The 57,671-nt window shown below is 47.7% G+C and carries 53 protein-coding genes, 1 tRNA gene and 1 other RNA gene (1 of these 55 running past the window's edge); 20 read left to right on the top strand and 35 right to left on the bottom strand.

Annotated elements, in window-relative coordinates; translation table 11 throughout:
• The 10 genes from CIK04_RS05655 to rsmI form a co-directional block, all read right to left on the bottom strand.
• The coding region (locus CIK04_RS05655; RefSeq protein ID WP_176463290.1) for an FtsW/RodA/SpoVE family cell cycle protein at positions 1–246 on the bottom strand (246 nt) is incomplete at its 3' end.
• Between the two features lie 38 nt (positions 247–284).
• Entirely contained in the window at positions 285–1,613 is a 1,329-nt protein-coding gene (murD, locus tag CIK04_RS05660; protein ID WP_097352422.1) for a UDP-N-acetylmuramoyl-L-alanine--D-glutamate ligase, read from the bottom strand.
• A 33-nt stretch (positions 1,614–1,646) separates the two neighbouring features.
• The gene (gene mraY / locus CIK04_RS05665) at positions 1,647–2,729 is read right to left on the bottom strand and encodes a phospho-N-acetylmuramoyl-pentapeptide-transferase (RefSeq protein WP_011149501.1); all 1,083 of its coding nucleotides are present in this window, start codon (positions 2,727–2,729) and stop codon (positions 1,647–1,649) included.
• Positions 2,726–4,087, bottom strand: a complete 1,362-nt coding sequence (gene murF, locus CIK04_RS05670) for a UDP-N-acetylmuramoyl-tripeptide--D-alanyl-D-alanine ligase (RefSeq protein ID WP_097352421.1) — start codon at positions 4,085–4,087, stop codon at positions 2,726–2,728. The genes mraY and murF overlap by 4 nt, the downstream gene beginning before the upstream one ends.
• On the bottom strand, positions 4,084–5,565 hold the full coding sequence (murE, locus tag CIK04_RS05675; protein WP_097352452.1) for a UDP-N-acetylmuramoyl-L-alanyl-D-glutamate--2,6-diaminopimelate ligase: 1,482 nt from the start codon (positions 5,563–5,565) through the stop codon (positions 4,084–4,086). Before murE ends, murF begins: the two co-directional genes overlap by 4 nt.
• Positions 5,566–5,596: 31 nt before the next feature.
• Entirely contained in the window at positions 5,597–7,327 is a 1,731-nt protein-coding gene (locus CIK04_RS05680) for a peptidoglycan glycosyltransferase FtsI (RefSeq protein ID WP_017421295.1), read from the bottom strand.
• Positions 7,324–7,641 carry a cell division protein FtsL gene (gene ftsL / locus CIK04_RS05685; RefSeq protein WP_013572437.1) on the bottom strand — a complete coding sequence of 106 codons (318 nt, stop codon included), beginning with the start codon at positions 7,639–7,641 and terminating at the stop codon, positions 7,324–7,326. The genes CIK04_RS05680 and ftsL overlap by 4 nt, the downstream gene beginning before the upstream one ends.
• 9 nt (positions 7,642–7,650) lie before the next feature.
• The gene (gene rsmH / locus CIK04_RS05690; protein ID WP_011078671.1) at positions 7,651–8,601 is read right to left on the bottom strand and encodes a 16S rRNA (cytosine(1402)-N(4))-methyltransferase RsmH; all 951 of its coding nucleotides are present in this window, start codon (positions 8,599–8,601) and stop codon (positions 7,651–7,653) included.
• Positions 8,602–8,782: 181 nt separating this feature from the next.
• Positions 8,783–9,224, bottom strand: an RNA gene (gene rnpB / locus CIK04_RS05695) — RNase P RNA component class A.
• Between the two features lie 99 nt (positions 9,225–9,323).
• Positions 9,324–10,187, bottom strand: a complete 864-nt coding sequence (gene rsmI, locus CIK04_RS05700; protein WP_097352420.1) for a 16S rRNA (cytidine(1402)-2'-O)-methyltransferase — start codon at positions 10,185–10,187, stop codon at positions 9,324–9,326.
• 68 nt (positions 10,188–10,255) lie between these two features.
• On the opposite strand from rsmI, the gene CIK04_RS05705 reads away from it, so the two are divergent.
• From CIK04_RS05705 to CIK04_RS05720, 4 genes are read left to right on the top strand one after another with little or no spacing between them, the layout of a single operon-like run.
• A complete protein-coding gene (locus CIK04_RS05705; RefSeq protein WP_097352419.1) occupies positions 10,256–12,067 on the top strand; it encodes a penicillin-binding protein activator in 1,812 nt (603 codons plus the stop codon).
• Positions 12,054–12,422 (top strand): YraN family protein, encoded by a 369-nt coding sequence (locus tag CIK04_RS05710; protein ID WP_017421291.1) that lies wholly within the window; start codon positions 12,054–12,056, stop codon positions 12,420–12,422. Before CIK04_RS05705 ends, CIK04_RS05710 begins: the two co-directional genes overlap by 14 nt.
• 3 nt (positions 12,423–12,425) lie before the next feature.
• The gene (locus CIK04_RS05715) at positions 12,426–13,016 is read left to right on the top strand and encodes a phosphoheptose isomerase (RefSeq protein WP_011078676.1); all 591 of its coding nucleotides are present in this window, start codon (positions 12,426–12,428) and stop codon (positions 13,014–13,016) included.
• A 2-nt stretch (positions 13,017–13,018) separates the two neighbouring features.
• Positions 13,019–13,612, top strand: coding sequence for a BON domain-containing protein (locus CIK04_RS05720; RefSeq protein ID WP_097352418.1), 594 nt, complete (start codon positions 13,019–13,021; stop codon positions 13,610–13,612).
• 75 nt (positions 13,613–13,687) lie between these two features.
• On the opposite strand, the gene sspB is transcribed toward CIK04_RS05720, so the two are convergent.
• From sspB to zapE, 8 genes are all read right to left on the bottom strand, one after another.
• Positions 13,688–14,164 carry a ClpXP protease specificity-enhancing factor gene (gene sspB / locus CIK04_RS05725; protein WP_017421289.1) on the bottom strand — a complete coding sequence of 159 codons (477 nt, stop codon included), beginning with the start codon at positions 14,162–14,164 and terminating at the stop codon, positions 13,688–13,690.
• Positions 14,165–14,167: 3 nt separating this feature from the next.
• Positions 14,168–14,803: a stringent starvation protein SspA gene (sspA, locus tag CIK04_RS05730; protein WP_011078679.1), complete on the bottom strand. Its 636-nt coding sequence runs from the start codon at positions 14,801–14,803 to the stop codon at positions 14,168–14,170.
• A 97-nt stretch (positions 14,804–14,900) separates the two neighbouring features.
• Entirely contained in the window at positions 14,901–15,638 is a 738-nt protein-coding gene (locus CIK04_RS05735) for a cytochrome c1 (protein ID WP_017421288.1), read from the bottom strand.
• Positions 15,635–16,900, bottom strand: coding sequence for a cytochrome bc complex cytochrome b subunit (locus tag CIK04_RS05740; RefSeq protein WP_097352417.1), 1,266 nt, complete (start codon positions 16,898–16,900; stop codon positions 15,635–15,637). Before CIK04_RS05740 ends, CIK04_RS05735 begins: the two co-directional genes overlap by 4 nt.
• Entirely contained in the window at positions 16,900–17,490 is a 591-nt protein-coding gene (gene petA, locus CIK04_RS05745) for a ubiquinol-cytochrome c reductase iron-sulfur subunit (RefSeq protein ID WP_097352416.1), read from the bottom strand. Before petA ends, CIK04_RS05740 begins: the two co-directional genes overlap by 1 nt.
• 330 nt (positions 17,491–17,820) lie before the next feature.
• Positions 17,821–18,213 (bottom strand): 30S ribosomal protein S9, encoded by a 393-nt coding sequence (rpsI, locus tag CIK04_RS05750; RefSeq protein ID WP_011078683.1) that lies wholly within the window; start codon positions 18,211–18,213, stop codon positions 17,821–17,823.
• Between the two features lie 15 nt (positions 18,214–18,228).
• Complete coding sequence (gene rplM / locus CIK04_RS05755; RefSeq protein WP_011078684.1) at positions 18,229–18,657, bottom strand: 50S ribosomal protein L13; 429 nt, start codon at positions 18,655–18,657, stop codon at positions 18,229–18,231.
• Positions 18,658–18,908: 251 nt separating this feature from the next.
• The gene (zapE, locus tag CIK04_RS05765) at positions 18,909–20,012 is read right to left on the bottom strand and encodes a cell division protein ZapE (RefSeq protein WP_038940954.1); all 1,104 of its coding nucleotides are present in this window, start codon (positions 20,010–20,012) and stop codon (positions 18,909–18,911) included.
• A 159-nt stretch (positions 20,013–20,171) separates the two neighbouring features.
• Here zapE and zapG point away from each other — a divergent pair, with 159 nt between their 5' ends.
• From zapG to degS, 3 genes are all read left to right on the top strand, one after another.
• On the top strand, positions 20,172–20,621 hold the full coding sequence (gene zapG, locus CIK04_RS05770) for a Z-ring associated protein ZapG (RefSeq protein WP_011078686.1): 450 nt from the start codon (positions 20,172–20,174) through the stop codon (positions 20,619–20,621).
• Between the two features lie 157 nt (positions 20,622–20,778).
• Positions 20,779–22,146 carry a DegQ family serine endoprotease gene (locus CIK04_RS05775; protein WP_017421286.1) on the top strand — a complete coding sequence of 456 codons (1,368 nt, stop codon included), beginning with the start codon at positions 20,779–20,781 and terminating at the stop codon, positions 22,144–22,146.
• A gap of 131 nt (positions 22,147–22,277) precedes the next feature.
• Complete coding sequence (degS, locus tag CIK04_RS05780; RefSeq protein WP_011149493.1) at positions 22,278–23,345, top strand: outer membrane-stress sensor serine endopeptidase DegS; 1,068 nt, start codon at positions 22,278–22,280, stop codon at positions 23,343–23,345.
• A 75-nt stretch (positions 23,346–23,420) separates the two neighbouring features.
• On the opposite strand, the gene parC is transcribed toward degS, so the two are convergent.
• The 6 genes from parC to nudF form a co-directional block, all read right to left on the bottom strand.
• On the bottom strand, positions 23,421–25,706 hold the full coding sequence (parC, locus tag CIK04_RS05785) for a DNA topoisomerase IV subunit A (RefSeq protein ID WP_097352415.1): 2,286 nt from the start codon (positions 25,704–25,706) through the stop codon (positions 23,421–23,423).
• A gap of 3 nt (positions 25,707–25,709) precedes the next feature.
• On the bottom strand, positions 25,710–27,590 hold the full coding sequence (parE, locus tag CIK04_RS05790; protein ID WP_038940952.1) for a DNA topoisomerase IV subunit B: 1,881 nt from the start codon (positions 27,588–27,590) through the stop codon (positions 25,710–25,712).
• A gap of 236 nt (positions 27,591–27,826) precedes the next feature.
• Positions 27,827–28,417, bottom strand: a complete 591-nt coding sequence (yqiA, locus tag CIK04_RS05795) for an esterase YqiA (protein ID WP_097352414.1) — start codon at positions 28,415–28,417, stop codon at positions 27,827–27,829.
• 1 nt (position 28,418) lies between these two features.
• Positions 28,419–29,243 (bottom strand): 3',5'-cyclic-AMP phosphodiesterase, encoded by an 825-nt coding sequence (cpdA, locus tag CIK04_RS05800; protein ID WP_039447955.1) that lies wholly within the window; start codon positions 29,241–29,243, stop codon positions 28,419–28,421.
• 18 nt (positions 29,244–29,261) lie between these two features.
• Positions 29,262–29,711, bottom strand: a complete 450-nt coding sequence (locus CIK04_RS05805; RefSeq protein ID WP_038940949.1) for a DUF1249 family protein — start codon at positions 29,709–29,711, stop codon at positions 29,262–29,264.
• On the bottom strand, positions 29,711–30,346 hold the full coding sequence (gene nudF / locus CIK04_RS05810; RefSeq protein WP_026050478.1) for an ADP-ribose diphosphatase: 636 nt from the start codon (positions 30,344–30,346) through the stop codon (positions 29,711–29,713). The genes CIK04_RS05805 and nudF overlap by 1 nt, the downstream gene beginning before the upstream one ends.
• Positions 30,347–30,574: 228 nt before the next feature.
• On the opposite strand from nudF, the gene tolC reads away from it, so the two are divergent.
• The gene (gene tolC / locus CIK04_RS05815; protein ID WP_039540709.1) at positions 30,575–31,900 is read left to right on the top strand and encodes an outer membrane channel protein TolC; all 1,326 of its coding nucleotides are present in this window, start codon (positions 30,575–30,577) and stop codon (positions 31,898–31,900) included.
• 110 nt (positions 31,901–32,010) lie between these two features.
• Here the strand turns inward: tolC and hldE are convergent, their stop codons facing one another.
• From hldE to CIK04_RS05830, 3 genes are all read right to left on the bottom strand, one after another.
• The gene (hldE, locus tag CIK04_RS05820; protein ID WP_011078696.1) at positions 32,011–33,441 is read right to left on the bottom strand and encodes a bifunctional D-glycero-beta-D-manno-heptose-7-phosphate kinase/D-glycero-beta-D-manno-heptose 1-phosphate adenylyltransferase HldE; all 1,431 of its coding nucleotides are present in this window, start codon (positions 33,439–33,441) and stop codon (positions 32,011–32,013) included.
• A 53-nt stretch (positions 33,442–33,494) separates the two neighbouring features.
• The gene (gene glnE, locus CIK04_RS05825) at positions 33,495–36,347 is read right to left on the bottom strand and encodes a bifunctional [glutamate--ammonia ligase]-adenylyl-L-tyrosine phosphorylase/[glutamate--ammonia-ligase] adenylyltransferase (protein WP_072609643.1); all 2,853 of its coding nucleotides are present in this window, start codon (positions 36,345–36,347) and stop codon (positions 33,495–33,497) included.
• A gap of 105 nt (positions 36,348–36,452) precedes the next feature.
• Entirely contained in the window at positions 36,453–37,709 is a 1,257-nt protein-coding gene (locus tag CIK04_RS05830) for a methyl-accepting chemotaxis protein (RefSeq protein ID WP_011078698.1), read from the bottom strand.
• 116 nt (positions 37,710–37,825) lie between these two features.
• Between CIK04_RS05830 and CIK04_RS05835 the strand changes: the two genes are divergently transcribed.
• Positions 37,826–38,578 (top strand): potassium channel family protein, encoded by a 753-nt coding sequence (locus CIK04_RS05835; protein WP_017421277.1) that lies wholly within the window; start codon positions 37,826–37,828, stop codon positions 38,576–38,578.
• A 33-nt stretch (positions 38,579–38,611) separates the two neighbouring features.
• Here the strand turns inward: CIK04_RS05835 and CIK04_RS05840 are convergent, their stop codons facing one another.
• Entirely contained in the window at positions 38,612–40,129 is a 1,518-nt protein-coding gene (locus CIK04_RS05840; protein WP_017421276.1) for an inorganic triphosphatase, read from the bottom strand.
• 205 nt (positions 40,130–40,334) lie between these two features.
• Here CIK04_RS05840 and CIK04_RS05845 point away from each other — a divergent pair, with 205 nt between their 5' ends.
• The 3 genes from CIK04_RS05845 (at position 40,335) to CIK04_RS05855 (ending at position 43,204) form a co-directional block, all read left to right on the top strand.
• Positions 40,335–41,015, top strand: a complete 681-nt coding sequence (locus CIK04_RS05845) for a TIGR00153 family protein (RefSeq protein WP_026050476.1) — start codon at positions 40,335–40,337, stop codon at positions 41,013–41,015.
• Positions 41,016–41,149: 134 nt separating this feature from the next.
• Positions 41,150–42,409, top strand: coding sequence for an inorganic phosphate transporter (locus CIK04_RS05850; protein ID WP_017421275.1), 1,260 nt, complete (start codon positions 41,150–41,152; stop codon positions 42,407–42,409).
• A gap of 183 nt (positions 42,410–42,592) precedes the next feature.
• The gene (locus tag CIK04_RS05855) at positions 42,593–43,204 is read left to right on the top strand and encodes a TIGR04211 family SH3 domain-containing protein (RefSeq protein ID WP_011149480.1); all 612 of its coding nucleotides are present in this window, start codon (positions 42,593–42,595) and stop codon (positions 43,202–43,204) included.
• 73 nt (positions 43,205–43,277) lie between these two features.
• On the opposite strand, the gene CIK04_RS05860 is transcribed toward CIK04_RS05855, so the two are convergent.
• A complete protein-coding gene (locus CIK04_RS05860; protein ID WP_097352413.1) occupies positions 43,278–45,434 on the bottom strand; it encodes an AAA family ATPase in 2,157 nt (718 codons plus the stop codon).
• Positions 45,435–45,532: 98 nt separating this feature from the next.
• On the opposite strand from CIK04_RS05860, the gene CIK04_RS05865 reads away from it, so the two are divergent.
• On the top strand, positions 45,533–46,756 hold the full coding sequence (locus CIK04_RS05865) for a multifunctional CCA addition/repair protein (RefSeq protein ID WP_026050475.1): 1,224 nt from the start codon (positions 45,533–45,535) through the stop codon (positions 46,754–46,756).
• 63 nt (positions 46,757–46,819) lie between these two features.
• Here the strand turns inward: CIK04_RS05865 and CIK04_RS05870 are convergent, their stop codons facing one another.
• The 3 genes from CIK04_RS05870 to folB are packed head-to-tail and all read right to left on the bottom strand — an operon-like array spanning position 46,820 to position 48,477.
• Positions 46,820–47,623 (bottom strand): undecaprenyl-diphosphate phosphatase, encoded by an 804-nt coding sequence (locus tag CIK04_RS05870; protein ID WP_097352412.1) that lies wholly within the window; start codon positions 47,621–47,623, stop codon positions 46,820–46,822.
• A 15-nt stretch (positions 47,624–47,638) separates the two neighbouring features.
• Positions 47,639–48,121 carry a 2-amino-4-hydroxy-6-hydroxymethyldihydropteridine diphosphokinase gene (gene folK, locus CIK04_RS05875; protein WP_072609645.1) on the bottom strand — a complete coding sequence of 161 codons (483 nt, stop codon included), beginning with the start codon at positions 48,119–48,121 and terminating at the stop codon, positions 47,639–47,641.
• Complete coding sequence (gene folB, locus CIK04_RS05880) at positions 48,118–48,477, bottom strand: bifunctional dihydroneopterin aldolase/7,8-dihydroneopterin epimerase (protein WP_097352411.1); 360 nt, start codon at positions 48,475–48,477, stop codon at positions 48,118–48,120. Before folB ends, folK begins: the two co-directional genes overlap by 4 nt.
• A gap of 123 nt (positions 48,478–48,600) precedes the next feature.
• Between folB and plsY the strand changes: the two genes are divergently transcribed.
• Positions 48,601–49,212, top strand: a complete 612-nt coding sequence (gene plsY, locus CIK04_RS05885; protein ID WP_017421270.1) for a glycerol-3-phosphate 1-O-acyltransferase PlsY — start codon at positions 48,601–48,603, stop codon at positions 49,210–49,212.
• Between the two features lie 89 nt (positions 49,213–49,301).
• Here plsY and CIK04_RS05890 read toward each other — a convergent pair whose 3' ends face one another.
• Positions 49,302–50,120, bottom strand: coding sequence for an alpha/beta fold hydrolase (locus tag CIK04_RS05890; RefSeq protein ID WP_097352410.1), 819 nt, complete (start codon positions 50,118–50,120; stop codon positions 49,302–49,304).
• Positions 50,121–50,240: 120 nt separating this feature from the next.
• Complete coding sequence (gene tsaD / locus CIK04_RS05895; protein WP_011078711.1) at positions 50,241–51,260, bottom strand: tRNA (adenosine(37)-N6)-threonylcarbamoyltransferase complex transferase subunit TsaD; 1,020 nt, start codon at positions 51,258–51,260, stop codon at positions 50,241–50,243.
• Between the two features lie 228 nt (positions 51,261–51,488).
• On the opposite strand from tsaD, the gene rpsU reads away from it, so the two are divergent.
• From rpsU to CIK04_RS05920, 5 genes are all read left to right on the top strand, one after another.
• Positions 51,489–51,704: a 30S ribosomal protein S21 gene (gene rpsU, locus CIK04_RS05900; RefSeq protein WP_001145625.1), complete on the top strand. Its 216-nt coding sequence runs from the start codon at positions 51,489–51,491 to the stop codon at positions 51,702–51,704.
• A 28-nt stretch (positions 51,705–51,732) separates the two neighbouring features.
• Positions 51,733–52,176, top strand: coding sequence for a GatB/YqeY domain-containing protein (locus CIK04_RS05905; protein ID WP_017421268.1), 444 nt, complete (start codon positions 51,733–51,735; stop codon positions 52,174–52,176).
• A gap of 86 nt (positions 52,177–52,262) precedes the next feature.
• Positions 52,263–54,026 carry a DNA primase gene (gene dnaG / locus CIK04_RS05910; RefSeq protein WP_026050474.1) on the top strand — a complete coding sequence of 588 codons (1,764 nt, stop codon included), beginning with the start codon at positions 52,263–52,265 and terminating at the stop codon, positions 54,024–54,026.
• Positions 54,027–54,125: 99 nt separating this feature from the next.
• Positions 54,126–56,000, top strand: a complete 1,875-nt coding sequence (gene rpoD, locus CIK04_RS05915) for an RNA polymerase sigma factor RpoD (protein WP_097352409.1) — start codon at positions 54,126–54,128, stop codon at positions 55,998–56,000.
• Between the two features lie 146 nt (positions 56,001–56,146).
• A tRNA-Ile gene (locus tag CIK04_RS05920) sits at positions 56,147–56,222 on the top strand.
• Positions 56,223–56,336: 114 nt separating this feature from the next.
• Here the strand turns inward: CIK04_RS05920 and CIK04_RS05925 are convergent.
• Complete coding sequence (locus tag CIK04_RS05925; protein WP_017421263.1) at positions 56,337–57,053, bottom strand: SIMPL domain-containing protein; 717 nt, start codon at positions 57,051–57,053, stop codon at positions 56,337–56,339.
• A 400-nt stretch (positions 57,054–57,453) separates the two neighbouring features.
• Here CIK04_RS05925 and CIK04_RS05930 point away from each other — a divergent pair, with 400 nt between their 5' ends.
• On the top strand, positions 57,454–57,671 hold the 5' portion of the coding sequence (locus CIK04_RS05930; RefSeq protein WP_097352408.1) for a lysophospholipid acyltransferase family protein. Its footprint extends 1,540 nt past the window's final position; the window shows 218 of its 1,758 coding nt (coding positions 1–218); its start codon is at positions 57,454–57,456; its stop codon lies off the right edge, out of view.

Raw genomic sequence — 57,671 nt, forward strand, 5'->3', positions numbered from 1 at the left:
CAGTGGGATTTGCAACACTACCGCGGAGGTGCCCAACGCCAAGCACAAAAAAGTGGCGTGGCGGAACATAAAGTGAAAAGGCTGATCCGTCAGACGAGAGCTGATAGGAAAGGATGCCGATGTCACCATCACCAGCCCCGTCAGCATTAAACACAATGCAATCCAAACCAACTGCCTATCAAACAAGGCGTCTGGTGGTGAGTGGCGAAACCAGCCGAACAAATTGTTTTTGATATTACCTACCATCACCAAACATCGTGCCTTGTTAAAAATACGCGCTAGCGCTATGCATACTGGCGAGCCAGTTCGGCGAATCGATCGCCTCGCGCCATAAAATTACTGAATTGGTCAAAACTAGCACATGCAGGGGAAAGCATCACCATATCTCCTGATTGTAATTGTGGAGATATATGCTCAATCACATCTTCCATACGTTCAAAACGGGTGGCCGATGCGTGCAATGGCATAAATTGATCACCATCAGCACCAAAACAACATAGTTGGAGGTTTAGCTGCGCCAAAATCGGCTTCAATGGCGAGAAGTCAGCCCCTTTGCCATCCCCACCCACCAGTAAATAGAGTTTGCCGGCACAGTTAAGCCCCGATAAGGCAGCCTGCGTACTCGCAAGATTCGTCGCTTTTGAATCATTGACCCACTTGATGCCACGATTATCTGCGACAACCTGACATCGGTGTGTCAAACCGGTGTAAGACTTCAAAGCACTCAAGCCTTTACGGTAATCAATACCAGCGCACGTCAGCAGCGCCAAAACCACCAATACATTTGCCACGTTATGCTGACCAACCAGTTTGAGTTCTCGGCTTGCCAAAATAGGTTGCTGGTTATGTGACAACCAAGATTCACCCAGATGACTCATGACACCAAACTCACTGTCATCGGAGCCAAAAGTCACCAAAGCAAGTGATTGCTGGTCGTGGGAAGTTTCAGGATAAGTCTGACGATCATCGCGATTCACGACACCATATTTTGCATGCTGAAAGATGCGCAGTTTAGCTTGACGATAGTCATCCATGCCTTGGTAGCGATCCATGTGATCTTCAGAAAGATTCAGAAATGCCGCCGCAACCAAGTGGAGGCTGGAAGTCGTTTCTAATTGAAAACTCGAGAGTTCAAGCACATACAGCTCAACCTCTTGCTCCAACAAATCGAGTGCAGGAACACCAATGTTACCGCCAATCGCGCATTTCGCCCCACAGGCGTTAGCCATGACTCCGGTTAAATCCGTGACGGTGCTTTTGCCATTTGAACCAGTAATCGCGATGACCGGTTTATCTGCCGCCCAAGCGAACAACTCGATATCACCCACCACGGCAACACCGCGTGCTAACACCGTTTGAATTTGAGGGGTCGCTAAGGCGATACCTGGGTTTGTGACGACCAAATCGGCCTCAGCTAACCAAGCGTCATTCCAACTACCGACATGCAGCGCAATGTCTGGAGGCAATTGTTCCACACCTGGAGGGGTTGGACGCGTATCAATCACTTTCACTTGCAACTGCGGCTGTGTTTTTCGCAAGTGTCTAACGACGGAGAGCCCGGTAATACCGAGCCCTACAACCACAACCTGTTTGATGTCTTGCCAACGATCCATATTTCATCACACCATAAAAAGAGTGTCCGCCGATTAACGCACTTTCAGTGTCGCTAGACCGATCAGAACCAACACCATAGAAATAATCCAAAAACGCACAATAACACGTGGTTCAGGCCAACCTTTCAACTCGTAATGGTGGTGAATGGGTGCCATGCGGAAAATACGTTGGCCACGTAGCTTGTATGAACCGACCTGCAAAATCACCGACAAGGTTTCCATGACAAAGACACCACCCATGATCACTAAAACTAGCTCTTGGCGTACAAGGACGGCAATCGTCCCCAACGCGCCACCCAACGCGAGAGAACCAACATCGCCCATAAAGACTTGTGCTGGGTAAGTGTTAAACCATAAGAAGCCCAAACCAGCACCGACGATGGCAGTACATACCACCACCAGTTCAGAGGCGTGAGGTAGGTACGGGATGTGAAGATACTGAGAAAAATTGACATTGCCGGTTGCCCAAGCAATCACAGCAAAACCTGCGGCGACCAAAACCGTCGGCATGATCGCCAAACCATCTAGACCATCCGTTAAGTTCACCGCGTTACTGGTACCGACAATCACAAAATAGGTCAAAACAATGTACATCAGCCCTAGCTGAGGCATCACATCTTTGAAAAAAGGCACAACCAACTGCGTCGCTGCAGTGTCTTTTCCGTATGCGTATAGAGCGAAAGCCACGACCAACGCAATGGCTGACTGCCAAAAGTACTTCCAACGTGCGATCAAACCATCGGTATTCTTGCGAACCACTTTGCGGTAATCGTCAACAAACCCGACCGCACCATAGCCCATCAAGACGGCCAGTACAGCCCAAACGTAAGGGTTGGATAAGTTAGCCCAAAGCAAAATGGTAATAGAAATAGCCGCGAGGATCATGACACCACCCATGGTTGGCGTGCCACGTTTACTAAAATGAGACTCAGGGCCTTCGTTACGCACCACTTGACCAATTTGCAGCAACTGTAAGCGCTTAATGAGGCGTGGCCCCATCCAAAGCGACAGCCCCAACGCGGTTAGAACACTTAAGATCGCGCGAAACGACAGGTATTCAAACAGTCGGAAAAAGGAAAAGTATGGCTGTAGCAGCTCGGCAAGCCAAATAATCATTGATAGTTCTCCTTCAAAGCAGCAGCCACTTTACTCATGCCAGCTGAGTTTGCGCCTTTGACCAACACGGTATGACAGGCTTCATTTTCGTTGGCCAAATTCTGCTTGATGTATTCGATCAGTTCACCATGGTCTGAAAAATGTTTTCCACCACACAACTGGCTAATGATCCTAGTATCCTCGCCATAGGTAAGGACGTGTTCAAAATTTAATGGGGCAGCATGTTCACCGACTTGACGATGAAGTGCAAGACTTTCATTGCCCAATTCCGCCATATAACCTAAAACTAACCAACGCTGTCCGGTAAAACTACCTAATAGGTCCACCGCCGCCTTCATAGCTGGCACACTGGCATTATAACTGTCATCAATCAGTTTGATGTTGTCGGATAATTGTTGAACATCAACGCGCCCTTTGACAGGCATCAGATTGAGCAATCCCGATTGGATTTGCGCTAAACTGGCACCAAACTGCAAAGCAATAATACTGGCGGCAATCGCATTGGCGACGTTATGTTGGCCAATGATACCAAGAGAAAGTGGAATACTCTCTTCAGGCGTATGCAATACGAATGAGGCTTTCCCTTGCGTATCCAGTACGATGTCTGTTGCGTAGAAATCAGCCTGCTCTGACGTTGCCGAGAACGTTATGACTTGTTTATCGGCCAGTACCTGTGTCCAATACTCACCGCCATGACTGTCTAGATTGACGATCGCCACGCCACCAGCAGACAAACCTTGGTAAATCTCCCCTTTCGCTTGTTTCACGCCATCAATCGAGCCAAACCCTTCAAGATGCGCCGCAGCCACGTTGTTCACCAACGCCACATCGGGCTGAACAAGTTGAGTGGTATAGGCAATTTCACCAAGATGATTGGCACCCAGTTCAATTACCGCAAAATCATCGTTGAGCTCTGAGCGTAGCAACGTCAGAGGCGCACCAATGTCATTGTTAAAATTACCCGCGGTGAACAGCACTTTACCTTTTTGCTGCAGAATACTGGCCACCATCTCTTTAACGGTGGTTTTGCCGCAACTGCCCGTGATCGCCACGGTAGGAGTTTGGCTGCGCTGATGCACATCCGCTCCGAGCTGACCGAGTGCAATTTTCGTATCTTTGACCAGCACTTGTGCGACGGGAAGATCCAGCGCTCGCTCCACCAACAATGCGACAGCACCTGCGTCCACCGCTTGCTGGCAAAAATCATGCGCATCAAAACGTTCACCGACGAGCGCAATAAACAACGCTTGATGAGGGATATGACGCGTATCCGTTGAAACGGTACAAAAGGTGGCGTCATCGCCAATCAGTTGTCCTTGCGTCAATTGTGCCAAATGACTCAGAGAGGTCTCAATCATGATGAAATTCCTAGCAGTTGCTGCGCCGATTCACGATCCGAGTAGTGAACCGTCTGGTGCTTGAGTACTTGATAATCTTCGTGGCCTTTGCCTGCCAACAAAATGATGTCATCCGCTTGTGCATTGTCGAGCGCGTATTGAAGCGCGCTGAAGCGATCGTGCTCAACCACCGCACTGTCCGCACGGGTTAAGCCCGCCAGCATATCTTGCACAATCATGGCGGGGTCTTCACTGCGTGGGTTGTCATCGGTAAGCACAACGTGATCAGCCAGACGCTCTGCAATCTCAGCCATCATTGGTCGTTTGCCCTTATCGCGATCACCACCACAGCCGAAAATAGCCCACAAATGACCGGTACAATGAACACGCAACGCTTGCAGCGCTTTCTCCAGTGCATCAGGGGTATGCGCATAATCGACCACCACTTTTGCTTTGCTGTTCACTTGAAACAGCTCCATGCGTCCAAGCACTGGACGCAGGTTCGCTGCCGAACCCAATAAAGCTTGCTTATCAACGCCTAAGGCTAACAGTGTGGCCAACGCGAGCAGTAAGTTGGTGGCATTAAATTCACCAATCAGTGGCGCGTGCAGACGCCCTTGACCAAAACAGCCATCAAACTCAATCGTAATACCGCTTTCTGCGTAAGCTACCGAACTGGCCCACAGTGCTTTTACACTTGCATCTTGTGGAAACAATGAAACGCCGACCCCTTGTTTCAGCACTTGAAACCACTCCACACCGACTTCGTCATCCAGATTGATGATCGCATGCTGGCACTGATGCTCAGTAAACAGCGTCATTTTGGCTTGGGCATAGGCTTCCATCGTGCCGTGATAATCCAAATGATCGCGACTCAAATTGGTAAACACGCCAGCGGCAAACTGTAGCGCCTTGACGCGCCCCTGCACTAAGCCATGAGAAGAGACTTCCAACGCAGTTGCTTTTGCCCCTTGCTGCTGTAAGTCTGCCAACGTTTTTTGAATCTCAACCGCATTGCCCGTGGTATTGGCCGCTGGCTGTAGGGCATTGAGAAAACCGTTGCCCGTCGTCCCCATCACCGCAGCTTTTTGCCCGGCTAACTCTAGCCACTGCGCAATCAATTGAGTGATGGTGGTTTTACCATTGGTTCCTGTCACACCAATTAAGGACATCTCAGGATGTTGATACAGCCGTCCCGCTAATTGCGACAATTTTTCGTCCAGCTTCTCAAGATAGACAATCACCACGTTTTGCTGATAACGCACCAAGCCGGAAGGGTATTGCTGGCAAGATTGAGCAATGATGGCATTTGCACCCTGTTCTATTGCTTTCTCAATATACTGGCGGCCATCCACCACGTGACCAACGATAGCAACAAAAGTATCGCCTTGTTTCACCTGACGACTGTCTAACTCCAGCGATTGGACGGTAATGTCCGCAAGCTCAGGGCAATCTAGCCACGGCGCTAATAAATTTGTCAGATTCATGGTATTTCGCATTTTGTTCTCCGAGCCACGCTCAGCCATAAAACTAGTTCTGGAATGCATTTTCATCGGGTGCCACATTCAAAATTTGCAGAGCACCTTTCATAATTTCTGAAAAAACGGGGGAAGCAACGGAACCACCATAGTAATCATCCCCTTGTGGTTCATTGACCACCACGACCAAAGCAATTCTCGGATCGCTAACTGGCGCAATCCCCGCCGTGTAGGTGATGTACTCATCGCTATACCCACCGGCTGTTGCTTTACGTGACGTTCCCGTTTTCGCCCCAACACGGTAACCCGGAACGGCTGCTCGTCTGGCTGAGCCACCTTTTTGCGTCACAGTTTCAAGCATATTGAGCACTTCACGAGCGTGTTGTTTGGACACCACTTGCTTCGCCATATCACGATCGTTGCTTTTGATGATGTGGATCGGCTCGTACATACCTTCATTGCCCAAAGTTGCGTAGGCATGAGCCAATTGAATCGGAGTGATCGACAGACCGTACCCAAACGACAGCGTCGCTCTCTCAATCGGAGACCAACGCGAACGCGTAGGGAAAATACCGGTCACTTCGCCAACAAGATTTAACCCAGAAGGCTCTCCAAGCCCGACCGAGTTATACATGCCGAGAATCGCTTCCACAGGCATTTCCATCGACAGTTTTGTCACGCCGATGTTACTGGATTTTTTAAGGATTTCGGTCAGATCCGCTTTACCGACCTTACTCGTATCTCGTACTCGACTGCCACCGACTTGGAGAATGCCGTTGCCCGTGTCGATCACCGTGTCTTTGGTGGCAACGCCGTTTTCCAGCGCGGCAAGAATCACAAAAGGCTTCACCGTGGAGCCAGGCTCCAACGAATCAGTGATGATGCGGTTACGCATCTTGTAGCTTTGCCAATCACTGCGATTGTTTGGGTTGTAAGAAGGCGCGTTGACCATCGCCAACACGGCACCTGTTTTCACATCCAACATCACTGCCGAGCCAGAAGTCGCACGATGATCGGCCACCGCTTGTTTGATGGCGCGATAAGCAATAGCTTGGAGACGCTGATCAATGGTGAGTTCAAGCGACTTGCCCTCTTGCCTGTCTTCATAGGCAATATTTTCCACCACGCGGCCATAACGGTCTTTACGAATCGTCTGTTTGCCCGCTTCACCAGTCAACCAGTTATCGTAACTGCGTTCCACCCCTTCAAGACCGTGACCATCGATACCCGTTACGCCCACTAAATGAGCACTCACTTCACCAGCGGGATAATAGCGGCGCGATTCTGATTTCAGCCCCACGCCTGGAATTTTAAGCTCGCGTATGTAGTTCGCCATCGCGGGGCTCACTTGGCGCTGCAAGTAGATGAAGCGGCGGTTTTCATTGCGCTCGATACGTTCAATCAATTCTTCACGCTGCAGCCCCAACACATCGGCTAACGCATACCAACGCTGTTTGTTATCCAGCGCCTTTTCTTTGAAAATCGTCACCGGATCGGCCCAGACCGCTTCAACGGGAACGCTCACCGCTAAAGGTTCACCGTTGCGATCGGAGATGATACCTCGCGCGGACGGAAGGGCTTTCACACGGATAGAACGCAAATCCCCTTCACGAATAAGGTTGTCAGGCTCAATGACTTGAATAAATGCAAGACGAACAACAAGCGCGGCAAACGCGAGGAAAACAAATCCTAGGACTAAATGGAAACGCCAGCGGATAAGCAAAGATGTCCCTTGCTCACTCTCTTTGGGTTTGACGGTGGTTTTGCTCTTTTTACCCATCATTTCAGATTAATCACCACTTCTTTGTCGCCATCAGGCCGTTTCATTTCGAGCTCTTTTTTCGCCATCTCTTGCACGCGACTATGCTCAGCTAGCGCGGTCTCTTCCAACATCAGGTTGCGCCACTCGTTATCCAAATGCTCACGCTCTTGCAGTGCTTCATCTTTTTGGGTGATCGCTTGACGGGTATGGTGGGTGGCAAAAACCACCGCCATCGCTGAGGCAAAGATCAGGACAAGCAAGATCAAAGGCGTTCGACCTACCGTTAGTAGGTCGAAAAAAATTTCTTTGGCGAGATTTGGCTTGGCTGGACGCATAGGTTTAAATTAAAGCTTTTCAGCGATTCTCAACACTGAGCTGCGAGAACGTGGATTCAGTTCAATTTCTTGCGCTGTTGGCATGATCGCTTTACCCACTGTTTTCATATTGGCACTGCCTAACGCTTTGATTTGCGCCTCGGTCAGAGGGATACCGTGAGGCACTTCAGGCCCTTTACTTTCTTTGCGCATAAAGCGTTTCACCATGCGGTCTTCCAAAGAATGGAAGCTGATCACCGATAAGCGCCCTTCTGGAGCCAGAATACTCGCCGCTCCTTTCAGTGCTGTATCGATCTCTTCAAGCTCACTGTTGATGTAGATACGAAATGCTTGAAACGCACGAGTCGCTGGGTGTTTTTTCTCTTTAAAGCTTTTTGGCGCCGCTTCCGAAATCAGTTTTGCCAGTTGGCTGGTACGCGTTAGTGGCTCTTTGGTTTCATCTTCGCGATGCGCAACAATCGCTTTGGCAATACGGCGCGCATGTTTGTCTTCACCAAACTCACGAATCACCCAAGTGATGTCATCCAAATCCGCTTCCATCAGCCACTGAGACACTGGAATGCCCGAGGTTGGGTCCATACGCATGTCCAACGGGCCGTCTTTCATAAAGCTAAAGCCACGTTCAGCGTCATCAAGTTGTGGCGAGGAGACACCGAGATCCAACAACACACCATCCACTTTACCGACTAAATCATATTGCTCGGCATAATTCGCCATTCCTGAAAAAGGGCCATGAATGATGGTAAAACGCGGATCATCAATTTTGCCCGCTTCCGCGATAGCTTGAGGATCTCGGTCAATACTGTACAGGCGACCGTGTTCGCCAAGTTTAGAAAGAATCGTACGGCTGTGACCACCACGACCAAATGTTCCATCAATGTAAATACCATCCGGCTTGATGGCGAGACCATCAATAGATTCATGAAGTAGTACGGAAATGTGCTGGAATGTGTCGGTCATGGTTTTCTCGTTGAATATTCAAAGCCTGTGCGGCGAATCATTAGTGTACTGATTTCCTTGTTCAGTGCCACTATTTGACAAAGTTCAGGCGTGATATAGCGCCAAGTTTATTGGTTCACATAATCATTGCGTCAGTAAAATGCAAAAAACCCATCATTACTAGGTAATGATGGGCTTAAAAGGGTGGAGCCGACATATAAGCCGGGTTCTGTTCCGCTTGCGCGGCGGTAGCCATTCCTCTAGGCCAGCAATCGCTCACTGGCTCAAGCAACCTACCCGCCTCCTAACGCGAGCAACGCTATGTGGAGGCCTATTTGGTCTTGCTCCGGGTGGAGTTTACCCTGCTACGAACTGTTGCCAGTCGTCCGGTGCGCTCTTACCGCACCCTTTCACCCTTACCTGATCCTCTCATCTTACGAATCAAGGCCATCGGCGGTCTTCTCTCTGTTGCACTTGTCGTAGGCTTGCGCCCCCCAGGCGTTACCTGGCACCCTGCTCTATGGAGCCCGGACTTTCCTCCCCTTTGTCAGTCTCCCGAAGGACGTCAACGTCAGTCTCCCAAAGGACTTCAACGTCAGTCTCCCGAAGGACATCAACAAAGCAGCGACTACCCAGTCAACTCCGAGGGCGGATTGTATAGACTTCTCCACTGAGTGTCTAGTGAGATCACATTATTGGCGCAAATAGGGACGATTTTGCAAACTAACCAAACCAGAGATCCGTTATTCGAGGTTCTCAAGCCCCCACTTGTAGAGCGCATTTTTCTTCAAGTTGTAGATTTCCGCGGCTAACGCAGCGGCTTTTTTCAGTGGTAACTCTTTGGTCAGAATGGCCAAACTCCGTAATGCCTCTTCCGGTAGCGACTCCTCCGCAGAATCACGATAACCGTGAATCAACAACACCATCTCACCTTTTTGCTGATTGTCGTCCGACTGAACCCACTCAACCAACGCCGACAAACGCATGCCCTGAATCGTTTCAAAGGTCTTGGTGAGTTCACGTGCCAACACGACTTCGCGATCTGGACCGAGGATTTCAAGCATATCGTGCAAAGAATCGACAATTCGATGTGGTGACTCATAAAAAATACAGGTACGCTCTACCTTTGCAATTTCGAGGAACTTATCCTTACGACCTTTGCTTTTTGGTGGTAAGAAACCTTCGAAACTAAAGCGATCAGAGGGCAAACCTGACGCACTTAAGGCAGCGATCACCGCACAAGCACCAGGAAGTGGCACAACTTTAACGCCCGCCTGACGACACTGTGTAACCAAGTGATACCCTGGGTCACTGATAAGTGGCGTTCCCGCATCAGACACTAATGCGATGTTCTGCCCGGAAAGCAATTTATCCACTAAAACTTGCGCTTTTTGCTGCTCATTGTGGTCATGTAAAGCAAAAGTTTTAGTTTGAATATTGAAGTGAGACAATAACTTACCTGTATGTCGGGTATCTTCTGCAGCAATCATATCCACGCTGGTTAGCACCTCTATGGCACGCTGGGTAATATCCCCTAAATTGCCAATCGGTGTCGGCACGATATAGAGGGTTGCGCCTTCTGTTGGGAAGTTATTTTTATCTGTCATTTGTTTAGCATCACTTCAACGATTAATATAGAGACAATTTTGTTCGGACTTTAAGAGAACTCACGGCAATGATGAACCCTAAGAGACTCAGTGTACCACGCTTACTCACTCCAGTTGCACTGGCAATTACGCTAGCGGCTTGTTCTTCAGGCCCTAAAACGCCAACCAGTGTTGATATTACACTTGAGCCCACCCTGTCAGTTCAAAACTACATGATAAATGCAGACAGCAGTGAGGGTACCCTACAAGCAGATTGGCTGATTATGGCTGCCAAGGCAGCGCTGAAAAATGGCGATCTTGCTCAAGCTGACTTACTGATCAAGCGCTTAGCAAGAATGCCGCTCTCCGAAGTGCAGCAGGCTGAATGGCAGTTAACACGTGCCGCTTACCATCTAAAACTCAACCAAGCCGACAACGTGATCGAGCTATTGAATTTCAAAACTTGGTGGAAACTGCCAAACGAACAGTGGAAAGATTATTACACGTTGCGTGCCGAAGCTTACACCGCATTACAGCAGCCGTTTGAAGCCAACCGACAACTGGTCACTCTAAGCCAATACGTGGACGAATCTCAGCAAGCTGAAATCGCGCAGCAAATTTGGGCGAACTTTGCCGGTTACTCTCAATATGAGATCACGCAACTTCATCCCGATGCCAGCGAAGAAGTGCTCGATGGCTGGTTACAATTGGCGATATACATGAAAACCATGTCTACCAATGTGCCACAGCTAAAAAACACGCTTGAACATTGGTTTGCAGAAAATACCGCGCACCCTGCAGCTTTGTATACCCCCGCTGAAATTCAAAGCATTCTCGACTTAGAGATTGTTCAACCGGTGCATACTGCGTTATTGCTCCCTCTCAGTGGCAAATATGCTAAGCAAGCACAATTGATTCGTGATGGTTTCATCTTTGCCATGATGAACGACAAAGATCGCGATCCTGAAGCGACCCTCAAGGTCATTGATACCAATCTCTATCAACCACATCAGTTGAAACAGCAACTGACCGATGAGCAAATTGATTTCATTGTCGGACCGCTACGTAAAGATGTCATCGAAGTGCTACAAGGCGAGTTAAGTGACAAGAGCGGTCAAGTGTCAATTCCATCACTGGCACTCAACATTCCCGACGACCTACAAGCAGGGACGGGGATCTGCTACCTGACCCTTTCTCCAGAGCAAGAAGTCGCCCAAGCGGCGAAGCACTTGTTTGCTAATGGCTACAAGTATCCACTCATCTTCGCCCCTCAAGGCAACTTAGGGCAACGAGTAGTCAGCGCCTTTGAAGCCGAATGGAAGAAATACAGCACCAACAAAGTGGCCGTAAGCTACTTTGGTGATAAGCGTCAGCTACAACGTGATGTAAACTCGGTATTTGGCTTACAAGAAAGCCAGCAGCGAATCGCACAAATGGAAGGGCTAATGAAGTTGCCAATGGAAACGCAGCCTCGCAGTCGTCGTGATATTGACTCCGTCTACATCGCTGCTCGCAGCTCAGAGCTCACTCTCATCAAGCCATTTATTGAAGTGGCGGTAAACCCAGATGCAAAACCACCGAAGCTCTTCTCCAATTCCATGAGCAACAGTGGTGAGAAGCAATACGAAGACCTCACAGGCATTGTTTACAGCGACATTCCAATGTTGCTTGAAGTGAACCCTGCACTGGATAACCAAATGGAACAACTTTGGCCAGAACAGTCCAACTTCCAAAAACGCTTACAAGCGTTGGGGATGGATGCCTACAAACTGATGGCGGAACTACCACAAATGAAAGTGGTCCCAAATCACGCCGTCAACGGTCAAACGGGCGTGCTGACGATTGATGATCAATGCGTCGTTCATCGCGAAATCAGCTGGAAAGAGCATGGGGCTCTTTAGCCGACGCGCCATCGGCAACCAATATGAGTCCTTGGCGAAGGCATACTTACAACGCCAAGGACTGAGGTTTATTGAAGCCAACTTTACGACCAAGGTTGGCGAAATCGACCTGATTTTCAAAGAAGCACAAACCATTGTGTTTGTTGAAGTTAAGTATCGAAAAAATAGCTGTTATGGCGACGCCGCAGAGATGGTGAATCCTGCCAAAGCCAACAAGCTTATTAAAACCGCTTATTTATGGTTAAACAAACACGGATATAATGCTTGTAACACTGCGATGCGGTTTGATGTTGTGGCCATTCACTCCAATGGCCAGGATATTAACTGGATCGCCAATGCAATTACTCAAGGATAATCGATGCTCGACAGCATTAAAGACAGCTTTACCGAAAGTATTCAAATTCAAATCGCCGCCGCAGAAGCCCTGCCAGATGCCATCACCCATGCCGCACAGGCGATGGTGGCAACTCTGCTGAATGGTCACAAGATTCTGTGTTGTGGCAATGGCGGTTCGGCAGCGAACGTTCAACAATTTGTTTCATGTCTACTCAACCGTTTCGAGACTGAGCGCCCAAGCTTACCAGCCATGGCTCTAACCGCCGACAACACCACCTTGACGGCAGTGGCAAATGACTACCACTATCAAGAGATTTTCTCGAAACAGGTGCGTGCCTTTGGTCAACCTGGCGATATTTTGTTGGCGATCTCCACCAGTGGTAATAGTAAAAACATCATCAAAGCGATGGAAGCGGCGGTAACTCGAGACATGACGATCATTGCTCTCACTGGCAAAGATGGCGGTGAGATGGCAGGCCTACTCGGTGAAAACGATGTTGAGATTCGAATTCCATCTCACCGCACCGCGCGTATTCACGAAGTGCACATGGTGACGCTGCACTGTTTGTGCGATCTCATTGACCAAGTGCTTTTCCCTGCTCACGAGGAATAAAGATGCGACGTTACGTTTTGCTTTTCATCACAACTTGGGCCTTATCAGGTTGTGCCGGACTTTTCATCGCTGGCGCCGCAACCACCGCAAATCTTGTGACGGATACACGAACAACCAAAGAGATCTGGCAAGATAACAATATCGAGTTTGAAATTGCGGCCATTGGCAATAAAGCACCTTATCGTGGCAAAGTGCGAATCGTCGCGAGCTCTTACAATGGTACGGTGGTGTTGATGGGACAAGCCTCCACTGCAGAGGAAAGATCGGGATTTGAACAGCAAGCTCGCAGTGTTAAAGGTGTTCAAGTGCTTCACAATCAAGTTAAAGTGAAAGCCCCACTCAGCGTGTCACAAATCAGTAATGACAGTTGGATCACGACTAAAGTGAAATCTGCATTGCTTACCGATGAATCCTTAAAAAGCGTAAAGATCAAAGTCATCACCGAAGATGGCGATGTGTTCCTGTTTGGCTATGTAAATAGCGAACAAGCGGAGAAAGCGACTGAGATTGCACGCAATATATCTGGGGTTAAGCAGGTTGTTCGTGCATTCCAGTATGGCGAGAACGCAACACAAGCAAGTAATGCCAGCCAATAATCAATATCGGTATGGCTAACTCTCAAGCACAAAAAAAGCAGCTTTCGCTGCTTTTTTCTTATTTAACGTTCATCGTTATTTAACGACTCTCAAGCTAGGTCGGCCCTTGGGTCTTGGTGGCTCTGGTTCATCATCAAAATCGATGTTAGGTTGAGGCGCTGAATGCTCCTCTTCCAACCAAATACCATCGTCCTCTTCCTGCTCAGCCCCAGGGATACTGGTATACGCTTCTTCAGGTTCGAACATGGTGCCAGCACCATTTTCACGAGCATAAATAGCCAGCACTGCGTACAATGGAACAATCACAGAATGTGGACGACCACCAAAACGAGCATTAAAGCTGATGGTGTCGTTACCTAATTCAAGATTGCCAACCGCACGCGGGGCAATGTTCAGAATAATCTGACCATCCTGAATAAACTCTTGAGGTACGCGCACTCCAGCCAATGTTGCTTGCACAACGAGGTGAGGAGTTAAATCATTATCCACTAGCCAATCGTAAAATGCTCTTAGCATATACGGTCGGCGAGCGGTCATTTGAGCAATTTCCATAACTTAACGAACCAAACGCATCTCGCGTTCAGCTTCAGTCAAAGAAGCTAGGAATGAATCACGCTCAAACACTTTGTTCATGTAAGCTTTGATCTCTTTTGAACCAGGACCAATCAGATCGATACCTAGTAGAGGCAAACGCCACAATAAAGGCGCTAAGTAGCAGTCAATTAGGCTAAATTCTTCACTCATGAAGTATTCAAATTCAGCGAAGATTGGCGATAGAGTCAGCAAGTCATTGCGCAGTTTGTTGCGCGCTTTCTCTGATTCTTCTGCATTGCCTTTAACAATTTTCTCAGCCAATGAGTACCAGTTACGTTCGATACGGTACATCATTAAACGGCTATTACCACGGGCTACCGGATAAACAGGCATCAACGGCGGATGAGGAAAACGCTCATCTAGGTACTCCATGATGATCTTCGAGTCATAGAGTGCTAGCTCACGATCCACCAGTGTTGGTACTGATTTATAAGGATTTAGCTCGATCAGCTCTGCTGGTAGGTTAGTTTCATCAACCAACTCAACCTCAACACTTACACCCTTCTCTGCGAGAACGATACGCACTTGATGGCTGTACAAGTCTGATGCACTTGAGAATAGAGTCATTACAGAACGTTTATTGGCAGCTAAAGCCATGGGCCCTCCAGTACACTTACAATAATAAAAACAATGGAGGCTAAGCCTCCATTGTTTATTCAATAAAATTGGGAATTAGCGCGGTATGATAGCACAATTAATGCACATCACGCCAATACTCTTTCTTCAGCAGCACAACCACGATAGTGAACAGTACTAAGAAAGCCATGACCCACCAACCTAGAGCGTGACGCTCAGCCTTCACTGGATCACCGGAGTAAACCAAGAAGCTCACTAAGTCGAGCACGGCTTCATCGTACTCTCCTTTGCTCAGTTCACCAGTGCCGTCGCTTTCAACACCAACTACAACTTGTACTTCCTTACCATCAACCACTTTCGTGCCGTAAACAGGGTTAGGAATACCTTGCAGCTCTTCCAATACATGTGGCATACCAACGCTTGGGAAAACTAAGTTGTTCACACCAAATGGACGTGATGGGTCAACATAGAAAGTACGCAAGTAAGTGTACAACCAATCAGCACCACGAACACGAGCAACAAGAGTCAAATCTGGTGGCGGCGCACCAAACCAAGCCGCGGCTTGTTTTGGTGGCATAGCGTTCACCATCAGATCGCCAATTTTGCTCTCTGGGTTAAACATCAGATTTTCTTTCATGAGATCGGCTGGGATACCAAGATCATCCGCCACACGCTCGTAACGTTGATACTGCGTCGAGTGACAAGCAAAACAGTAGTTCATGAACAACTTAGCACCATTTTGTAGTGCTGCTTTGTCTGACAAATCAACATTTGCTTTGTCCAACGGAACACCCGCTCCCGCTGCCATCGCCAGAGATGGCAACATAGCAAATAGAATTACAATCCATTTCTTCATTTGAATGTCACCCTCTCTGGTAGTGGCTTCGTTGCTTCATTCTTGCTGTATACGTACAGAAGAATAAAGAACATGAAATAACCCAAGCTAAAGATCTGAGCTAGTAGCGTATAAGTTGGTGTTGCTGGAAGCGCACCAAGAATACCCAATGCAATAAAGCTGATCGTAAACTGGATAATGTTAATCAAATGAATTTTGCTACGGTAACGGTAAGAGCGAACTTTACAGCGGTCAAACCATGGCAGTAGGAATAGGAATACAATCGATAGTCCCATCGCTACAACACCCAACAGCTTATCTGGAACAGCACGCAAAATGGCATAGAAAGGCGTAAAGTACCAAACTGGTGCAATGTGCTCAGGCGTTTTCAGCGGGTTTGCAGCTTCAAAGTTAGGCGGCTCTAGGAAGTACCCACCCATCTCTGGGTTAAAGAACAAGACATAGCAGAACAAAAACAGGAAGCCCGCTACACCCACCATATCTTTTACCGTTCCATAAGGGTGGAAAGGAATCGAATCGATGATGTCGTATTTGTTTGAGTAGTACTCGTGGAACTTAAACTGTGTCTTGTAATCTGGTCCCATTGAACCTTTCGGCAGCTTAGTTTCAATGCCGTCTGGGTTGTTAGAACCCACTTCATGCAGCGCCAGAATGTGCAGCACGATCAACAGCAGCAGTACGATAGGTAAGGCGATGACGTGCAGAGCAAAGAAACGGTTCAGCGTTGCACCCGAGATGATGTAATCACCACGGATCCACAAGGTTAAATCATCACCAATGACCGGAATGGCACCAAACAAGGAAATGATTACCTGTGCACCCCAGTAAGACATCTGGCCCCATGGAAGTAGATATCCCATGAACGCTTCTGCCATCAGTACTAGTAAGATCAACATACCGAAGATCCACAGTAGCTCACGAGGCTTTTGGTAAGAACCGTAGATCAAACCACGGAACATATGCAAATAAACCACCACGAAGAATGCAGAAGCGCCTGTAGAGTGCATGTAACGCAACAACCAGCCATATTCCACATCACGCATGATGTATTCGATAGAAGCAAATGCACCTTCACCAGAAGGAACATAGTTCATGGTTAACCAAATACCCGTTAGGATCTGGTTTACCAGTACGAGCATTGCTAAAGAACCAAAAAGGTACCAAAAGTTGAAGTTCTTTGGCATTGGGTATTCGGACAAATGCTTTTTGTAAGCATTCATCGCAGGGATACGTTTTTCAACCCAGTCTAATAGTGCTTGCATTAGGCATCCCCCTCGTCAACACCGATAAGGATCGTGGTATCGCTTAAATACATGTGCTTAGGGACCACTAAGTTCAAAGGTGCAGGAACACCTTGGAACACGCGGCCTGCCATATCAAACTTAGAGCCGTGACATGGGCAGAAGAAGCCCGATTTCACGCCTTGCACTTGTTCTGCGAAAGAATCTGGCAGATAGGTTGGCGAACAACCTAGGTGTGTACAGAAACCGACCGCAACAAAAAACTCAGGTTTAATTGAGCGAAACTCGTTTTGAGCATAAGTTGGCTGTTGTTCCATCTCAGATTGAGGATCTCGTAGCTGACCACCAATCGTTTTGAGGTTGTCGATAACTTCTTGGGTACGGCGTACAACCCATACAGGTTTACCTTGCCATTCCACACGAATCATCTGTCCGGCTTCAATTTTACTAACATCCACTTCCACCGGCGCACCTGATGCTTTCGCTTTGGCACTCGGATTCCATGATTTGATAAAAGGAACGGCGACGGCAGCTGCCCCTAACCCACCTACAACTGCTGTTGTGGCGGTTAGAAAACGCCTGCGACCGTTATTTAAAGGCGCGTTGCTCATCCAAACATTCTCCCATTTGCTCCTTTTGGATCGTGATTATTCCGCTTATAGAGCATGGCTAACAAAATATGAATCTAGTTCTATTTATTGACGAGAAATGATAAATAAAACCCTACTTTTTGACAAGATAAAGCTACCTTTTTGTAACATTTGTGAGGCAAATCGCTCACGACGTCACAAAAGCGGCAAAATTCTAAATATTTGGTGTGAGATGTAACAAAGAAAGGAAATAAGTAGCTATAAATAAACAAAAAGCTCGGCATATAGCCGAGCTTTGAACCACAACTTCCAGAAATAATTCTGGAGCGTAAATGTTTCGAAAACGAAAAATTAACGCTTAGAGAATTGTGGACGACGACGTGCTTTACGTAGACCAACTTTCTTACGTTCAACGCAACGAGCGTCACGAGTAACGTAGCCAGCTGCACGTAGAGCAGGACGTAGAGATTCATCGTATTCCATAAGAGCACGAGTGATGCCGTGACGGATTGCGCCAGCTTGACCAGAAATACCACCACCTTTAACAGTGATGTATAGGTCTAGCTTCTCAACCATGTCTACCAACTCAAGAGGTTGTTTAACAACCATGCAAGAAGTTGGACGACCGAAGTACTCTTCAAGCGCACGCTTGTTGATTACGATGTTGCCGCTGCCTGGTTTGATGAAAACACGAGCAGCTGAGCTTTTGCGACGGCCAGTGCCGTAGTATTGATTCTCTGCCATTTCCGATATCCCCAATTAGATGTCTAGTACTTTTGGTTGTTGAGCAACATGGTTGTGCTCAGCGCCAGCGTAAACTTTTAGCTTACGGTACATAGCACGGCCTAGAGGACCACGTGGTAGCATACCTTTAACCGCTAGCTCAATGACCATTTCTGGTTTACGAACAATCAGCTTGTCAAAAGTGATTGACTTAATACCACCAGGGAATTCAGTGTGACGGTAGTAAGTTTTTGCTGCAGCTTTGTTACCAGTTACAGTAACTTTCTCCGCGTTGATAACGATGATGTAATCACCAGTGTCAACGTGTGGAGTGTACTCAGCTTTGTGTTTGCCACGTAGGCGAGATGCAATTTCACTTGCTAGACGGCCAAGAGTTTTACCTTCAGCGTCTACAACGTACCAGTCGCGTTTTACAGTTTCTGGTTTAGCAACGAAAGTTTTCATGCTAATAATAACCCGTTAATTCAAATTTAAACTTTAAAGGAACACACCGCTGTGCTCCCACACTGTCTAAGAGCCCAGTCATCACCCCTTCGAGCGGTTGGCACTCTCGACCTTATATTTCGAATAACTTCGATAAATTAGGTCTGCAGTAACGGTGGGTCGCAGGATTATAGAGAAGAGCGAAGAAAAAATCACCTTTTTTTGCACTCAATCACTAATTTTTTCGTCACGTCTTTCTCCCAAGAAACAATCTAAGCCAGATGTTCTCTCGCTAAGTACTCATGACTTTGCATTTCCACTAAACGAGATTGACAGCGCTTAAACTCAAACTCCAATTGCCCTTGCAGATAGAGTTGTTCTAGTGCCACTTCCGCGGAAATAATCAATTTGACGTGTCGTTCGTAGAACTCATCCACGAGGGCGATAAATCGTCGCGCAGCATCATCAATCTTATTATCCATTTGTGGCACATCCGCCAACAACACCGTGTGATAGATTTTGGACAGTTCAATATAGTCATTCTGACTGCGTGCGGTTTGGCACAGCTGGGCGAATGTCGCATGCAGTACCCCATCACTGGCCTCTATAACCGCTATTTGGCGATGATTGATGTCAACATTGTATAATTTGGCCTTACCCTCTCCAACTAACTGCTGATAGTAGAGATTTAGGTTGAGGTTTGCCTGCTCATCCAATGGATAATGATAGATCTCTGCTTGCTCTAACGTTCGTAGCCGATAGTCTATGCCACTATCCACATTGAGCACTTCACAGTGTTGCTCAATCAAAGCGATAGCAGGCAGAAAGCGCGCTCTCTGTAATCCATTACGATATAGCTCTTGCGGTACAATGTTCGACGTCGCCACCAGTATCATTTGACGCCTAAACATCGCCTGCATCAGCGTACCAAGAATCATCGCATCGGTAATATCCGAAACAAAAAACTCATCAAAGCAGACAATGTCCGCCTCTTCCTTAAACACATCAGCCACTTTTTCCAGTGGATTTTCTACATCACCTAACCGTTTCAGTTCATCGTGAACTCGATACATAAAGCGATGAAAATGAACGCGCATTTTGCGTTGAGTAGGCAAAGCCTCAAAAAAAGTATCCATGAGATACGTTTTTCCACGCCCAACACCACCCCAAAAATAGAGTCCTTGTGGGGGCAATTTGGCTGGCGGCTGTTTGCCTAATAATTTTTGCCAACGCGTTTGTTGCGGTTGAGGCTGGGCGCAATAATCGAGATATTGATGAAAAAGCCTATCTAGTGCTCGCACTGCATTGTACTGAGCAGCGTCTTTCTGGAATCCGTTATGCGCGAGGTCGTGTTCGTATTTTTCTAATGGGCTCATTGTTCTCATACCAAAACAGGGCATAAAATCCCGTTATCAAACTTGAGATTGTGTCGTTGCTATTTTGCTTTATTGACTACTGCTCCCATAGTAACATGGTGGCGCAATACGTGTAACTAAGCAGTAAATAACATGTTAAAACCATTATAAGGAGCTGTTATGCCTTGGATGTATGCCATTGTAGGCTTGCTTGTCGGAGCAATTGTTGGTGTTGTCGTATCACGACTTACCACGCCAGAATATAAAAAACAGAAGAACATCAAAAAAGAGCTCGATGTAGCAAAATATGAACTAGAGCAACAACGCCAAGAGCTGATTGATCACTTCTCCCAAACCGCTGAGCTACTCGAAACACTCGGTAAAGATTACAGCAAGCTATATCAGCATATGGCGAAAACTTCTGCGGAGCTTCTACCGAATCTGCCAGCGCAAGACAATCCATTTGATAAAGTGGCATTGTCGGCAAAAGAAGATAACACCGAAGAAAATGTAACGGATGAAGTCACTGAACAGCCAAAAGATTACGCTAACGGCGCAACAGGGCTATTCAATGATCAGAAAAAAGTCATCCTGGATGCACCAGAAGCCATCACAGCGAAAGCGTCCTAATTTTTCTCATTGATGAACTTTTCAAAGGTTTTTGAGTCCTAACTCACATCACTGTCTATTGAAAACTGTTTACGACGACAATATTGATAGGAAGTAAACCTATTTTTGTTTGAGTCTCTGTCCTTTGCAATAGACTGGTATTTATAGGAGTTATTGGATGAAAAAACCTTTGCTTGTTTTGACTGCATTGTCTTTGAGCTTAAGCTCTGCCCTTGCCCCTCTTCCAGCAACCGCCGCACTGCCTTTTAGCGTCAGTGGACAGGAGTTGCCGAGCTTAGCGCCAATGCTCGAACGTGTTACCCCTGCGGTCGTTAGTATCGCGGTTGAAGGTAAACAGGTAGAACGCTCGCGTATTCCCGATCAATTTCAGTTCTTTTTTGGCCCTGATTTCCCAACAGAACAAGTTCGTGAACGTCCATTCCGTGGTTTAGGTTCTGGTGTCATCATTAATGCCAATAAAGGCTATATCGTGACGAACTACCACGTCATCAAAGGCGCTGATGAGATACGAATTCAGCTTCACGATGGTCGTGAATACGATGCCGAGTTAATTGGTGGCGATGAGATGTCCGATGTTGCTCTGCTCAAAGTCGATGGCGCTAAAGACTTAACCGAAATTAAGCTCGCCGATTCCGACAAGTTACGTGTGGGTGATTTCAGCGTCGCCATTGGTAACCCATTTGGTTTGGGACAGACAGTGACGTCCGGTATTGTTTCAGCCTTAGGGCGTAGTGGTTTGAACATTGAAAACTTCGAAAACTTTATTCAAACCGACGCGGCAATTAACAGCGGCAACTCCGGTGGTGCTCTCGTCAACCTCAATGGTGAACTGATCGGCATCAATACTGCGATTCTCGGCCCCAATGGCGGCAACGTCGGTATTGGCTTCGCCATTCCATCGAATATGATGAAGAACTTAACTGACCAAATCTTGGAATTTGGTGAAGTCAAACGTGGCATGTTAGGCGTTCAAGGTGGCGAAATCACCTCTGAACTGGCTGAAGCGCTGGGCTATAACTCGAGCAAAGGCGCATTTGTCAGCCAAGTGGTTCCTGACTCAGCAGCAGATAAAGCCGGCATCAAGGCGGGCGACATCATTGTGTCTCTCAATGGTAAGAAAATCGATACCTTCTCTGAGCTAAGAGCCAAGATTGCAACCCTCGGGGCAGGCAAAGAAATCGAACTTGGCGTGGTGCGCGATGGTAAAGATAAGCGCTTTGATGTCACATTGGGTGAGTCGCAACAAACCAAAGCGAAAGCCGATAAAATGCACGAAGGCCTTGCCGGTGCTGAGTTGGCTAATACCACGTCAGACGATCGCATTGCAGGCGTTAAAGTGATCAACGTGGCAGATAAGTCGCCAGCGGCACAGTACCAATTACAAAAAGACGACATCATTATCGGAGTCAATCGTCAGAGAGTAAAAAATCTCGCCGATTTCCGTGCCATTGTTGAAAAACAAACTGGCGTACTTGCGCTCAATATCCAACGTGGTGAACGTACTATCTACTTAGTCATTCGCTAAGTAAACGTATCACCTCAATGATGAACGAGCACGCAAAGGGCAGTCCGAAAGTGGGCTGCCCTTTTATTATTCAATCAGGTAATGCTATTCTCTGCTTTCTGTTCTAACTTTGTGACTTCTGTGGAGAGGGCATGCTCAACTTTCTTATGCGTTCCGTCGTTTTAGGGCTGGTGACAGCTTTGCTGGTGTTACTCGCTGTTCCCTCTCTTCGTAGTAATGTGATTACAACCACGCTGGATGTATCGCCACAAGATGCCAGTTCTCTGCAAATCTCATTTAATCAGGCGGTGAGAAATGCTGCGCCTGCGGTGGTCAATATTTACAGCCGAAAATACGTTGAAAACGACCGTAGTAAGCTGTCAACGCAAGGGTTGGGTTCTGGTGTCATCGTCAGTGAAAAAGGCTATATCATCACCAACTACCATGTGGTCGCCCAAGCCGATCAAATCGTTGTGGCGTTGCAAGATGGCCGAGTCGCCGCCGCGCAATTGGTGGGCAAAGATCGTCGCACTGACATCGCCATTTTGCGTATCGAAGGCAGCAACTTACCTGTCATTCCGTTAAATTCAAACTACAAAGCCAAAGTTGGTGATGTGGTGTTGGCGATAGGTAATCCTTATAACCTCGGGCAAACCACCACCTTTGGTATTATTTCCGCCACCGGCCGCTCTTCCATCAGTGCTGATGGCAGACAAGCTTTTATTCAGACCGATGCCGCGATCAACGAAGGCAACTCAGGCGGAGCTTTAGTCAATACCAAAGGCGAGTTGGTTGGTATCAACACCGCCTCTTTTCAGCAAGCCACCGATCTGGAAACTTATGGTATTTCTTTCGCCATCCCTTTCCCTCTGGCAAATAAAATCATGGAAAAGATCATTGCCGATGGCCGAGTGATCCGAGGTTATATTGGTATTGATGGGCAAGACATTAATGCAGTCACTGCGCGCTTGCTCGGTAATGAGCATATTGGTGGCATCGTCGTATTGGGTGTCGATCCCAACGGCCCGGCCGCAAACGCCGGTTTTGAAGCACAAGACATCATCTTAAGTATTGATGACAAGAAGATCCAAGGTCGTCAGAGTGTGATGGATATTGTGACCGATCTACGTCCGGGGACAACCGTCGATGTCGGTATCATCCGCAAAGGACAAGAGATGACGCTGAAAGTGACGATTGCGGAAGATAACCGAGAAATCTAATCTCAGTTCAAACAATCTAATCCGAGTGATAAAAAGAACCCCAAGCCTAGGCTTGGGGTTCTTTTTCTGCTTCTATTACGCGTCAGTGGCCGTTTCTGAACCATCCGATGAGTCACTTTGCTCGAGCTCAATACGAGTGACTCGCTGCAAGCCACGTGGCAGTAAACCACCTCGACGGCCTCGTTCTCCACGGAAGTTATCCAAATCGGCAGGCTTCAAGCCCAACTTACGTTTGCCTGCGTACAGCGTCAGTGAAGCGCCTTTTGGCAAAGCAATCAAATGCGACAGGATCTCTTCTTTCGCTTTTGCTTTCGCCGCTGGAATATTGATGATCTTATTCCCTTTACCTTTACCAAGTTGCGGCAAGTCTTTAATTGGGAACATCAACATACGGCCTTGGTTGGTAATGGCAAGAATATCGTCATTGTCCAAATCCAATACCGCCGATGGTGTCATCACTTCTGCGTTTTCAGGCAACGACACCAATGCTTTACCACTGCGGTTTTTCGACAACAAATCACTGCCTTTACACACGAAGCCATAACCCGCATCAGAGCCAATCAGCCATAGCTGTTCTTCTTCACCCATGATCACTTGGCGAATACTGCTTCCTGGCGTGATGTTGAGGCGGCCAGTAATCGGCTCACCTTGACCGCGAGCCGAAGGCAGGGTGTGCGATTCTAATGAGTAACTGCGGCCATCTGAACCAAGCAGCACCGCTTGCTGGTTACTCTTACCACACGCATGCGCCAGATAGCTGTCACCCGCTTTGTAGCTCAACCCCTGACAATCCACTTCGTGGCCTTTGGCGTGACGAATCCAACCTTTCTCTGACAAGACAACGGTGATCGCTTCATTCGGCATCAGGTCACGTTCAGTCAGTGCTTTCGCTTCTTCACGAACCACTAGCGGAGAACGGCGATCATCACCAAATTTCTCTGCATCCGCACGGATCTCTTTTTTCAGCAAGGTATTCAGACGACGCTCAGAACCCAGTAACTCTTCCAGTTTCTTACGTTCTTTTTCCAGCTCATCTTGTTCACCGCGGATCTTCATCTCTTCCAATTTGGCTAAGTGACGAAGTTTGGTATCCAGAATCGCATCGGCTTGAATATCGGTAATGCCAAATCTGGCCATCAATACCGCTTTAGGATCGTCTTCAGTACGAATGATCTCAATCACCTCATCGATGTTGAGATACGCGATCAACAAACCTGCCAAGATGTGCAAGCGAGCCAGCACTTTATCAAGACGGTATTGCAAGCGTGAACGTACCGTTTCGCGACGGAAAGTGATCCATTCCGTCAAAATCTGCACCAAGCCTTTCACTTGTGGGCGGTTGTCGAGACCAATCATGTTTAAGTTAACACGATAGCTCTTCTCCAAATCGGTGGACGCGAACAGGTGGTTCATCAACTGGTCGCAATCAACGCGATTTGAGCGCGGTACAATCACAATACGAGTTGGGTTTTCGTGGTCAGACTCATCACGCAAGTCTTCCACCATCGGCAATTTTTTCGCGCGCATTTGCGCGGCTATTTGCTCAAGCAGCTTGGCCCCTGAGACTTGATGCGGGAGCGCCGTGATAACGATGTCACAGCCCTCTTTGCACCAAACCGCGCGCATTTTCACGCTGCCACGGCCACTGCGATACATTTTTTCCAGATCGCTACTTGGGGTAATGATCTCCGCTTCTGTTGGGAAATCAGGCCCTTTGACGTACTGCATTAAATCCATCAGCGGCGCAGCTGGATTATCAATCAAATGAATGGTGGCATCCGCAACTTCACGTACGTTATGAGGAGGAATGTCCGTCGCCATACCCACCGCAATGCCTGTCACACCATTGAGAAGAATGTGAGGCAAACGTGCTGGCAGCATTTTTGGCTCTTTCATCGTGCCATCAAAGTTAGGCTGCCACTCGACCGTACCTTGACCAAGCTCTCCCAGAAGCACATCGGCAAACTTCGACAATTTGGCTTCGGTATAACGCATCGCGGCGAACGATTTCGGATCATCCGGTGCACCCCAGTTGCCTTGACCGTCCACCAACGGATAGCGGTATGAGAATGGCTGTGCCATCAGCACCATCGCTTCATAACATGCTGAGTCGCCGTGTGGATGGTACTTACCCAACACGTCACCCACGGTACGCGCTGATTTTTTGTATTTTGCCGCCGCCGAAAGCCCAAGCTCCGACATGGCGTAGATAATACGTCGTTGAACCGGTTTCAGACCGTCACCAATATAAGGCAACGCACGATCCATAATGACGTACATCGAATAGTTTAGATAAGCATCTTCGGTGAACTTGCGCATTGGCAATTGTTCGACGCCATCATAAGTAATTTCTGTAGACATCTATTAAACCTCTGCCATATCGCCGTTGTTTTGTAACCAGCTACGACGGTCATCTGCGCGTTTTTTACCCAGCAGCATGTCCATCATTTCCATGGTCGCCTCTGAGTCATCAATGGTGAGTTGCACCAGACGACGCGTGTTGGGATCCATCGTGGTTTCACGCAACTGCAGTGGGTTCATCTCACCCAGACCTTTGAATCGTTGCACGTTAATTTTGGCGCGCTTCTGGCTTAGGCGTTCTAACACGCCATCTTTTTCTGCATCATCCAGCGCATAGAACACCTCTTTGCCGCAATCAATACGATACAGTGGTGGCATTGCTACGTAGATATGTCCCGCTTCAACTAGCGCTCGGAAATGACGTGTGAATAGTGCACACAAGAGTGTCGCAATGTGCAGACCATCCGAGTCCGCATCGGCGAGGATGCAGATTTTGCCGTAACGCAGCCCTTCAAGATTGTCGCTATCTGGATCAATCCCTAGTGCGACAGAAATATCGTGCACTTCTTGAGACGCCAATACTTGATCGGCAGAAACTTCCCAAGTATTTAAGATTTTACCACGCAGCGGCATCACGGCTTGGAATTCACGATCACGCGCTTGCTTGGCACTGCCGCCTGCCGAATCCCCTTCCACGAAGAAGATTTCAGTACGAGCTAAGTCTTGCACGGAACAATCGGTCAACTTACCTGGTAAAGCTGGGCCTGATGCAATCTTTTTACGCACGACTTTCTTGCTCGCACGCATACGACGGTGAGCGTTCGCAATACACACTTCCGCGAGTTGCTCGGCAAGTTGCGGCTTTTCATTTAACCACAAGCTAAAGGTGTCTTTTACCACCCCAGAGACAAACGCCGCGGTTTGACGAGAAGAAAGGCGCTCTTTGGTTTGGCCGGCAAACTGCGGATCTTGCATCTTCACCGACAGTACGTAAGAACAGCGGTCGAAAACGTCTTCGCCCGTTAACTTCACGCCACGCGGCAGTAAGTTGCGGAATTCACAGAACTCACGCATCGCATCCAACAAGCCTTGACGTAAACCGTTCACATGCGTACCGCCTTGTGCGGTTGGGATCAGGTTAACGTAGCTTTCGGTGATCATCTCACCGCCTTCTGGCTGCCAAATCACCGCCCAATCCGCGGCTTCTGTTTCTGCCGAAAATTGGCCTGTAAATGGCTCTTCAGGTAGTAAGGTGTAACCCTTCACCCCTTCAATCAAATAATCTTTCAAACCATCTTGGTAGAGCCACTGATGCTCTTTACCATTCACACGATCACTGAAAGTAATTTCCAAACCTGGGCAAAGGACCGCCTTCGCACGCAAGTTATTCACTAAGCGCGTAACCGAAAAGTTTGGCGAATCAAAGTATTTGGTGTCTGGCCAGAAGTGCACGCTGGTACCGCGATTACGACGACCACACGTCCCCGTCACGGTGAGATCCGACACTTTGTCACCATGTTCAAAAGCGATTTCGTAAACCTGACCATCTCGACGTACTGTCACTTCAACCCTTTTAGACAGGGCGTTCACCACCGAAATACCTACCCCGTGCAAACCACCAGAAAACTGATAGTTTTTGTTGGAGAATTTACCACCAGCGTGCAGCTTACATAGGATCAGCTCAACGCCCGAGACTTTCTCTTCTGGGTGGATATCGACGGGCATGCCTCGACCATCATCGATCACTTCCAGTGATTGGTCAGCATGTAGGATGACTTGTACTTTGGAGGCATGTCCGGCCAGCGCTTCATCGACACTGTTGTCGATCACTTCTTGGCCCAAATGGTTTGGGCGCGCTGTATCCGTATACATCCCTGGTCGGCGACGTACTGGTTCTAAACCATTCAGTACTTCAATGGCACCAGCATTATATTGTTCAGTCATAATACGGAATCGTTCTCAATGTTTACCTGTTGTCTGAGCCTAGTTGGTCGCACTTTTGCACCAACTGGCGACAACGAAAAAGCTACCCTGTTACTCACAGAGCGTGACTCTGTGCGTTTCACGGTAGCTGTATTCGGAGAAACATAGTCGGAAAGCAGTGCGACTATGTCAAGAAACGGTTGGATATCAGAGGTAAAATTATGAGCCCCTCCTAATCCTGTCTCTGAGTGGTAGCGTTACAAACCAAGAAAGTGAATGATTCGCTCTGGATAGCGTTCAAAGCCAACAAAACTATGATCGCCTCCCTCTTCTACCGTTTGTGCAGAACCTGCGTACTTTTCCACTGCCTGACGGTAGTCCAGCACTTCATCTTCGGTTTGCTGCAATAGCCAGAAAGATTCTGGATTCGCGACCACTTTTACCTCAAGCGCTTTCAATTCGTCAATATGACGCGCTTCGAGTGTATAGCTTTCATGCGTATATGGGTTAGTTTGTGGCCCTAGATAGTCAGCCAACAGCTCATACGGCTTCACCGCTGGGTTGACAACCACAGCGCGAAAACCAAACTCGGCATTGAGCCAAGTCGACAAATAACCACCGAGCGAACTCCCCACCAAACCAATACGATGAGTGGTTTTATGTTGCTGAACGATCTCTAGCAAACACTCTGCAGCCGCTTGCGGAAAACTCGGTAACTGCGGCACCACAACCTTGATGTCAGGTCGGTGTTGCTCGCAATATTCACGCATCAGATTGGCTTTCATCGATAACGGCGAGCTGTTAAAACCATGAATGTAGAGCAGCAGTGAAGGCTTAGGATGGCTCATATCAGTAACCACTTGAGGTAAAATCAGGTAAAAAACTGCCCGAAGCCAGGCGTTGCACTTGAGTGGTGATCTCACCATTGGCATGCAGTGTTAATTCGCGCCAACCGGGTGAAACCGTGTCGAGCGCAAAATCGTCAGATTGCGGTTTGAACTGAACACATGTTGATGGGGTTGCCATCACACGGATGCCTTTGTGCATCACATTCATATCTTGATGAACGTGACCACACACAATGCCTTTCACCATAGGAAAACGTTCAACAATTTGCCAAAACGCCTCTGCATCTTTCAACGTATGCTGATCTAACCAAGCACTACCCACCAGCAGTGGATGGTGGTGAAGTAAAATTAAGGTGTTTTTCTCTGGCGACGCCTGCAAATAATGCTCCAGCATCGACAACTGTTGATCACTGAGGCGACCATGTGGCACACCGACGACTTGGGAATCCAGCAAAATCAGTTGCCAATGAGGATTAAGCGCCACCTGCTCTGGTGTAGTAATTTGAGGGGAAGGTAAAACACTCGACATATTGGGTTTATAGTCGTGGTTACCTGGCAACCAAAAGCAGGCTTTCTCTAGTGGCGCAATTCCGTCAGCAAAACGCTGGTAGGAGGCCGCACTATGGTCTTGAGAAATGTCACCGGTTGCTAATATATAGTCAAACTCAACATGGCGCGCCATCACTTGCTCGACAACGGCCTGAAAACTTTGGAGTGTTTTAACACTCAGCAAACTGCCCTCATCCGATGCAAAGAGATGAGTATCCGTAATCTGTAACAGCTTAATACTGTTCTCGCTGAGCGTATCACTGGATGTATGTTGCAAAATGAAAACCTGACTCTGTTATTCTTCTTTAAATGTTATTGGGGCTCGGCTAATACCGCTTTTTAAACAAAAGGTCAGCCACTCACCAAGAAACGCATTCAATTGATGCTTTTCATCTTTCTGCATCAACTTTTCATTTGGGTAGTCGTATTTCGCTTTGAATCGAACATGCTCACCACTCGAGAGCACTTCCGCGACTCTGGCATCGTGATAAAGCCTGACAGACATCGTAGGTAAAGGAAATAACGGTATGTCATCACTCTGACATATCTCCACTATGGTGGTGTATTTTGTGACCTCTTTCACTGTCATTTGGTAGATCATGTTTACGACCTGATAGCAGCGAACATCACCCACTTCAGCGTTGAACGGCAGCAAAGCATTTAATTTGGCATAATTCGTCTCATAGGTTCTCATTAACCCTGCCAAATCAACATAATAAGGTTGTTTTGCTGCTGCTAAACCCATCACTCAATCTCCAACCACTGTGACTTTAACTGCAAGTGATTTAACTCTAACCATTGTAAGGCGATAATTGAGGCACCATTCTCGATTTTGCCGCGTTTGACCAAATCGTAGGCTTGCTCACGTGTCATCACATGCACACGGATATCTTCATCTTCATAGTCTAAACCATGAATACCATGCGCTTTAGAGGCATCCACTTCACCGATAAAAACATCCAGCTTTTCTGAACAGCCACCCGCTGAAGGATAATACGAAACCACCGAAACAAGTTGTCCGACTTCTAGGCCAGCTTCTTCTTGCGCCTCTCGACGCACGACATCATCCGCCGATTCATCACGATCGATCATGCCTGCGACAATTTCCAACTGCCAAGGATGCTGATGCTCCAGTGCTCCGACACGAATTTGTTCAATTAACACCACTTCATCACGAATAGGATCGTAGGGAAGCATTGCAGCAGCATGACCACGTTCAAACATTTCACGTTCGATCACATTGCTCCACCCTCCGGCAAATAACTTATGGCGGAAGCGGTACTTGATCATCTTGAAAAATCCCTGAAAGAGTGGCTCTTTTGAGAGAACCTCTACATCTTCTGGAGTGAAAACAGCGTGTTGTTTGTCATCCTGTTGCATTTCGCACCTCACTGAGTGAATCTTGTAGTTTACTCACTGTTTAAACATGACTCAAAGGACATTGCTCAACTTTTTATATAATTGTTCTAAAAATTTTTAGGTTTAAACGATTTACTTATTGCACAACTGGACAGCTAAAAATAAAAAGTGCAGAATTTAGGGCAAATATCCAGCAACTTGAGTTAAACTCTTGAGAATTAATCAAACTATACATGGCGAGAATGGAAAATGAAAAAACTGCTTCCACTACTTATTGGTGCAGCGCTAGGTAGCCTGAGTTCTTCAGTGTGGGCTGATTCCTTGGCAGAAATCTATGATCTGGCAAAGCAAAACGATCCACAGTTATTGAGCGTACAAGCTAAACGTGACGCCGCATTTGAAGCGGTCACTTCTAGCCGTAGTACCTTATTACCGCAAATTAATTTAACCGCAGGTTATAACCTAAAACGCGGTGATACGGATCTTGATGCTGGTGCGACGATCGATAACGACCAAAATGCATTAACTGCTGGGATTAATTTCTCTCAGGAACTGTATCAGCGTTCGTCTTGGATCACGCTAGACAACGCAGAGAAAAGCGCTCGTCAAGCAGATGCGGCATACGCAGCGACGCAACAGGGTTTGATCTTAAGAACCGCGCAAGCGTACTTTGAGGTGCTAAAAGCGCAAGACAACTTAGAATTTGTCCGTGCAGAAAAAGCGGCGGTTGCTCGTCAGCTAGAGCAAACCAAACAACGTTTTGAAGTGGGTCTGTCGGCCATTACAGACGTGCATGACGCCCAAGCGCAATACGATGGCGTATTAGCTGACGAAGTTCTGGCCGAAAACAGCCTAACCAACAGTTATGAAGCGTTGCGTGAAATCACAGGTCAAGAGCATAAAAACCTGAATGTCTTAGATACCAAGCGTTTCTCAGCAAGCCGCTCAAACGCTTCGGCTGAAACCCTGATCGAAGAAGCACAAGAGAAAAACTTGAGCTTACTGTCAGCGCGCATCACAAAAGACATCGCCAAAGACAATATTTCTCTGGCCAGTTCAGGCCATCTACCGTCATTAACCTTAGACGGTGGCTATAACTACGCAGACGTTAGTAACAGTGCACAAAGTGACGGTACAACCAATAATTTCAATGTGGGTGTAAATCTCGTCGTGCCACTCTATACCGGTGGTAATACAACGTCGCAAACCAAACAAGCTGAGTTTAATTACGTCTCTGCGAGCCAAGATCTCGAAGCCACTTATCGCGGTGTCGTGAAAGAAGTTCGAGCGCAAAACAACAACATCAATGCCTCAATCGGTGCACTTCGCGCGTATGAGCAATCCGTGGTTTCTGCGCGTTCAGCATTAGAGGCAACCGAAGCAGGTTTTGATGTGGGTACTCGTACTATTGTGGATGTACTTGATGCCACTCGTCGCCTTTACGATGCCAACAAAAACTTATCGAATGCACGCTACAACTACATCTTGAGTGTACTGCAACTTCGTCAGGCGGTGGGTACGCTGAACGAACAAGATGTACTGGATGTTGATGCTGGTTTGATTGCGAAAAAATAATCGAAACCGCAAACACATCGAAAAACACACGCATAAAGAAAAGGGTGACAGCAATGTCACCCTTTTTGTCTCATGTTGATGATGGTACAGCTCATTGAAACGCAGTGTGGTTAACCGCGTCCGCCTTTGATTGCATCAATGATCTCTGTGGTTGAACAGCCATCTTCAAAGTTCAGCACTTTTACTTCACCACCCGCAGCAATCACTTCTTTACCACCAGCGATATCTTCTGGCTTGTAATCGCCGCCTTTAACCAACAGATCCGGTAGCACTTCTGAAATCAAACGTTGTGGCGTGTCTTCACTAAACGGTACCACCCAATCAACAGCGCCTAAGCCCGCGAGCACTGCCATACGACGATCGGTTGGATTCACAGGACGGCCAGGACCTTTCAGGCGCTTCACCGACTCATCGGTATTCACGGCGACAATCAGGCGGTCACCCAATTTTGCTGCGTTATTTAGGTAAGAAACATGGCCTGCATGAAGGATGTCGAAGCAGCCATTGGTCATGACCACTTTCTCGCCTTTGGCTTGCGCCGCTTTCACCGCATCAATCAGCGCCGCTTCGGCAATCACACCGAAATCGGTATCACGGCTGCCATGAATGGCTTCTGCTAACTCGATGGTCGATAACGTTGAAGTACCTAGCTTACCGACTACGACGCCCGCCGCCGCATTAGCCAATGCACATGCTTCGTCAAGCGGTTTACCTGCTGCAACCGACGCCGCCAAGACAGAAATTACCGTATCGCCGGCACCCGTCACGTCATACACTTCTTTGGCTTGGGTTGGCAAATGGAATGGCTTCTGATCTGGACGAACCAATGTCATGCCATGCTCACTGCGCGTCACCAGCAATGCTCCAAGTTCAAACTTTTCAATCAAGCCTAATGCTTTTTCCACCAAGTCATCATCGGATGTCACTTTGCCAACCACCGCTTCAAACTCAGACATGTTTGGTGTGAGCAGAGTGGCGCCACGATAAGGTTCAAAGTTGGTGCCTTTCGGGTCGATAAACACGGGAACATTAGCTGCACGAGCTTTCGCGATCAAAGCCTCAACGTGCTCTAACGCCCCTTTTGCATAATCAGACAGAATCACCGCCTGCACGTGAGGCAGAGCGCGCTCCATGCGTGTTAGGACCAACTCAGGATCGGTGCCTTCAAACTTGTCTTCAAAATCTAAGCGAATCAATTGCTGACCACGGCTCATCACACGCAATTTGGTGATGGTTGGGTATTCAGGAAGCGCAACAAAATCGCATTTTACTTTTAACGAATTCAGGGTTTCGGTCAGCACTTTCGCTGGCTCATCCATCCCTGTTAAACCCACAATGCGCGCATGACCACCAAGCGAGGCAATGTTCATTGCTACGTTTGCCGCTCCGCCTGGGCGCTCTTCATTGTTCTCTACTTTTACAACAGGTACTGGGGCTTCTGGTGAAATACGACTTGTTGGGCCATACCAGTAACGGTCTAGCATCACATCGCCAATGATCAGTACACCTGCATTGTTGTAATCAGGTAGGATTGGTTTCATTCTCGGTCTCCAATTTTTTTGCTGCGCTGAGTGTAACACAGCCTTTATCGGGTCTAAATAGTTGAGGATTCAAGCCACTCTTGCCAAGCTTTGCTGACCCCTTGGCGCAACGCAACAAACTTATCGAGAGCAACATCGGCTTCTAAGTTGAGCAAATTGCGTCGGTGAATTTCATCACGCATCGTCGTGTATGCTTGAGTGAGCAACATCGCCTGCGCTTCTTCCATAACCCCTTGAGCAATCAAGGTTTCAAAGATGCGCACGTTATCGCACCAACGTGTCAACTTCGGCTTTTCAGCACTGTAGTTCAACACCAGGTATTGAGCCAAAAACTCGATATCGGTGATCCCGCCTTGATCTTGCTTCAACATAAAGCGATCGGATTTTTTCCCGCCAAGATGATCACGCATTTTCGCACGCATATCGGCGACCTCTTTTTGCAGCTTGGCTTGATCACGCGGTTTGGCCAGCACTTGGTGGCGCACTCGATGGAACTCACTGGCAAGGTGTTCATCACCATAAATCATACGAGCGCGCACTAATGCTTGGTGCTCCCACGTCCAGGCATCATTATGCTGATATTCTTCAAAGGCATCGACAGGGCAAACCAGCAACCCAGAAGCGCCGGAAGGGCGTAAGCGCGTATCGACTTCATACAAAATGCCCGACGCCGTTCGCGTTGAGAAAATATGGATGATGCGCTGCGCTAAGCGCAGGTAAAACTGACGCCCGTCGATCTCTTTCTTACCATCGGTATAAACGCTTACCGGGCAATCATGCAAGAAAACAACATCTAGATCCGAATTGTAGCCTAACTCCCAACCGCCCACTTTACCGTAGCCGACCACCGCAAAGCCTTTGCCCTCACGGTCTTTAAGGTGCGTTGGTTCGCCATATTTCTCCGCAACCTGTTGCCAAGCTTGATGTACCACCGCTTCAACAATCGCTTCTGCCAAGTAGGTTAAGTGATCACTCACTTTCATGACGGGCAAGACACCCGCGATGTCTGCCGCAGCAATGCGTAAGCTACAAATCTGTTTGAACTGACGCAGCGCATCCATCTGCTGTTCAACATCGTCCTCTGGGATTCGGGCCAGAAAATCTCGCAATTCGGTGCGATAAGCATCAAGTGCAATCGGGTTGTACAACTGCTGTGGGTCGATCAGTTCATCCAACAAAATGGGGTAACGTGCGAGCTGCTCAGAAATCATCGGGCTGGCCGTGCACAGACGCACCAACTGCGTTAATGCCGCAGGGTGCTCATCGAGCAGCTCAAGGTAAGTGGTACGAGTGGCGATGTTGTGCAGCAAATGCAAAACGCGTGGTAAGCCAAATTGTGCATCGGCATCGGCAAAGATGGCTGAAAAAAGTTTTGGCATCAGTCGATTGAGCACTTCTCGCCCGCGAGGCCCTAAGGTTTTCTTGGCCAGATCCGCCTTGAATTGAATGATTTGCTCTGACGTCGTGGCGCAATTTTGGCAAGCCAAGTCATTTTGTAGAATCTGCTCAATGACCTCTGGGTTATGGGACATATCCCACAACTCATTAAAGTGACGTTCCACCGGGCTCACTTCATCCTCTTCATCACCGATCAGATTAACAAACACGGCGTGTACTTTTGCCATGTGTTGCTGCACATCATTTTGCAGCGCTTGCCACTGTGAATAGCCCATCGCCACCGCTAAAGCGAGCTGTTCTAATTCGTTATCAGGCAAGGTTTGCGTCTGTTTGTCTGCCATCGCTTGTAATAGGTTTTCTAAGCGTCGTAAATACTTGTAAGCCTCAACCAAATGACACACTTGCGCCTCTTCCAGCAATTGCAGTTGCTTAATTGCCTCTAGCGTCACCAATAGGCCTCGCTGGCGCAAAGCCGGTTCACGCCCACCACGAATCAGTTGGAACACTTGGGCGATAAACTCAATTTCACGAATGCCCCCCGCGCCCAGTTTGATGTTGTTGCTTAAGCCGCGACGACGTACTTCACTGCTGATCATTGATTTCATCCGACGCAGCGATTGAATGGCACTGAAGTCGATATAGCGACGGAAAACAAACGGTCTGAGCATCTGACGCAGCTCTTGGTATTCAGGGTACATTTCGCGCCCCATCACCCGCGCTTTGATCATCGCGTAGCGTTCCCAATCTCGCCCCTGCTCTTGGTAGTAATCTTCCAAAGCCGCATAACTCATCACTAACGGGCCACTTTCGCCAAACGGGCGTAAGCGCATGTCGACTCGATAACAGAAACCATCGAAGGTCTGCTGATCCAGCGCTTTAATGAGGCGTTGCCCCAAACGAGTGAAAAACTGTGCGTTGGCGATGCTACGACGTGCGCCTTGTGTTTCGCCATTTTCAGGGTAAGTAAAAATCAAATCGATGTCGGAGGAAAAGTTAAGTTCGCCGCCTCCCAGTTTCCCCATCCCAATGATCAGCATCGGTTGCGCTTCGCCTTGCGCATTGGTCGGGGTTCCCCACTCTTGGCAGCACAACTGATATTGCCACTGGTATGTCTCAAAGATCATCGCCTCGGCCAACTCCGAAAGATGACTTAGGGATGCCTCAAGACTCCAAGCCTGAGTAAAATCTTTCCAAGCGATGTAGACCATTTCTCGGTTACGAAATTGACGCAATACTCGGTGGCCCGCCACTTCATCGTGACACGCTTGTAACTGCTCAGCCAAACGAGTTCGATAGGCTTCTTGTCGGCTTTCTTGCGCCAACATTTCTGGAAGACTCTCGGCCAATTGAGCATCGCGCAGAACCGTTTCCACCACAAACTTGCTCAGTCCTGAAATAAACTGAAATTGTGTGATAAGCGCTTGCGGCCAGTGTTCAAGATAACCAGACTGCTGAGCATTTTGCATTGCCAGTTCAGCGACAGGGATCAAAGGGGATGGCAGCGACATTTTTCTTCCTTGTTCTTGTTGAGCGGTTGTTCTTATTTATATCAGACTTACTGCAATAAAAAACGCCCACATGAGTAATGTGGGCGTTTCATTGTGACTAAAAGCTTAGACTTTGAAAGATTTGATTTTCTTATCCAACTCTTCCGCGTTGCCTTGCATCATTTCCGAGGTTTCCAGCAGCTCACTGACCACCACGACCGATGCTTCCACTAACTCACGCACATTGGAAAGGTTTTGGTCCATTTCCGCGGCAACACTGCTCTGCTGGCCGGCTGCCGTCGCGATTTGCAAGTTCATGTCATTGATGCTGGTTACCTGACCAACAATGCCATCCAGTTCCGTTCCGGCGTTGGACACCAACTCAACGCCTTCTGCCGCTTGCACCACACTCTTCTCCATGAGGTCAACGGCACTGCTGGCACTGGTTTGCAGCTGAGTGATCATGTCTTGAATCTCTACCGTTGCCGTTTGAGTGCGCTGAGCCAAGTTGCGAACTTCATCGGCAACAACAGCAAAGCCACGACCCGCTTCACCAGCACGTGCGGCTTCAATCGCCGCGTTCAGTGCCAACAAGTTGGTTTGTTCTGAAATGCCTTGAATGGTGCCAACCACACTACCAATGGCACCAACTCGCTCTTCCACTTGGTTCACGGCTTGAGCTGAAGAAGCAATGTCTGACGACAATTGACTCATTTTCGACACAGTGCCTTGCAAGAATTGCTGGCCCTTTTTCGCTTGTTGCGAGGCTTGCTCGGTCAAACTCGACGCATTGTTGGCGTGATCGGCCACGGTTTGTACCGTAGAGGTCATTTCGCTCATCGCCGTCGCCAGTTGATCAATTTCATTAAACTCTTCTTGTGCCGACTCTTTGGTTTCCGACATGCTCAGCGTCATCACTTCCGTCAACCCCGCCAGTTCATCTGAGGCGTTGATCTGCATTTTGATCATATCGTGCAATTGCTGACGGGTTTTCTCCAGCTCACGCGCCACATCGCCATATTCATCTTTACAAGCCATGCCAAACGGAACCGAAAGGTTTCTTTGCGCCATCAATTTGATCGCATCATTTAAATAGCGAGTTTGACGCAGCATCACGCTGGCAGCCGCCATCAAGAGAACCACAAACACAACAATCAATAAGCCAGTTTGCCAAGCCACTTGAACCATGTATTCATCGTAATGTTGTTGCGCGAGTTGCTCATTTTGCGTTGCCGCCAACAAAGCTTGATAGAAGGTGCTTGCATCCCAAAGCTGTTTACCAACAATCAAAACGGTACTGAACACCATCAACAAAATCATTTTGGGAACGAGGCGAATGTCAGAGATCACCCTTTCCCAGGGCTTAAAAGCCAGCTTTTCCATTGTTGTTTCTCCACCAGTTCTTTTATAGTCGTATCAAGAAGATGTTGCCTTTGGGCACTTTGCTTAAATACTTTGCGCGTTAAAAACGCCACCTTGCTATTTATTTCGAGCCCCGTATGAAAAGTAATGATATCAAAGAGAACACCAAACCGATGAGTCTGTTATCACTAATCTTGTCTTTTATGGCGCTATTTGTGATCTCTGGCTTACTGTTTTTTCCTTTGGATGCAGAGACCCGACAAGTTCTTATCGGTCTCGATTTCATAATCTGTAGTATTTTTCTTCTTCAGCTCAGTGTAGATTTGATCCGCGCCGCAGATAAGCGTCAATACCTCAAAACTCATTGGATCGATATTCTTGCCAGTTTACCCATGATTGAGCCGCTGAGATTTGCCCGCTTGTTCCATATCTTGCGCGTGATCCTCGTATTGCGTTCTTCTCGCTTTATTCTCAATCAGCTCAAAGAAAATCGAAAAGAGACCACCATTGCGACGATTTTACTTTTGCTCGTGGTCTTGGTGACTATCGGCTCTGGCATGATGCTGTTTATTGAAGGGAAAAATCCGGCGTCGAATATTCAAACCGGAACGGACGCCCTTTGGTGGGCGTTTGTGACGATTTCGACCGTTGGTTACGGTGATCATTATCCAGTAACAGATGGAGGGAAATTGCTGGCGGTGGTGATCATCATGAGCGGCGTTGGCTTATTTGGTATGATTTCCGGTTTGATCACCTCGATACTGACCACACCGAGCAAACAGCAAACCAATCGAGCCATCAACAAGGAAAAGATGCTAGAAACCCTCCTCGAGCAACAGCATGAAATTTTAGAGCGGCTGAAACGGCTTGAAGAACAGCAAAAAAAATAGGGCGTATCGCCCTATTCTTATCTCGATTCATCATTAATGACGCCAGTATGGCTCTGCTTCCACACCAATGGCGCGAGTTTGATCCATTGCATGCAACATCGAGCGCTCCTGACGAATCAACCAGCGTTCCAGTTGCTCTTTCTCTTCGCCTTCGAGTTTATCTACCAGCGGGATCAAATGGCGCAGCATTAAGAGATCATCAATACCATGGATCAAATCGGCCCAAGGCATACGGAAGCTATTACGCTCTTCTGCATCATACAAGCTGGCAAAGCCCACACCAGTATAGAGGTTACGCATCAAACGATAGCGTTGATCGATGTACTCTTGTGCCGACATGCTTCTTTCTGCCGGAAACGCTTCCATCAACTCAGCCCAAGTGCGATCAAGTTGCTTAACAGAAAAATCACGGATCGCGCTGGCCATCTTTTCTCTTGCTTTGTCATCAAGGAATGGCTGCCAACCTCGCGTTAAAATCCAACGGCTCAAATCGAGCAGTAATCCGGTATAACGCGCACTGGTGAGTAAGGTCAGCACCTCTTCTCGATCGGGCAACTCTTCAAATTGCTGGGTTAACTCCGCCACTAAGAACTTGCGTGCATCCAATTTACGCAGCACATTGCCTTTGTCATCGAGAAGTTCCGTTAAATGTGCATGTTCAGACAACCACGCTAGCTCTTCTTCTAGCCATTTAAGCTCTTGACGCAGAATCGCACTGGCGCGTCGTGGCACGACACCGCCATAAATGGTCAAGGTTTGGCGAATAAAGCTGATGGCGTGGCTGATTTCATGTAACGCTTCCACCGATTCGCGTTCCACATAAATTTGCTCGTGATAGTGCCAATGGGAAAGGGCATGCTCGAGTGAGTTGATCAAACAATATTCCACATTGTCCATCTTGCCCGTGTCCACTAGGCTCAATGGTTTCACTTCGTCGCCTTGGTAACCTAAAGCCAAGCGATAACCTTTCGCCGCTTTACTTAAATTGCCTAAACGCATACCGCCAGACTCACACAAATGACGAGCAAGGGTAAATAAGGCTTCGGTTTGGCCTGATTTCAGTTCTAACTCCACCTCACAGATGGGATCTTGCTTATCCTCTGCGCTCACCATTCCTTGGTCAAACGCCACTTCGACTTGGCTACCATCGGGCATACCAATCAGCCATTGTTCGCGGGTAAAGTTCGTAGAGAACAGCGCCATCAATTCCGATTGCAAAGTGTCAATATCTTTTCCTTGTGGCCAAATATCACCAGGATGTAAATGAAGATTTGGTGTATTGCAGGTATGTTCTGCGTTGTATTCAGGGCGTTGATGTAAGCCTGCAACAACGCGTCCTGCCGTCTTGACAGTTTGCACGAAAACATCATCAAAGCGGCGTATCCGTAAGCCTGTATCGTGTTGGCGAAGCCAGTTGTCTGGCGTATCAAAATAGGTGTTTCCTAAATCGCGACAACTGTGCTGAAGTACTTTGGTTTCGGCGATTTTTTCGCGCAAAGTTTCTGAAAATTCAGGAGAAACAAAAAACTTCAGTTCTATCTCGGTTTCCATAGTTATACCTTCTCAAGCAGACTGGGACAGGATATTGCCTAAATTCTCGAGGGGCAAGAAAGAAATATCGCACTAATGATGATCTAAAACAGTTTTAATGATGGATTTAATGCGTTAACATGCGCGCCTTTATAGCCATCGCTCAACATTTCACCACGAAATGGTGTATGTTCTTTTAAGGTTATATTTATTAGGTTGAATGACCATGCCAATGAATACAATTATGGGGTTATTTGCAAAGTCCCCTATCAAGCCTTTGCAGCGTCACGTAGTTTGTGTCAACGAATGTTGCGGACACCTAATCAATTTCTTTGAAGTTTGTTCAGAGGGTGATTGGGAAAAAGCAGCAGAAATCCGTGCTCAAATCTCACATCTAGAGAAAGAAGCGGATGTTCTAAAACGTGAAATTCGTCTGAAACTTCCTCGCGGTTTGTTCCTGCCAGTCGATCGTACTGACATGCTTGAGCTACTGACTCAGCAAGACAAACTCGCCAACTTAGCAAAGGACATTGCAGGCCGTGTTTACGGTCGTAAGCTGATGATTCCTGAAGCACTCCAACCCAATTTCATTGCTTATGTTCAACGTTGTCTTGATGCGGCTAACCAAGCGCAAAACGTGATCAATGAGCTAGATGAGCTTCTTGAAACTGGATTCAAAGGGCGTGAAGTCACGCTGGTTGCAGAAATGATTAATCAATTGGATGTCATTGAAGATGACACTGATGCGATGCAAATCGGCCTGCGTCAGCAACTGATGACCATTGAGTCTGAGATGAACCCTATCGATGTCATGTTCTTGTACAAGATTCTTGAATGGGTAGGCGGCATTGCAGACCAGGCACAGCGTGTAGGCGCGCGTCTGGAATTGATGCTATCTCGATCTTAATTTTTTAAGTCAACGAAACATAACGAAGAGCATTATCGACCCATCCTGTTTTGGCCAATAACAGTTTTCTGGCTAAGGCAGGATAACGTCTGTTTGATATTGCTCCGCTTGTTATAAATCAACTAGGTATTACGATGGATATCCTTGCGAACTACGGCACTGTCCTGATTATTGTTGCAGCAGCTTTTGGTTTTATGATGGCAATTGGTATTGGCGCGAACGACGTTGCTAATGCGATGGGCACATCGGTAGGCTCAAAAGCACTAACCGTAAAACAAGCGATCATCATTGCGATGATCTTCGAATTTGCGGGTGCATATCTTGCAGGCGGTGAAGTAACCGACACTATCCGTAAAGGTGTTATCGAAACATCTCTCTTTGCTCACCAACCAGATGTTCTTGTCTTCGGTATGATGTCTGCGCTCCTCGCCGCGGGTACATGGCTACTGTTGGCTTCTTACATGGGTTGGCCAGTATCGACCACGCACTCTATTATCGGTGCGATCATCGGTTTCGCCTGCGTTTCAGTCGGTACTGAAGCGGTAGACTGGAGCAGCGTACAAGGCATCGTTGGAAGCTGGATCATTACACCACTGATCTCTGGTTTCTTCGCTTACGTCATTTTCGTCAGCGCACAACGCCTGATTTTCGATACAGAAAAACCATTGATGAACGCCAAGCGTTTCGTACCTGTGTACATGTTTATTACCACCATGGTGATTGCACTGGTTACCATCAAGAAAGGGCTAAAACACGTTGGTCTGCACCTGAGCAGCACTGAAGCGTGGTTCTGGTCTGCAGGTGTTTCTGGCCTTGTTATGCTAGGCGGCTACCTCTACATCCAGAAGAAATTCGCTAACCGCGAAGACGATCATGGTTTCGCTGGCGTAGAAAGCATCTTCAGCGTTCTTATGGTCATCACCGCTTGTGCAATGGCATTTGCACACGGCTCAAACGACGTAGCAAACGCGATCGGTCCACTGTCTGCCGTTGTATCAACCATTGAGCACATGGGCGAAGTAACCGCGAAAAGCACTATCGCTTGGTGGATTCTTCCTCTTGGTGGTTTTGGTATTGTTGTGGGTCTTGCGACCATGGGCCACAAAGTAATGGCAACGGTGGGTACAGGTATCACTGAACTGACTCCAAGCCGTGGTTTTGCTGCTCAGCTTGCCACTGCCTCAACCGTTGTACTGGCTTCTGGTACTGGTTTACCAATTTCGACCACACAAACACTTGTGGGTGCGGTATTGGGTGTTGGTTTTGCACGCGGTATCGCAGCACTCAACCTAGGCGTGGTTCGTAACATCGTTGCTTCTTGGGTTGTCACCCTGCCAGCGGGTGCACTGCTTGCCGTAGTGTTCTACTACGCAATGCAAGCGATCTTCGGTTAATTTTCTCGTCATGAGAATGTAAGGCGCGCCGCGATTGTGTAAGCGCCTTGTCATATTTGACTCAAACGCACATTAAGGGAGGCTTTGCCTCCCTTCTTTGTTGCATGCGTCAGGGAAAGTTTTTACTATTCGTTAATCCGAATTTTTATCGCCGACTCTGATTAAATCGTTAAGGGATTTATTGTGAAAAAACTCATCGTCACGGTGTTACTGACTCTTCTTGCAGTGCCATCCGTTTTCGCCCAAGACCGCTACATCGCAGATGAACTGTTTACCTACATGCACTCAGGCCCAAATAACACGTTTCGTATTATTGGTAGCGTTGATGCGGGTAGCAAAGTAAAACTCCTTCAAACCAACAGCGAAACTGGCTATAGCGAAGTGGTCGATGAGCGAGGCCGCAAGGGCTGGGTTCAAGCAAAATTCATCACACGCCAAGAAAGTATGGCAGTGCGCCTTCCTCGTCTTGAGAAAGAGCTGAAAGAAGTAAAATCTCAATTGGCGAATGCGCGCCAAAATGCCGATACCGAAAAGGCAGGCTTGGTCGACTCCCTTGACACTCGCAACCAACAAATTTCAGATCTAGAGAAGAAATACAGCGAAATCAGTGATCAACTTGCTTCTGTACAAACGGAAAATCGCCAACTGCGTGCAAAACTCGACACACAAAAAGACGACCTACTGTTGAAATACTTCATGTACGGTGGTGGTGTGGCTGGCATTGGTCTTCTGTTCGGCTTAATTCTGCCTTACATGATCCCACGCCGTAAGAAGTCCAACTCAGGCTGGGCATAAACATCAAATCGGGCCGCATTCGCGGCCCGATTTCTCTCTGACTCTTAGGCTAATGGCCCTTTTCACTCTCTCTTTAGCCTTTCCATTCATAGAGCGCTGGAATTTCGATCTGCTCTCCTTTGAACTCAACAATCACCGACTGCGCTGAAATCTCTACCAGTTGAATCTGGTTATCGATCCACTCACCTTGATGGAACTCCGCACCATTAATCTTCAACCAGCGACGTTTCGGATCGCTCGAATACATGTGTGTCTGCAAATTGAGTGGAGGCAAGCGCCCATGCCATTTTTCCGCGCTCAAATCGAGCCTTGAAACCGTTGACCTCACTTGCGGTGAATTATCGGCTTGCGTCTCCACCAGCAAGGCATTTTCGACTTTTTGCGCCAGCTCTGGCGATAAGCCTGACAGGTCGAGGTTTTCAAACAGTCGCTCGTCCTCTGTTTTCTTTTCTTCACTCGACATTGATGGGCTCGCAACCAAAGTGGGGCTTGTTTGATCGGCCACGTTGATAACGTCGCCAGTTTCCGCCAACGGATATGTTCTGAGAAGGGGCGCGAGCGAGGGATACTCAGGATAGCGCATCACCTGCTCTTCGCCTTGTTTCTCAGCCTGAGTGAGCGCTCGCCACGGCTCGGACAATGAGACCATGTGCTGCAAACGCGCCAAAGTACGCTGGCCGGCGATGCCATCCTCGGTCATTGCTTGCCAACGTTGAAACCATTCCACTCGCTGCATCAGCTCAGCATTAAACTGCGTCGTCTTTAACGGTTCATCGTTGAGTGCTTTGGCAAGCAATTGGTCCAAAACTTCAATGGCCTCGCCGTGCATACCCAGGCGCAATGTCTCTCTCAGAGGCATTGGCCATAGTTCGGTAACTTCGCCCCGCCATAACGACATCAATTGTGAAACCGTGAGGGTGAGGCGTTGCTCGCCTGTAAGCAGAACGACGCGCTCTGGGTCGACTTCCAGCAAGACAACGTAAGCCCGTTGCCCTTCATGCTGCAGTGTCAGCAACAAAGGGTGTCGCGTTTGCTGCAACTCTTGCCAATTAAGCTGCCGAACTTGGCACTGGAAAATCGACGTGGATGGCTGTTCACACAAGGTATCGATGCGCGTTGCTCTATATCCCCATAATTTGTAAAGCTCTTCTAATCCTTGCGCTCGAGTGGTCATCCGCGCAACAGCTGACTCGCCGAGCCATTGTTCATCATTCACCAAGATTGCTGGCACGGAAGCCGGTACAGGCAACTCGGTTGCAGGCCTATCTAGCTCGACCTGAGGCGCAGTGGAAGCGACATTGTCAGTTGTGACCAAAGGCCAATAAGCGGCCATGGCCAATACTCCGGCAACGCAAACGGCCAGTACAGAGACTTTCCCCCAAGGGAAAGACAAACGGTTTGAGGTTTGCTGATAGATCTCTGCCTGAAATGCCATCACATTTTGGCAAGCACGCTCGACCGTCGCTTTCGTGATTTTTTTGTCGCCTTGGTGATAGCTCAATTGCAACGCTTTATCGCAAATCAAGTTAATCAGGCGGGGAATACCGTGACTATACTGAGCAATCACTTTGGCGCTGGCATGATCAAACAGGGTACGACTTCCCCCTGCGGTATGAATACGAAACGCAATGTAGTCTGCGGTTTCTTGAGGATTCAACGGCAATAGGTGATAACGGCCTGTAATGCGCTGAGCAAGTTGCCGCAATTGTGTGGTTTGCAGTAACTGTTGCAATTCAGGCTGCCCCACCAACAACACTTTTAACAGCTTACGTGTTTCCGTTTCTAAGTTAGTGAGGAGGCGCAATTGCTCTAACACATCCGCCGCCAAATGTTGTGCTTCATCAATCACCAATAAGGTTTGGATGTTTTGCTGATGATTTTCCAACAAAAACTGGTAAATGCGTTGGTTGAGCTGTTTAAGGGAAGAATTAGCTGCGTAGCTCAAGCCAAACTCATCACAAATGGCTTCAAGCAGTTCGACACTGGAAAAAGTTGGGTTGAGCAGTAAAGCGGCACACGTTTGAGCATCAAGATTGGCCAACATTGATTTTGCGACTGTGGTTTTCCCCGTCCCCACTTCTCCAGTCAGCATGGCAAAACCACCACCATCGCCGAGGCCAGCCTGTAAATGTGTGATGGCTTCACGATGGCGCTGACTTAAATAGAGATAGCGGGAATTGGGCACTATCGAGAAAGGCAGCTCAGAGAAACCAAAAAAATCCTTATACATACACAGACCAAATGCAAATACGTCAATTGAATAGAGAGCAAAGTACCATTGCTTGCTACAATGTCCAGTCAGATACGCAAATATTCGAGGTCACACGCGTGGAAGTTTACTTAGTGGGTGGAGCGGTAAGAGACAAGCTATTGGACATTCCCGTCTACGATCAAGATTGGGTTGTCGTCGGTGCAACCGCGGAACAAATGCTCAATGCTGGGTACTCTCCTGTCGGGAAAGAGTTTCCGGTTTTCTTACACCCCAAAACCAAACAAGAGTACGCGCTGGCTCGTACTGAGCGAAAAACAGGCCAAGGCTACAAAGGCTTTGAGTGCTTTTTCTCCCCAGATGTGACTTTAGAAGAAGATCTCCTCAGACGCGATCTAACCATCAACGCCATTGCCATGGATAGCCAGGGCGCGCTTTATGACCCGTATGGGGGACAACAAGATCTGCAGGATCGTATTTTGCGCCATGTGTCAGAGGCCTTTGTCGAAGATCCTCTGCGCGTGTTACGAGTGGCTCGCTTTGCGGCCAAACTGGCACCACTCGGGTTTCGCGTGGCCGATGAAACCATGCAGTTGATGCAATCCATTGTCGCTTCTGGCGAGCTATCTGCACTGACCGCCGAACGCGTTTGGCAAGAATGGCACAAATCGCTACTCACGCCCGCGCCACAGCAGTTTCTTGCTATCTTGCGTCAGTGTGGTGCTCTGGCCGTGGTACTTCCCGAAATCGATGCTTTGTTTGGTGTCCCTCAGCCTGAAAAATGGCACCCGGAGATCGACACGGGCATACACACCTTGTTGGTAGCAGAACAAGCGGCGAAGCTAAGCTCATCAGCAGTGGTGCGCTTTGCGGCCCAAGTGCACGACTTAGGCAAAGGCGTGACCCCACCAAGTGAATGGCCAAGTCACAAAATGCATTGCCATACCGGCCTTAAGTTGATTAAACAGTTATGCGAACGCGTGCGCGTACCGAATGAGTTTCGCGATCTCGCTTTAATGGTGTGTGAGCAGCACTCCAACATCCATCGCGCAGCCGAGCTCAAGCCGCAGACCATAGTCAAAATTTTCAACAAACTGGATGTGTGGCGCAAAGCGGAGCGATTAAACGATATCCTCCTTTGTTGCCAAGCCGATCATGCTGGTCGCCAAGGCCTGCAAGATCATCCTTACCCTCAAGCAGAACGGATCCAGTTAGCGTATCAAGCCGCGCTCTCTGTCGAGGTGCAATCGGTCATTCAGGATGGGTTTAAAGGGCCTGCTATTCGTGATGAACAGGAAAGAAGACGCATTGAAGCAGTGAAAGCAGCGCTGCTGAACGCTTAAAAAACATAACGCCCACGGTTTCCTGTGGGCGCTATAATGATTATGCGATCGAGTCGATCGAGATTAAGCCATTAATAGGTAAGCAAATAAGCCGACACCTAAGATCAATCGGTAGATCACAAATGGCGTCATGCCCATACGTGAAATCATCTTCAAGAAAAGGTGAATACACAGATAGGCGCTAATAAAGGAAGTGACTATACCGGTTAGCAAAAAGCCGGCATGAACGGGCTCACCACTGGTCACTAACTTCAAGCCAAGATAAGAACCCGCTAGCGTAATGATGGGAATCGACATCAAGAAAGAAAAGCGCGCTGCCGCTTCACGAGTAAAGCCCAAGTAAAGCGCCGCAGTAATGGTCGCCCCAGAACGAGAAGTGCCGGGAATCATCGCCAATGCTTGCGCAATACCAATAAACAGAGCTTTCTTCCAACCCGCTTGGTATTCATCATCCAGCAAAGAGGCATTCTTATCGACCCACCAAAGCAACAGACCAAAAATAATGGTCGTCGTGGCAATCACATAGGCACTGCGCAGATAAACTTCGATGACATCTTTCATCACCAAGCCAAAGATACACGCTGGGATCGTCGCAATCACAATCATCCACGCCAACTTGGCTTCTTTACTTCGTTCGCCTTTAAAAATCGACGCGAACAAAGCAGCGAAGAGCGTGATCACTTCTTTACGGAAATAGATCACCACAGCGGCTAAGGTACCAACATGCACCGCCACATCAAAAGCTAAACCTTGATCTTCCCAACCCAGAATGGCGGAAGGCAGGATCAAATGCGCCGAACTGGAAATCGGCAAAAACTCTGTCAGGCCTTGAATCAAAGCCAACACAAACGCTTCAAAATAACTCATGGTTTACTCAGTTTTTTATAATGAAAAATCAACCGCTCTTAATGTGTCGAGATCGCGTGCAGTTTGCCAAATCTCTTCCACGGTACGGCCATCTCCTGGAATCACCAGATCCGGCTGCAAATCATAAAGCGGTTGTATGACAAAGGGATATTTAAAAATATCACTGCGAGGCAGTTCAGGCTTTTGGCTCGAAATGCATTCACCGAACAGCACAATATCAAGATCAAGTGTTCGATCCTGATACTTCGCTGCATTTTCTTCTCGGCCCCATCGCAGTTCGATTTGGCGAAGCTGAGAAGCCAATTCCTCTAACGTCATGGACGTATTGAGACGAATGACAAAATTGAAAAAGGCATGGCTGTCAAAACCAACAGCGGCACATTCATATATCGGTGAGGCTTGTAATGCTTCGCCAAGCAAAGTGAGCTCTTGCCAAGCAGCTCGTGCATGCTTTTCTCGCTCAATATTACTGCCTACGCCGATATAGACGGTGTTCATGCTTGACCTCGCTCAATCACCACCCCCACAGCGCGAGCTTGTGGAACGGCTCCCGGCTTAGCCAAACGAATACGAATCCAAGGCACAGAGAATTGAGTCATGATGAGCTCTGCCACTTCTTCCGCTACACGTTCCACCAGTAAGAAACGGCCGCTTTCAATGTGATTCAATACCGCCTCGCTCACTTGCGCATAATCCAACGCATCGGCCACATCATCACTTTTGCCTGCAGGACGATTGTCGTGCGCCATTTCGATATCCAACATCAATTTTTGCTTAATTTGCTGTTCCCAGTCGTAGACACCAATGGTGGTAATCACTTCCAACTGTTCAATAAACACTTTATCCAGCGCCATAATTTGTCCTTATAGAGGTCGGATACCCGAATGGGGTAAATTCATCGTATTATTTTTGCAATCGCGCTATGATAGCAACTACGCGAAAAATGAGCATTACTTTCCAATCATTTAGGGACTCACATGGACGCAATGGCAGTGACAATGACCATCATCGCCTACCTGCTGGGATCAATTTCCAGTGCGGTGCTGATTTGTCGTGTGCTGAGATTGCCCGATCCCCGAGGTGTGGGTTCAAACAACCCTGGTGCCACCAACGTGTTGCGCATCGGTGGTAAAGGTGCCGCCGCGGCGGTACTGCTGTGCGATATGCTCAAAGGGACAATTCCGGTTTGGAGTGGTTACTACCTTGGTATTGAACCCGTACTGCTTGGCGTGATAGCCATTGCAGCCTGCCTTGGTCATATGTACCCACTGTTCTTTCATTTCCAAGGGGGTAAAGGGGTGGCAACAGCGCTGGGAGCCATAGCCCCTATCGGTTTGGATTTGACAGGGATGATCATGGTGACATGGCTGTTGGTCGCGATACTCTTCCGCTACTCTTCATTGGCCGCGTTGGTTACCGTTTTACTCGCCCCGATGTACACTTGGATGATCAAGCCCCAGTACACCTTGCCCGTAGGCATGCTCTGCTGTTTGATTGTGTTAAGACATCACCAAAATATCCGCCGCTTGTTTACTGGTGAAGAACCCAAAATCGGTGAGAAAAAACTGCAAATGCCTAAGTCACAATAAGCAAAATAAGAGACGACAAGCGAAATACGAGACGACGATAAACGTCAAAGAAATAGAAAATGGCCTCTCATGAGGCCATTTCCGTTCGCTTACTGGGCGTAAACTGCCGCGAGAAACGCCTCAAGCATTTGGTTAACGAACTCAACCTGCTCTAGGTTACTAATGTGACCAGCGTTAGGAATTTCCACCAATTGACTGCCGGTGATCACATCGTGCATCAAGTAAGATTCAAACACTGGGCGAGGTTTGTCCTGTTGACCAACGGCGATCAAGGTTGGCAAAGCAAATTTTTCCGCATCCTCAATCACATCGCGACGACCAAACACCATACGCCCAACTCTTGCCACTTCCACCGCACGTTCACCGGAAAGTGACACTAAGCGTTGTTCGAAATCCGAAACCAATTGCGGGTTTTGCTCTTTCGCATCGTTGGCAAAAAACAGCGGCACAACTGCTTCCACAATCGGTGCTGGCACCATTTGGGTTTGCGCAATAGCATCCAACATGGCGAAGTATTTCTGATGTGTCACTTCCGGCTCTAGGCCAATGAAGGTGTCCATCATGACTAAAGAAGTCACGCGTGCTGGTGCTTGTGAAACCAGTTCCGCTCCCCACATCCCACCGACGGATAAACCGACAATAGAAAACGTCTCAATGTGTAGATGATCCATCAACGCGAGCAGGTGTTGAGCGTAATCCACCAATGAATTGCAGTGAGTTGGTGCGGACTCAGATTCCCCATGTGCCCACAAATCCGGCACAATACAACGATAAGACTGACTTAAAAATTCAATTTGTGGCGCCCACATCTGGCTATCCCACAAATAGCTATGACCAAATAACAAGACCGGACCTTGACCCACATCTTGATAAGCCATGCTTTTGCCATCTATGACGAATGTTTTCATTATTTTTCCTAAAATCAGCAGAACCTAACATAGGCAATACAAGATGCCATTCAGTTCCATGTGAATAAAAAGCAGCAAAGTAAAAAAACGGCCGCCTAAGCGACCGTGATTATACTGAGTTTATTTCATCACTGGTGTCAATTGATCAATTGGCCAGCGAGGTCGGGCCTCTACCGCAAGATCTGACACTTCATTGTTCTTCAAACGTTGCATACCCGCATACGCGATCATTGCACCATTATCAGTACAAAACTCGGTACGTGGATAATAGACATCCCCACCCACTTTGTGCGCCAGTTTTTCTAGTTCAGCACGAAGACGACGGTTGGCACTCACCCCACCCGCAATCACAATACGTTTCATACCCGTTTGTTCTAGTGCGCGCTTACATTTGATCGCCAGTGTAGCGCACACAGCCTCTTCAAAAGCGTACGCAATATCGGCACGTGTTTGTTCATCATCACCATTCGCCGCGATGGTATTGGCAGTAAAGGTTTTCAAGCCAGAGAAACTCATGTCCAAACCGGGCACATTGGTCATCGGGCGCGGGAACTTAAAGCGACCCGGCGTCCCTTTTTCGGCCAACTTAGACAGTAATGGCCCACCTGGATAATCTAGGCCCATGAGCTTCGCCGTCTTATCGAATGCTTCACCCGCCGCATCATCAATGGATTCGCCTAGGATTTTGTATTCACCAATGCCTTTCACTTCCACCATCATCGAGTGACCACCCGAGACCAATACCGCCACAAATGGAAACGGAGGTGGGTTGTCTTCAAGCATAGGTGCGAGCAAGTGACCTTCCATATGATGAACCGGAACAGCTGGCACTCCCCAAGCGTAAGCGAGGCTTCGACCAATCGTTGCCCCCACCAATAGTGCCCCAACCAAACCCGGCCCAGCCGTGTAAGCAACACCATCAATATCTTTTGCTGTTAAATTGGCTTCTTTCAACGCCTCTTTAATAAGAGGAATGGTTTTCTTCACGTGGTCACGAGAAGCGAGCTCAGGCACGACACCGCCGTAATCGGCATGCAGTTTAATTTGGCTATATAATTTATGGGCCAGTAGGCCTTTTTCATCGTCATAAATGGCGATTCCTGTTTCATCACAGGAGGTTTCAATGCCGAGAATGCGCATAGTTTTCTCTGTATGCTCAGTGCTAATAGAAAATTTGCCGACATATTACCTCGCGCAGCCCAGACAAACAAATTTTGTACAGACAATAATCGACAAAAGGCTTTACAAAGGCGCAGGGATCGGATTAAAATTCCGCACCATTTTTGATCAAGCTGGTTAGAGACCAATCGCTAGTGATTTGTCTATTTATTGCCAGCGTTAACGAATAACCCCTGAGGTGAAAGGCATATGCCAGTAGTTAAAGTACGTGAAAACGAACCGTTCGACGTTGCTCTACGTCGTTTCAAGCGCTCTTGCGAAAAAGCAGGTATCCTTTCTGAAGTGCGTCGTCGTGAGCACTACGAAAAACCAACTACAGTTCGCAAACGCGCTAAAGCAGCAGCTCAAAAGCGTCACGCTAAGAAGCTAGCTCGCGAAAACGCTCGTCGCGTTCGCCTGTATTAATAACTGAGCTCCGGAAAGGAATTTAGTTATGGCTCTTATTGAACAACTCAAAGAAGAGCAAAAACTAGCGATGAAAGCCAAGGACAAACAGCGCCTTGGCACTATTCGTTTAGCCTTGTCAGCTATTAAGCAACGTGAAGTCGATGAACAGATCACTCTGGGCGATGACGACATTCTTGCTGTGCTGACAAAAATGGTTAAACAACGTCGCGACTCTGTTACGCAATTTGAAGCAGCAGGTCGTCAAGACTTAGCTGATGCGGAAAAAGCAGAAATTACGGTGCTTGAAGAATTCATGCCACAACCGCTGAATGAAGACGAAGTAGCCGCGCTGATTGACAGTGCGATTGCAGAATCTGGCGCAGCAGGCATGCAAGACATGGGTAAAGTAATGGCTGTATTGAAACCGCAAATTCAAGGCCGTGCAGATATGGGTAAAGTAAGTGGTTTAGTTCGCGCTAAACTGGCTTAATTCCCGCACCTGTTTGCAGCAAGCCGTGCTATCCTCTGGAACGCACGGCTTGTTTGTATCTACCCTTCTCTTTTTTATTAGGTTTTATGGCAGGACACATCCCACGCAGTTTTATTGATGACCTCCTTGCTCGACTTGATATCGTCGACATCATCGACGCACGGGTGAAACTTAAGAAAAAAGGCAAGAACTACGGAGCCTGCTGCCCGTTCCACAACGAAAAAACGCCTTCTTTCAGCGTTAGCCAAGAAAAACAGTTCTACCATTGCTTCGGTTGCGGTGCACACGGCAATGCCATCGATTTTATGATGGAATTTGAGCGATTGGAGTTTGTGGAAGCCATTGAGGAGCTTGCCTCTTATCTTGGTCTCGACGTTCCACGCGAACAACGCTCAACCAACACTAAGTTTAGCCAAGCACCTCAAGCCAGCAGCAGCCAAAAGCGCAGCCTCTACGATTTAATGGCCAGCATTAGCCAGTTCTATCGCAATCAACTGAAGCTTTCTTCAGGCAAAATCGCCATCGATTATCTAAAAAATCGCGGCCTATCAGGCGAGATCGTACAGAAATTTGGCATTGGTTATATTGCTGATGAATGGGATTTGGTGCGTAAAAACTTTGGTCAGCATCCTGAAGCACAAGAGATGCTAGTCTCAGGTGGTATGTTGATCGAGAACGAAAAGGGGAATCGCTACGATCGCTTCCGTGGCCGTGTGATGTTCCCCATTCGCGATCGCCGTGGGCGTGTTATCGGATTTGGTGGGCGAGTGCTTGGGGATGGCACCCCAAAATATCTCAACTCACCAGAGACCCCAATCTTCCACAAAGGCAAAGAACTTTACGGCTTGTACGAAGTCCTACAGGCATATCGAGAGCCACCTCAAATTTTAGTGGTCGAAGGCTATATGGACGTTGTCGCTCTAGCCCAATATGGCGTAGATTATTCCGTCGCTTCACTAGGAACGTCCACCACGGGCGATCATCTGCAAGTGCTGTTTCGTCAAACCAGCACCGTCGTCTGTTGTTACGATGGTGACCGAGCAGGAAGAGAAGCGGCTTGGCGTGCCATGGAAAACGCATTGCCTTACTTAAATGATGGCCGACAATTGAAGTTCATGTTTTTACCTGATGGCGAAGATCCCGATTCGTATATTCGTCAATTTGGTAAAGCACAGTTTGAGCAACAAGTAACCAATGCCATGCCCTTGTCAGAGTTCATGTTCAGCTCGCTTGCTCAACAAGTAGACATGAGCAGCAAAGAAGGTATGGCGAAGCTCACAACCTTAGCGGTTCCTTTGATCGATAAAGTGCCAGGCGGTACTTTACGTCTATACTTGAGGGAATTACTTGGCCGCCGTTTAGGCTTGGTGGACGAACGACAACTGCAACAACTGATCGATCGCCAAGGCCAAACCGACAAAAAGCCACAGCCCCACCGTGAGCTAAAAAGAACACCCATGCGTGAAGTGGTCGCCCTATTAATTCAGCGTCCAAGCTTCTCGCAGCTGGTGCCGGATTTAACCCCGGTCAAACATTTAACCATACCCGGCTTGAGTTTATTGATAGAAGTGCTTGAAAGATGCCAAGCACGCCCCAATATAACCACAGGCCAATTGCTAGAAAGCTGGCGTGGCAGCCAGAATGAACAGCTTCTGTCTCGTTTAGCAGGTTGGGAAATCCCCCTCGACGATGACAATGAAGAAGACATATTTTTAGACTCGCTGGACAAGATTCTTGCTCAGTGTGTTGAAAAGCAAATTGAGAACCTGCAGGCAAAAGATAGAAGCATCGGCTTATCAGCCGATGAAAGAAGGGAGCTTATGGCACTCATGCTAGATTTAAAAGCGTAACCCTGTTTAATTAGTCAGCAACAATTTTATTTGCTATAGTTAGTGGTTTGCATTTCGCATACTAATTCCTTCACCAGATTACGAAGTTGGATACCGTCTATGGATCATAATCCGCAGTCACAGCTAAAACTACTTGTCATCCGTGGCAAAGAGCAAGGCTATCTGACCTACGCCGAAGTAAATGACCACCTACCTGCTGAAATCGTAGATTCAGAACAGGTGGAAGATATCATTCAGATGATTAACGACATGGGCATCAAAGTAGTAGAAACTGCTCCTGATGCTGATGACCTAGCGCTGAGTGATGAATCAAACATTACCGACGAAGATGCTGCCGAAGCAGCCGCTGCTGCGCTTTCAAGCGTAGAGAGCGAAATTGGTCGCACTACAGACCCAGTGCGCATGTACATGCGTGAAATGGGAACCGTTGAACTTCTAACTCGTGAAGGCGAAATCGACATCGCTAAACGAATTGAAGATGGTATCAACCAAGTACAGTCCTCTGTTGCTGAATACCCAGGAACCATTCCTTATATTCTTGAACAGTTCGACAAAGTACAAGCGGAAGAACTTCGCCTCACTGACCTTATCAGTGGTTTTGTTGATCCAAATGCAGATGAAACGGCTGCTCCAACCGCAACACACATCGGTTCAGAGCTTGCAGAATCTGATTTGGAAGATGAAGACAACACCGACATCGACGATGAAGACGAAGATGAAGACGAAGATGGTGATTCAAGCAGCGATTCAGAGGACGATGTCGGCATCGACCCTGAAATGGCGCTAGAGAAGTTCACTCAACTTCGTAACAGCTACCAGAATCTGCAACTTGCCGTGAATGAACATGGTCGAGAGAGTGCTCAAACAGCTCAAGCCCATGAACTGATGCTCGATGTGTTTAAAGAGTTTCGTCTAACGCCGAAGCAGTTTGACCATTTGGTTAACGAACTTCGCACCGCCATGGATCGCGTTCGTACGCAAGAACGTTTGATCATGAAATCTGCGGTAGAAATCGCCAAGATGCCAAAGAAATCTTTCATTGCTCTCTTCACTGGCAACGAGTCAAGCGAAGAATGGTTAGATAAGATCCTAGTCTCTGATAAGCCGTACGCAGAAAAGATTAAACTTCACGAAGAAGACATTCGTCGTTCAATCGCCAAGCTAAGAGCAATTGAAGAAGAAACGTCGCTTTCAGTAAACAACATCAAAGACATCAGCCGTCGTATGTCTATCGGTGAAGCAAAAGCTCGCCGTGCGAAGAAAGAGATGGTTGAGGCGAACTTGCGTCTTGTTATCTCTATCGCGAAGAAGTACACAAACCGTGGTCTACAGTTCTTGGATCTAATCCAAGAAGGTAACATCGGTCTGATGAAAGCGGTTGATAAATTTGAATACCGTCGTGGTTACAAGTTCTCGACCTACGCAACGTGGTGGATTCGTCAAGCAATCACGCGTTCAATCGCAGACCAAGCACGTACGATTCGTATTCCGGTACACATGATCGAAACGATCAACAAGCTAAATCGTATCTCTCGTCAAATGCTACAAGAGATGGGTCGAGAGCCGTTACCGGAAGAACTGGCAGAGCGTATGCAAATGCCAGAAGATAAGATCCGTAAAGTACTGAAAATTGCTAAAGAGCCAATCTCGATGGAGACACCTATCGGTGACGATGAAGATTCGCATCTAGGTGATTTCATCGAAGATACCACGCTAGAACTGCCTCTTGACTCTGCAACAGCGACCAGCCTAAAAGCAGCGACAAAAGATGTTCTTGCTGGCCTAACACCTCGTGAAGCAAAAGTACTGCGTATGCGTTTTGGTATCGACATGAACACCGACCACACTCTAGAAGAAGTGGGCAAACAGTTCGACGTAACGCGCGAGCGTATTCGTCAGATCGAAGCAAAAGCACTGCGTAAACTGCGTCATCCAAGCCGCTCAGAAACTCTGCGTAGCTTCCTTGACGAGTAACGCATACTCTTCTCAAGTAAAAAAGGTGAGCCATGGCTCACCTTTTTTGTCGTTTCCTTCGCTAAGTGAATAAAAACTAAGCGCAATTAGCCGTAGCTACGTCTAGACACCCCGCGCGAGTTCTCCTATAATCTTGGCTCTGATTTGGCCCCTTAGCTCAGTGGTTAGAGCAGTCGACTCATAATCGATTGGTCCCCAGTTCAAGTCTGGGAGGGGCCACCAAATTCCGATAAGGCCCGTAGACAAATCTACGGGCCTTTGTCTTTTCTGGTCCGGTCTATATCTGGTCCGCAATTACTTCCGGTAAGCTTTGGTTCATTAGACCACTTCCCTTAATCAATCAGAAAGATAGTATTGAACCGTCGAAACAACACGAATGCGTTTAATATGTGGCGTGTTGTGATCTCTATCCATGATAGAAAACTGCCCTTGTGAGGCTGTGCGGATTTTGCCAAGTGAACTATTGGAATCTTTGGCAAACTTCTCAGCCACCTCTCTCGCATTGTGTGTGGCCTCTTCTATCATTTCCGGCTTAATTTCATTTAAGCGAGTGAAGCTGTAGACAATCGGGTTGTCGTAAGAATCTTGGTTGAAAACAATCCCCTTCTTGCCCAGCTGTCCAATGAGACTGATGGCTTGACGTACCGAATCAACTTTATTGCTGTACACCGTGATGGTTTGAATGGCGAGATAGCGATAATCGGCGTTTGCTTCTCCTCCATATTGCTGAGCTTTCTTATCAATCACCGATGGTGCTGAAAACTGCACACTATCAGACAGTTCGCGCTCAGCTAAAAATGCAGTGATTAACTCTGCTTGAGCATCTACCTGCTCGAACAGTGCTTGAATATCATTGCTGGCAACCGTATAGCGAATCGGCCAAATGACCGTATCAGCAGGATACTCTCTCTCCGATAATCCCTTGACCGTCACAATGCGATCCAGTGCTTTGTATTGAATAGCCGTTTGCTGAACTAGATAACCCAATACGCCTAAACCGACGATCAGGGATGCACCTAAAATCAACGCGGCTTTAGTTGTCATTTCTCTCATAACCTAACCTTTAAAAATTACCAAAACTTTCGAATCATACAACTTAGCGTAGTCAGTTCTTCAGTACTGAGACATGGCACTAATTAGATAAAGAAACGGGAACCGAATTCGGTTCCCGCTTTCCAGAGCAGCATAACAAAGGTTTATTGACGTTTGCGTTATATTATTTTGTCCCGCAGTTTCAAATTAACACCCAAACTTACATTTTGATGCAAAATTAGTATATTTTGTGAGCGGTAGATAATTTATTTCCATCATTTTACTTGTTGTTGCACGCCCTTCTCGACTCATCCGTTAACCAAAGCGTCACAAAAGCATCATTAAAGACCAACCTTGCTGAAGCCAGACTGTCATCTCTCATGATTAGCATGGCGATCAGAAACCCAGATTCGAGGTCTTTATGGCAATCAACAGTCCTTTTCGTCTTCCACGCAAAACGCCTTTTGGCATTGGAGAGAATGTTGCTGAATGGATGACAGGGCTGAGCAAATTGGATAAGTTTTATGCTCAGCGCCCGCCGCAATGCGATACTCAAACCTTTCTACGCTTTACCCTTGAGGTTCTGGGTATTGACTATCAGATCGTCAAAGGCTCGCTTGATAACGTCCCACAGATTGG

The sequence above is a fragment of the Vibrio sp. 03_296 genome, from assembly GCF_002265885.1.

Excerpts from the sequence above, each read along its gene's own strand:
- murD (WP_097352422.1), bottom strand. The coding sequence starts at position 1,613 with ATGGATCGTTGGCAAGACATCAAACAGGTTGTGGTTGTAGGGCTCGGT.
- mraY (WP_011149501.1), bottom strand. The coding sequence starts at position 2,729 with ATGATTATTTGGCTTGCCGAGCTGCTACAGCCATACTTTTCCTTTTTC.
- murF (WP_097352421.1), bottom strand. The coding sequence starts at position 4,087 with ATGATTGAGACCTCTCTGAGTCATTTGGCACAATTGACGCAAGGACAA.
- murE (WP_097352452.1), bottom strand. The coding sequence starts at position 5,565 with ATGCGAAATACCATGAATCTGACAAATTTATTAGCGCCGTGGCTAGAT.
- CIK04_RS05680 (WP_017421295.1), bottom strand. The coding sequence starts at position 7,327 with ATGATGGGTAAAAAGAGCAAAACCACCGTCAAACCCAAAGAGAGTGAG.
- ftsL (WP_013572437.1), bottom strand. The coding sequence starts at position 7,641 with ATGCGTCCAGCCAAGCCAAATCTCGCCAAAGAAATTTTTTTCGACCTA.
- rsmH (WP_011078671.1), bottom strand. The coding sequence starts at position 8,601 with ATGACCGACACATTCCAGCACATTTCCGTACTACTTCATGAATCTATT.
- rsmI (WP_097352420.1), bottom strand. The coding sequence starts at position 10,187 with ATGACAGATAAAAATAACTTCCCAACAGAAGGCGCAACCCTCTATATC.
- CIK04_RS05705 (WP_097352419.1), top strand. The coding sequence starts at position 10,256 with ATGATGAACCCTAAGAGACTCAGTGTACCACGCTTACTCACTCCAGTT.
- CIK04_RS05710 (WP_017421291.1), top strand. The coding sequence starts at position 12,054 with ATGGGGCTCTTTAGCCGACGCGCCATCGGCAACCAATATGAGTCCTTG.
- CIK04_RS05715 (WP_011078676.1), top strand. The coding sequence starts at position 12,426 with ATGCTCGACAGCATTAAAGACAGCTTTACCGAAAGTATTCAAATTCAA.
- CIK04_RS05720 (WP_097352418.1), top strand. The coding sequence starts at position 13,019 with ATGCGACGTTACGTTTTGCTTTTCATCACAACTTGGGCCTTATCAGGT.
- sspB (WP_017421289.1), bottom strand. The coding sequence starts at position 14,164 with ATGGAAATTGCTCAAATGACCGCTCGCCGACCGTATATGCTAAGAGCA.
- sspA (WP_011078679.1), bottom strand. The coding sequence starts at position 14,803 with ATGGCTTTAGCTGCCAATAAACGTTCTGTAATGACTCTATTCTCAAGT.
- CIK04_RS05735 (WP_017421288.1), bottom strand. The coding sequence starts at position 15,638 with ATGAAGAAATGGATTGTAATTCTATTTGCTATGTTGCCATCTCTGGCG.
- CIK04_RS05740 (WP_097352417.1), bottom strand. The coding sequence starts at position 16,900 with ATGCAAGCACTATTAGACTGGGTTGAAAAACGTATCCCTGCGATGAAT.
- petA (WP_097352416.1), bottom strand. The coding sequence starts at position 17,490 with ATGAGCAACGCGCCTTTAAATAACGGTCGCAGGCGTTTTCTAACCGCC.
- rpsI (WP_011078683.1), bottom strand. The coding sequence starts at position 18,213 with ATGGCAGAGAATCAATACTACGGCACTGGCCGTCGCAAAAGCTCAGCT.
- rplM (WP_011078684.1), bottom strand. The coding sequence starts at position 18,657 with ATGAAAACTTTCGTTGCTAAACCAGAAACTGTAAAACGCGACTGGTAC.
- zapE (WP_038940954.1), bottom strand. The coding sequence starts at position 20,012 with ATGAGCCCATTAGAAAAATACGAACACGACCTCGCGCATAACGGATTC.
- zapG (WP_011078686.1), top strand. The coding sequence starts at position 20,172 with ATGCCTTGGATGTATGCCATTGTAGGCTTGCTTGTCGGAGCAATTGTT.
- CIK04_RS05775 (WP_017421286.1), top strand. The coding sequence starts at position 20,779 with ATGAAAAAACCTTTGCTTGTTTTGACTGCATTGTCTTTGAGCTTAAGC.
- degS (WP_011149493.1), top strand. The coding sequence starts at position 22,278 with ATGCTCAACTTTCTTATGCGTTCCGTCGTTTTAGGGCTGGTGACAGCT.
- parC (WP_097352415.1), bottom strand. The coding sequence starts at position 25,706 with ATGTCTACAGAAATTACTTATGATGGCGTCGAACAATTGCCAATGCGC.
- parE (WP_038940952.1), bottom strand. The coding sequence starts at position 27,590 with ATGACTGAACAATATAATGCTGGTGCCATTGAAGTACTGAATGGTTTA.
- yqiA (WP_097352414.1), bottom strand. The coding sequence starts at position 28,417 with ATGAGCCATCCTAAGCCTTCACTGCTGCTCTACATTCATGGTTTTAAC.
- CIK04_RS05805 (WP_038940949.1), bottom strand. The coding sequence starts at position 29,711 with ATGGGTTTAGCAGCAGCAAAACAACCTTATTATGTTGATTTGGCAGGG.
- nudF (WP_026050478.1), bottom strand. The coding sequence starts at position 30,346 with ATGCAACAGGATGACAAACAACACGCTGTTTTCACTCCAGAAGATGTA.
- tolC (WP_039540709.1), top strand. The coding sequence starts at position 30,575 with ATGAAAAAACTGCTTCCACTACTTATTGGTGCAGCGCTAGGTAGCCTG.
- hldE (WP_011078696.1), bottom strand. The coding sequence starts at position 33,441 with ATGAAACCAATCCTACCTGATTACAACAATGCAGGTGTACTGATCATT.
- glnE (WP_072609643.1), bottom strand. The coding sequence starts at position 36,347 with ATGTCGCTGCCATCCCCTTTGATCCCTGTCGCTGAACTGGCAATGCAA.
- CIK04_RS05830 (WP_011078698.1), bottom strand. The coding sequence starts at position 37,709 with ATGGAAAAGCTGGCTTTTAAGCCCTGGGAAAGGGTGATCTCTGACATT.
- CIK04_RS05835 (WP_017421277.1), top strand. The coding sequence starts at position 37,826 with ATGAAAAGTAATGATATCAAAGAGAACACCAAACCGATGAGTCTGTTA.
- CIK04_RS05840 (WP_017421276.1), bottom strand. The coding sequence starts at position 40,129 with ATGGAAACCGAGATAGAACTGAAGTTTTTTGTTTCTCCTGAATTTTCA.
- CIK04_RS05845 (WP_026050476.1), top strand. The coding sequence starts at position 40,335 with ATGCCAATGAATACAATTATGGGGTTATTTGCAAAGTCCCCTATCAAG.
- CIK04_RS05850 (WP_017421275.1), top strand. The coding sequence starts at position 41,150 with ATGGATATCCTTGCGAACTACGGCACTGTCCTGATTATTGTTGCAGCA.
- CIK04_RS05860 (WP_097352413.1), bottom strand. The coding sequence starts at position 45,434 with ATGTATAAGGATTTTTTTGGTTTCTCTGAGCTGCCTTTCTCGATAGTG.
- CIK04_RS05870 (WP_097352412.1), bottom strand. The coding sequence starts at position 47,623 with ATGAGTTATTTTGAAGCGTTTGTGTTGGCTTTGATTCAAGGCCTGACA.
- folK (WP_072609645.1), bottom strand. The coding sequence starts at position 48,121 with ATGAACACCGTCTATATCGGCGTAGGCAGTAATATTGAGCGAGAAAAG.
- folB (WP_097352411.1), bottom strand. The coding sequence starts at position 48,477 with ATGGCGCTGGATAAAGTGTTTATTGAACAGTTGGAAGTGATTACCACC.
- plsY (WP_017421270.1), top strand. The coding sequence starts at position 48,601 with ATGGACGCAATGGCAGTGACAATGACCATCATCGCCTACCTGCTGGGA.
- CIK04_RS05890 (WP_097352410.1), bottom strand. The coding sequence starts at position 50,120 with ATGAAAACATTCGTCATAGATGGCAAAAGCATGGCTTATCAAGATGTG.
- tsaD (WP_011078711.1), bottom strand. The coding sequence starts at position 51,260 with ATGCGCATTCTCGGCATTGAAACCTCCTGTGATGAAACAGGAATCGCC.
- rpsU (WP_001145625.1), top strand. The coding sequence starts at position 51,489 with ATGCCAGTAGTTAAAGTACGTGAAAACGAACCGTTCGACGTTGCTCTA.
- CIK04_RS05905 (WP_017421268.1), top strand. The coding sequence starts at position 51,733 with ATGGCTCTTATTGAACAACTCAAAGAAGAGCAAAAACTAGCGATGAAA.
- dnaG (WP_026050474.1), top strand. The coding sequence starts at position 52,263 with ATGGCAGGACACATCCCACGCAGTTTTATTGATGACCTCCTTGCTCGA.
- rpoD (WP_097352409.1), top strand. The coding sequence starts at position 54,126 with ATGGATCATAATCCGCAGTCACAGCTAAAACTACTTGTCATCCGTGGC.
- CIK04_RS05925 (WP_017421263.1), bottom strand. The coding sequence starts at position 57,053 with ATGAGAGAAATGACAACTAAAGCCGCGTTGATTTTAGGTGCATCCCTG.